Origin of the sequence: Massilia oculi (assembly GCF_003143515.1) — a bacterium.
Classification (GTDB): Bacteria; Pseudomonadota; Gammaproteobacteria; order Burkholderiales; family Burkholderiaceae_D; genus Telluria; species Telluria oculi.
The window spans coordinates 5416286-5472590 of sequence record NZ_CP029343.1 but is presented as its reverse complement, the minus strand read 5'-3'; the positions used below and the strand labels follow the sequence as shown (position 1 = coordinate 5472590).

Here is a 56305-nt window from a genome sequence, read left to right as displayed (position 1 = left end):
CAGCGGGTGCTCGTGCGACTTCTGGATGTCCTTCACGGTGATCAGGCCGCGCAGCTCGAAGTTGTCGTTGACCACCAGCACGCGCTCCAGGCGGTGCTTGTTCATCAGGCGCTTGGCCTCGGCCGTGTCCGCGTCCTCCTTCACGGTCACCAGCTTGTCGCGCGGCGTCATCTTGGCGCGCGCTTCGGCCTCCAGGTCTTCCTCGAAACGCAGGTCGCGGTTGGTGATGATGCCCACCACCTGGCTGCCCTCGACCACCGGGAAGCCGCTGATGCCGTGCTGCTGCGAGAGCGCCAGCACTTCACGGATCTTCATGGTCGGCGGGATCGTGATCGGGTCGCGCAGCACGCCGGCTTCGAAACGCTTCACCCGCGCCACTTCGCGCGCCTGGTCGCTCGGCCTCAGGTTCTTGTGGATGATGCCGATGCCGCCCTCTTGCGCCATGGCGATCGCGAGATTCGCTTCGGTCACGGTGTCCATCGCCGCCGACAGCAGCGGGATGTTCAGCGAAATATTACGCGTCAACTTGGTGCGGAGCGAAGTTGCGGCCGGAAGAATGTTGGAGTAAGCGGGGACGAGCAGCACGTCATCGAAGGTGAGTGCTTTTTGGAGGAGACGCATAGTATTTCCTATAGGCGCAAAAGCAAATTATACAGAAACTCCCAATTTCCGTCGCCGGGGAGGCCAAAATTTCTTTTGCCCGATGCGCCCGGCGATTGACAGCCAGGCCAGGACATGGCGAAATCGACGCGTTCATCCAGGAACCATTTCATGCCTCTTCTGTCCAGACACGCCCTCGGCGCCCTGCTCCTCTTCGCCGCCACCGCCGCCCATGCCCAGTACGTCTGGATCGGCCCCAACGGCACGCGCCAGTATTCCGACCGCCCGCCGCCGCCCGGCACGCCGGCCAGCAAGATACTCAAGTCGCCCGGCCGCCCGGCGCTGGAACCGTCGACCTCTCCGGAACCGCCCGACAAGAGCAAGGACGCTGTCGCGCCACCCACCCTGGCCGAGCAGGAAGCCGCCTTCCGCCAACGCAGCAAGGCGCGCGCGGAGCAGGAGCAGAAAGGCCAGGAAGAAGCCGGGCGCCGCCGGCGCCTGGCCGAGCATTGCGCGGCGGCCCGCGAGACGCAGGCCAATCTGGCATCGGGCATCCGTGTCGCGCGGATCGGACCGGATGGCGAAAAAACCTATATGAGCGACGAAGAAAAAGCCGCGCGCAGCGAACAGGTCAGGCGTGCAGTGCAGGAGTGCCGCTAATCCGCGCCAGGGCCGGTTCGGGCGCCGCCTCCACGCGATTGCGTCCACCCGCCTTGGCCGCATACAGGGCCGTATCGGCGCGCGCCATCAGGCTCGTGATGTCTTCGCCCGGCTGCAGCATGGCCATGCCGATGCTGACGGTATAGGGCACGCCGGCCGCGCCCGCGCCCTCCTGCGGCGCGCGTTCGAGCGCGGCGCGCAGTCGCTGCGCCACCGCGAGCACCGTGCCGTCGTCGGCGTCGGGCAGCAGCACCGCGAACTCTTCGCCGCCCAAGCGCGCGCAGTAGTCGACCTTGCGGATCACCTGCTGGGTACGCTCGACGAGGTCGCGCAGCACCTGGTCGCCGACCCCGTGGCCATGGGTGTCGTTGATGCGCTTGAAGTGGTCGGCGTCCACCAGCAGCAGGCCGAGGCGGCTGCCGCGGCGCTCGGCCCGCGCCAGCTCGCGCTTGGCGAAGGCGAAGAAGGCGCGGCGCGAGGCGGCCCCGGTCAGGTGGTCGTGGTCGGCGGCGTGCGTGCTGGCGGCGATCAGGCGCGCATTGGCCATCATCACGGCGCCCAGGGTCAGGGCCGGCAAGGCAAGGGTGCCGATCGCGAAGAACACCAGGTTATAGGTGCTCGCCTCGAGCAGCGAGTAAGGCTGGTAGGCGTCGATGGCGTAGAAGGTCCCGCGCCAGGCGTGGCCGACGCCCAGCACCAGGGCGGCGCTGCGGGTGAAGGTGAACGAGTAGCGCAGGCGCGGCTCGACCGTCCCGCGCAGGGTGTAGCCGATCGAGAAACAGACGGCGCCATGGTAGAGCGACATCGCCACGATGCGCAGCGGCGCCGATTCGACGGCATGATGGAAGAAGACGAGCGCGGCCATGGCGGCCAGCGCGCCGCCGGCCAGCCAGCGCCACGGGACGGAACGGCCCAGGAAGCGGCGGAAGCCCGCGTAGGCCAAGGTGATCGTACCCATGTAGAGCGCGTTGGCGACCTCGACGCTCAGGAACTCGGGAACGAACCCGCGCGCGGCGAACAGCAGCAGCGCCACCACGGCCAGCAGGTTCGCCCGTCGCCACTCGCGGATGCCCGCCACCTCGCTCTTGGCAAGCGAGGACAGGACCAGCAGCATGACCCCCGACAAGGCGGTGGTCACTAAAATCAGACTCAGGGCATTCAACATCGGCACAGCAATCAGGCGGGCGGCGGGCGGCAAGACGGGACGCCGACATGATACCAAGAAACCCTGAGAAATCTATCCAATTATTGCAGTTATGCAATAAACAAGGCCGGCATGCCGCCTCCGGCTGCTAGACGCCCTCGCCTGCCGTGTCGGGCGCGCTGCGTTCTTTCTTGGCCGCGCGCTTGCGGCGCGACTCCTTGGGATCGGCCACGAGCGGCCGGTAGATTTCAATGCGGTCGCGCTCGCGCAGCATGGTGTCCAGCGTCTTCTTCTTGGCGTAGATGCCGACCGGCTGCGTCGTCAGGTTGATGTCCGGGAAGGCTTCCAGCACGCCGCTGCGTTCGATCGCCTCGCCGATGGTCGTGCCCGCCTCCACGTGCATGGCGCGCAGCCATTCGACCTTGTCGCTGGCATAGCACACCGAAATGCCCAGCATCTCAGCCATACACCGCCTCGGCGCGCTTGCAGAACGAGTCGACCATGCTGTTGGCGATCATGCCGAACACGGGGCCCACGATCTGGGCCAGGATGACGCTCGAGAATTCATACTGCATGTCGAAGTCGATCTTGCAGGCATCTTCACGCAGGGCCTTGAAACTCCACGTCGCCTCCAGCATCTTGAAAGGACCGTCGACCAGGTGCATCTTCATCTGGGTCGGTCGCTGATTGTGGTTCGATGTCGTGAAGCTCTGCTTGACGCCGTGGAAATTGATCTGCAGGCTGGCGACCAGCTTGTCGTCGGTCCGCTCGACGACCTTGACGCCTGCACACCAGGGCAGGAACTTGGGATAATCCTCGACCCTGGCAACCAGGTCGAACATCTGTTCTGCGCTATAGCCAAGGAAAACTGATTTGTGCACTACTGCCATTGGTCAACCGTTTGTTATGATGTTGGTCAAGTTGCATGCGTCATTCGTTGACGCAATGGCAGTAGTTTAACCGACACGCGAATTTTCGCCTTTTCATGAGCATCGCTGACAATAAAAAAGCATTTTTTGACTACTTCATCGAAGACCGCTACGAAGCGGGCCTGGTGCTGGAGGGTTGGGAAGTAAAAGCCATCCGCGAAGGGCGGGTGCAGATCAAGGAAGCCTATGTGCTCGTCCGCAATGGCGAGCTATACCTGTTCGGCGCGCACGTCAGTGCGTTGACGACGACTTCCACCTTCAGCCACCCGGAAGCGCTGCGCTCGCGCAAGCTCCTGCTGCACCGTGCCGAGATCGACAAGCTGATCGGCAAGGTCGAGCGTGCCGGCTTCACGCTGGTGCCGCTCAACCTGCACATGAAGAAAGGCCGCGTGAAGTGCGAGATCGGCCTGGCCAAGGGCAAGAAGCAGCACGACAAGCGCGCGACCGAGAAGGACCGCGACGCCAAGCGCGAGGTCAACCAGGCGATGAAGACCAACCGGCGCTGACGACAGGAAGCCCGTCGCTCCCGCGAAGGCGGGAGCCTAAGTTCGCATGCAGCACCACTTCGTTCGACTTAGCGGGTTTATTGAATGACTTGGGCTCCCGCCTTCGCGGGAGCGACGGTGGTAACGCGGCAAACGATGGCGGCAACGCGCCTTAAGCCTCCTGCACCTTTGGCGCCACCGCGCTGCGCACCGACATGCGCCAGGCGCCAAAGCTCAACAGCAGGCCGCCCGCCACACCCAGCGCCAGCCTCAGGGCGCTGTCGAACAGCAGCGGCGCCACCAGTCCCGACACCAGCGCAAACGACATCATCTGGATGAAGCCGACCATCGACGAGGCCAGGCCGCGGTTGCGCGGGAACAGGCCCATCGCGGTCAGCTGCACCGCCGGCATCGCCACCGCCAGGCCGAAGGTGTAGACGAACAGCGGCAGCACCGACCACGGCACGCTGGCCGGGAACAGCCCGTGGTAACCGACGTTGAGCACCACGCCCAGCGACATCACGGCGTAGCCGGTCCACATCATGCCGCGAGGGGTCGCGCTGTGGGCGCGCTTGCCGCCCCAGGCCGAGCCCACCACCATGCCGCCCACCAGCGGGATGAACATCCACGCGAACGCCGTCTCGGGCAGGCCGAGAATCTCCATCACGAAGTTCGAGGCCGAACCGATGTAGAGCGACAGGCCGCTGAAGGCCAGGCCCACCGACAGCGCCAGGAACACGAACTGCGGGTTGCGCAGCACCATCAGGTAGTTGCGGCCGATGGCGCCGGGGTGGAAGGCCTGGCGCTTGTCGACCGGCAGGCTTTCGGGCAGCAGCTTCATGACCAGCAGGATCATCGCCGCGCCGAACACGGCCAGGAACACGAAGGACGAGCGCCAGCCGAAGGTCACGTGCAGCCAGCCGCCCAGGATCGGGGCGATGGCCGGCGCCAGGCCGAACACCATCATGATGTGCGACATCATGCGCTGGGCTTGCGGGCCCGAAAAACGGTCCTGCACGATGGCCTGCCCGATCACCGAGCCGGCGCCGGCCGACAGGCCCTGCAGCGCACGGAACACCAGCAGCCAGCCGAAGCTCGGCGCCCAGGCCGCGCCGATCGAGGCCAGCGTGTAGACGGACAGCGCGGCCAGGATCACGGGACGGCGGCCGAAGGAATCGGACAGGGTCCCGTAGAACAGCATCATGAAGGCGAACGTGAACAGGAACACGCTCAGGGTCTGCTGCACGGCCACCGGGCCGACCCCGAATTCGACGCCGATCGCCGGCATCGACGGCAGATAGGTGTCGATGGCCAGGGCGCCGATCATGCCGAGGCAGGCGAGGATGACGGTGAGGAGCTTTTGCATGTACTACGCTTTCGGGATCGTTGCCAACACCGCAGGATGCGGCCTTGGGGGGACGCGATTGTACGCCATTTCGATCCCGCCGATCTTCACCGATCCTCACGCAGCGACATGCCGAAGCGGTCCAGGCGCGGCATCCAGTTTTGCTGGTAGGCCGCCGAGACCAGGATCCGCTCGGCGCGCCCGATCAGCTTCTCGCGCGGCACCAGGCCGATCACGCGCGAATCGGCGCTGTCGTTGCGGTTGTCGCCCAACATCATGTACTGGCCGGCCATGATGCGCACCGGCGCGAAGCTGCGCGGCGCCGGAACGCCCGGCAAGACCTGGATGCGCTGGCGCGTGCCGGCCACCCGCTCTTCCATGCGGATGGCGCCCACGTCAAGGCCGCGGCTGCGCTCGCGCGCCTCGCCCAGCACCGCATACGTGGCCCCTTCGCCATTGACGAACAGGCGATCGCCCCGCATCTCGACCAGGTCGCCCGGCACGGCCAGCACGCGCTTGATCAGGCGAACGTCGTCTTGCGGCGAATGGAACACGACCATGTCGCCGCGCGCCGGCTCGCCCAGGTGCGCCACGCTGTGCTGCGTCAGTGGTATCTTGAGGTCGAAGGCCATGCGGTTGATCAGGACCACGTCCCCCTCGAGCAGATTGGGGCGCATCGACCCGCTCGGGATCGGGCTCCAGTCGGCGACCGCGCTGCGAAACACGCCAAACAACAGCAGGAACATCAGGAAGCCCTTGTTGGCGCGGACGAAGTTTTTCATGGACGACTCCTCGGTGAATGGAGGGCCAAGCATAGCCGCCGCCTCCCGGCGAAGGCTTAGCAGTTCGTTAAGACAACAGCAGCGCGAGTGTCACCGCGCTGTCATATTTGACATCTACACTGCCTGCGGGACGACTACGACCGCAGAATATGGACATGAAAAAAAAGGCCACTGAGGCTGAGCTCAAACAATTTTCCGACGGCGGCGCCTACCTGAACCGCGAGCTGTCGCTGCTCGAATTCAACCGCCGCGTGCTGGCCCAGGCCGAAGACCCGTCGATTCCCCTGCTCGAGCGCCTGCGCTTCCTGTGCATCGTGGCGACCAACCTGGACGAATTCTTCGAAGTGCGGGTGGCCAGCCTGCTGGCCCAGTACCAGATGGACCGCGAGAGCGGCGCCCTGCCCGACGGCCTGGCCGCCGACCTGGAACGCGCCAGCGCCGAATGCCGGCACCTGATCGCGCGCCAGTACAGCCTGTTCAACACCGAGATCCAGCCGCAGCTGTCCGAGCACGGCATCCACCTGCTGCGCCGCAGCGATCGCAACGCGGCCCAGCGCGCCTGGGTAAAGCAGTATTTCGACCGCGAGGTGCGCCCGCTGCTCACGCCGATCGGCCTCGACCCGGCCCACCCCTTCCCGCGCGTGGTCAACAAGAGCCTGAACTTCATCGTGGAACTCGCCGGCAAGGATGCCTTCGGGCGCGGTTCGGGCATCGCCATCATGAAGGCGCCGCGCGTGCTGCCGCGCGTGATCCGCTTGCCGGACGAACTCTCGGACAAGAAAGGCGCTTCCTACTGCATGCTGTCGTCGGTGATCCAGGCCCATATGGCCGACCTGTTCACCGGCCGCGAAGTGGTCTCGCATTCGCAGTTCCGCGTCACCCGCAACAGCGACCTGTGGGTCGACGAAGAGGAAGTGAAGAACCTGCGCCAGGCGCTGCAGAGCGAATTGCATAGCCGCCAGTACGGCTTCGCGGTGCGCCTCGAGGTGGGCCGTTCCTGCCCCGAACACCTGTCGGACTTCCTGCTCAACCAGTTCCAGATCGACCGCAGCCGGCTGTTCAAGGTCGACGGGCCCGTCAACCTGAGCCGACTGCTGGAAATCGTCAACAGCAGCGAGCGCGTCGACCTGACCTTCCCGCCCTATGTCGCGGGCTACCAGAACAAGCTGTCCGGCCCCGACCTGTTCGCCGCGCTGCGCAAGCACGACGCGCTGCTGCACCATCCGTTCGAATCGTTCCAGCCGGTGATCAACTTCATCCAATGTGCGGCCGCCGACCCCAACGTGGTGGCGATCAAGCAGACGATCTACCGCGCCGGCACCAGTTCGGAGCTGGTCGACGCCCTGATCGCGGCCGCGCGGCGCGGCAAGGAAGTCACCGTCATCGTCGAGCTGATGGCGCGCTTCGACGAAGAGGCCAACATCAACTGGGCCGAGAAGCTCGAGCAGGCCGGGGCCCAGGTGGTGTATGGCGTGGTGGGCCTCAAGACCCATGCCAAGATGGCCCTGGTGCTGCGCCGCGAGCCCAATGGACTGCGCCGCTACGCCCACCTCGGCACCGGCAACTACAACCCCACCACGGCCAAGTTCTATACCGATATGGGCCTGCTGACGGCCGATGCCGAGCTCACCGCCGACGTCAACGAGGTTTTCATCCACCTTACCAGCATGACCCGGCCCAAGCAGCTGTCGAGCATCTGGCTGGCGCCGTTCTCGCTGCAGAAAGAGATCGTGCGCGCGATCCGCCAGGAAGCCGAGATCGCGCGCCAGGGCCGGCCGGGCCGCATCATCGCCAAGATGAATTCGCTCACCGACGAGTCGGTGATCAAGGCGCTGTACGAGGCCTCGCAGGCCGGCGTCAAGATCGACCTCATCGTGCGCGGGGCCTGCTCGCTGCGCCCTGGCGTGGACGGTCTGTCCGAAAACATCAAGGTGCGCTCGATCGTCGGGCGCTTCCTGGAGCACACCCGCATCTTCTACTTCCGCAATGACCTGAAGCACGACGTGGTGCTCGGCAGCGCGGACTGGATGAACCGGAACCTGTTCCGCCGGGTCGAGGTGGCATTCCCGATCCGCTCGACGCCGCTCAAGCGGCGCGTGATGCGCGAGGGCCTGCACCCCTACCTGAAGGACAACGTCAATGCCTGGGAGCTGGCGCCGGACGGCCGCTACCGCCGCCGCAAGGCGCGCGGCAAGCAGGGTCGGTACAGCGCGCAGCAGGCGCTGATGGACCTGCTGGGCGCCGCCAACCTCGACAACGATACCAACGACAAGGAGATCGACAATGGAACTGATCCTGTGGCGCCACGCTGAGGCCGAACCGGGAGAACCGGATTCCTCACGCGAACTGACGCCCAAGGGCCAACGCCACGCCGCGCGCATGGGCGCCTGGCTGGACCGCAAGCTGCCGCCCGCCTGCCGCATCCTGGTGAGCCCCGCCACGCGCTGCATCCAGACGGTGGAGGCGCTGGGACGGCGCTACGAGGTGGTGGAGGCGCTGAACACGGATTCCAGCGCGGAAGCGATCATCGCGGCCTGCGGCTGGCCCGACCACCGCCAGCCGGCATTGGTCGTCGGTCACCAGCCGCTGCTGGGGCAAGTCGCGTCGATGGTCCTGTGCGGGGACAAGCAGGATTGGCGCATCCGCAAGGCAGGCGTGTTCTGGATCGAACACAAGGAGGCGGATGGCGTGCCGTATATCCGGCTGGTGGCGGGGCCGGATGTGATTGGCAAATTGCGCTGAACGGCACCAAACAAAACCACTAAGCTGCGCACGTCGTTCCCGCGAACGCGGGAACGACGACCGATCTACCTTGCCTGGAACGCGATGCCTACGTCATTCCAGCTGCACTCTTCCTTCTCGAACCATGGCGCCAGCGTCGGATGCCGCGCCAGCAGTTCCGGCGGCAGGTCGATCTCGATCTTGCCCTTCATGCGCAGGCGCAGGTTGCCGATATCGTCGTCGGCGCGCGCATGCATGAACACCACCGCCAGGCGCAGCGCCAGCACCGCCTTGGCCAGGTCGGGCTCGACCAGCGCCTCGCGGATCTTGCGCAGATTGCCCTTCTGGCCCAGCACCAGCGTCGCCAGCAGGCGCTGCTCGCGCGTGGTGAAGCCCCCCAGGTCGGCGTGCTCGACGATGTAGGCGCCATGCTTGTGGGCGCCGCTCATCGAGATGGCCAGGCCGATCTCGTGCAGCATGGCGCTCCAGGCCAGGTAGTGCGGCTGGCTGTCGGCCTGCGGCTGCAGGCGCTCGTAGAGCTGGGTCGCGATGCCGCAGGTGCGCAGCGCGCGCTGGGTGTCGACCCGGAAGCGCTGCATACAGGAGCGGATCGCGGCGTCGCGCCGGTCGCGCCGGTTGGCGCGCAGTTCGAGGTCGGACAACACGCCCAGGCGCAGACCGGCATTGACCGCGTGCAGGCGCTCGACCTTGAGCTCCTGCATGGCGCCGATGAGCACCGTCAGGCCGCCCACCATCACCGGCACCCGGTCGCGCTTGACGCCTTGCAGGGCAAAGGCGTCCACGTGGCCCAGCTCGATCAGGATGTCGCGCAAGGCGTGCAGGCTGGGCTGCGACACGGTGCCGTCGCCGATCGCATTGCGGCCGATGACTTCGGAGATGGCGCGCATGGTGCCGGACGAGCCATAGGCGGCGTCCCAGCCCTGGGCGTGGTAGAGCGAGGCGGCGTCCTCGAAGCGGGCGCGCGCCGCGGTGACGGCGGCGTCAAAACTGCGCGCGGTGATGCGGCCGTCCGGGAAATAGGCGCGCACCTGCGGCTGGGTGCCGATGCCGAACGACTCGACCAGCTGGATCTCGGCGCCGGTGCCGGCGATGACCTCGGTCGAGCCGCCGCCGATGTCGATCACCAGCCGCCGCTCGTCCTGGCGCTCGATGGCGCGCGTCACGCCCATGTAGATCAGGCGGCCTTCTTCCTCGCCCGAGATGATCTCGATCGGGTAGCCGATCGCCGCCTCGAGCTGCGGCAGCAGCTGGTCGGCGTTCTGCGCCACGCGCATGGTGTTGGTGGCGACCACCCGCACGGCGTCGAGGTGGTATTCGTCGAGGATCTTGCGGAAATCGTGCAGGCAGGCGATGGCGCCGCGCATCGCCGCCTCGGTGAGCATGTTGTTGCTGTCGAGCCCCGCTGCCAGGCGGATCGGATCGCGCGCGGTGCGCACGATGTGCATGCGGGCGCCGAGCGGCTCGCCGATGTGCAGGCGGAAGCTGTTGGACCCGAGGTCGACGGCTGCAAACATGAGGTCCTTTCGAAAATGGACGAATCCCGCGGCCAGCTCATGCTGCGCGGGATCGCTAGGGTCCAAGTATACAGCGTGGCACGTGCCGCCACCAACTGCGGCGCACGAAAAAATGCCCGGGATGTTGCGCGGCGCGGTCCGTTCAGCGGTGCTGGCGGGCGGCTGGACGACGGCGCAGGCAGTACCAGGCGCCGACCAGGCAGGGAATGCCGAGCGTGACGGCGGACAGGGCGTCCCAGATGCCGTCGCCCAGCAGGGCCGAGATCAGGCCGATGGTGGTGAGGATGGCGAGCACGATCGGCGCGCCCCAGATTTGCAGGGGAGTTCTGCTCACGATGCGCCTCCTTCGCGCGCCAGCGCCGGCGCCTCGTGACCACAGGCCGGCGCGTGCCGTTCCAGGGCCGCGGCCTTGGCCGTCGCGTTGGCGGTCTTGCCGCGCTTGACCCACAGGTACAGGCCCGTCACCAGGATCACGATGGTCGCGATGTCGAGCACCGCCCACAGGAATTTCATCCACTGGCCGCCGTAGTCGCCGAAGTGCAGCGGCTGCGACACCAGCAGCGCCTTCAGGTACCACGGCAGTTCGGGCGCGTCGGTCAGCTCGCCGGTATGGGCGTCGACCAGCACCGGCTGGTACATGCGCGAGCTGAACGGCTCGTTGCCGTTCATGAAGATGCCGTAGTGGTGGGCGCTGCTGAAGTCGGTGCCCGGGAAGGCCACGAAGGCGACCCGCATGCCCGGGAGGCGCTCCTTGGCCTTCTCGATCGCGTCGTGCACCGAGGCGGTATGCGGCTGCGGCGCCTTGTCCTTGTACTGGGCCAGGATCTCACTGAGCTCATTGTGCTGGTAATACTTGAGCATCAGGTCGGCCCAGGTATTGATCATGCCGGTGCCGCCGACCACGAACAGCCAGGTGAGCGTGACGATGCCCAGCAGGTTGTGCATGTCGAGCCATTTGAGTCGGCTGCTCTTTTCCTTGCGCACGGTGCCGAAATCGAGCTTGCGCATGAAGGGCGAGTACAGGACCGCGCCGCTGACGATCGCGACCAGCAGCAACAGGGCCATCAACCCCAGAAAGAGCTGGCCGGCCAGGCCCATGAACAGGTCGACGTGCAGCGCCAGCATGGTCGACATGAACGCGCCGCCTTCGAAAGCCGGCTCGACGATCACCTTGGTGGTGCGCGCATCGACCGCGATCGGCTTGTAGTCGTGATCGTGCATGTGGTCGGCCAGGGTGACGTTCCAGATCTCGGGCACGTCCGCCTCCTGGGAGATGAACATCGGCTTCTTGGTCGGGTACAGCTCCTTGGCCGAGGCGATCACGGCGTCGACGTTGCCCATCGGGGTCGGTTGCGACAGGATCGGCGGTTCGACCTCGTTGCCCAGCAGGTGGCCGATCTCATGGTGATAGATGAGCGGCAAGCCGGTCAGGCACAGCAGCAGCATGAAGACGGTGCAGACCAGGCTGGACCACTTGTGGATCCAGCCCCAGCGGCGCAGGGAAACGGGTGACATGTTATCGGATGTGCATGATAGCTAGAGATGCAGACCATGAATAGTAATCGTTCTCATTTACATAATCAAGCATCAGGCATAGAATGCGCGTTACTTTTAACGCATAAACAGAGCAAGACCATGAACACGCTGCGCTTCACCCTGACCCCGGCCGCGCTGGCCGCCGCCCTCCTGGTCGCCACCACTGCGTCCAGCACCGCGTTTGCCCAGCAGTCCGAACCGACAACCGACGGGAACATCTCGACCGTGGTCGTGACCGCCTCGGCCGACGCCTCGGCCCAGGGCCTTCCGGCCGCGTATGCCGGCGGCCAGGTGGCGCGCGGCGGCCGCCTTGGCCTGCTGGGCAACGTCGACATCATGGACACCCCGTTCAACAGCACCAACTACACCCATGCGCTGATCCAGGACCAGCAGGCGCGCAGCGTGGCCGACGTGGTGCAGAACGACCCGTCGGTGCGGGTGGCGCGCGGCTTCGGCAACTACCAGGAGCTGTACATGATCCGCGGCTTCGCCGTCGGCTCGGACGATACCGCCTATAACGGCCTGTACGGCCTGCTGCCGCGCCAGTTCGTGGCGACCGAGCTGATGGAGCGGGTCGAGGTGCTGCGCGGCGCGCACAGCTTCATCAACGGCGCGGCGCCGGCCGGCGGCAGCATCGGCGGCTCGATCAACATCCTTCCCAAGCGCGCGCCGAACCAGGAGTTGAGCGAAGTGACCGTGGGCGTCGAGACCGGCGGCCAGGGCTACGGCGCCATCGACCTGGGCCGCCGCTTCGGCGAGGATGGCCGCGCCGGCGTGCGCGTCAACGTCGCGCACCGCAACGGCGACACCGCGGTCGACCGCGAGGAACGCGAACTCTCCGTGTATTCGATCGGCGTGGATTACCGCGGCCGCGGCTACCGCCTGTCCGCCGATGTCGGCGCGCAGGACCACCAGCTGACCAATGCCCGTCCGAGCGTGGACCTGGCGCCTGGCCTGCCGATGATCGCGGCGCCGGATTCAAGCCACAACTTCGCCCAGCCCTGGACCGTCTCGAACGAACGCCACACCTTCGGCACCGTGCGCGCCGAAGTCGACCTGGGCGCGAATGCGGTCGCCTGGGCCGCCGCCGGCCTGCGCAACGGCCAGGAATTCAACATCCTGGCCGGCATCGACGTCAACGCCGTCAATGGCGGTGCCACCATGAGCCGCTTCGACAATATCCGCAAGGACCAGGTGCGCACCGGCGAAGTGGGCGTGCGCGGCGAGCTGCGCACCGGCTTTGTCAAGCACGTGCTGAGCGCTTCGGCGTCCGGCTTCCACTCCATGTCGCGCAACGCCTATGGCATGTCCGATTTCGCCGGCTTCGCGTCGAACCTCTACCGTCCGCGCGACGTCGCGGCGCCGTCGTCGGCCTTCTTCACCGGCGGCGACATGAACGATCCGCTGGTGACCTCGAAGACCATCCTGTCGGGCCTGGCGGTCGCCGACACCATGTCGCTCATGGACGACAAGGTACTGGTCAATGTCGGCCTGCGCCACCAGCGCATCAAGGACTTCGGCTACGACTACAACACCGGGCTGGAGAATTCGGCCTACGAATCGAGCGAGAACACGCCGTTCGCCGCCATCGTCTACAAGCCGCGCAAGGACCTGTCGGTGTATGCCAACTACAGCGAGGGCCTGCAGCGCGGCCCGGTCGCCTCGGGCACCGACATCGTCAACCAGGGCGAGATCTTCGCGCCCTACGTCGCGCGCCAGCGCGAAGCCGGCGTCAAATACGACAGCGGCCGCTACGGCTTGAGCGCCGCCGTGTTCTCGACCAGCCAGCCGAGCGCTTATGTCGAAAACCGCGTGTTCGGCGTGTTTGGGGAGCAGCGCAACCGCGGCCTCGAGCTGTCGGTATTCGGCACCCCGGCGCGCGGCCTGAAGCTGCTGGGCGGCCTGACCCTGATCGACGCCGAGCAGCGTGTGACGGCCGGCGGCGTCAACCAGGGCAAGAAAGCGATCGGCGTGCCGGAAACGCAGCTGAACATCGGCGCCGACTGGATTGTACCGGGCGTGGACGGCCTGTCGCTGAACGCGCGCACCGTATATACCTCGAAGCAGTACGCCGATGGCGCCAACCTGCAGAAGCTGCCGTCCTGGACCCGCCTGGACCTGGGCGCGACCTGGAATACCCGCTTCATGGACCGCGACCTGACCCTGCGCGCGCGCGTGGACAACGTCACGGACAAGAATTATTGGGCCTCGGCCGGCGGATATCCGGGCGCGGGCTACCTGGTGCTGGCGGCGCCGCGCAGCGTGTCGGTGTCGGCGACGGTCGGCTTCTGAGTATCACCGCAGGCGCAGGCCGTCCTTCACGGCAGCCAGCGCCATCCTGTCGACCACCCCGGGCGCGACCGGCCTGAGCCAGCGCCCGATCCTCCCCTGCGCCGTCATCACGACCTCGCGCTCTTCCATCGCCGGATGGTGATGACGACGACCCGGCTCACTTTTGCGCCTTCACGATCTGCAGCGCACTGGCGATCACGGTGCTCATATCGCCCAGGTTGGCCGGTACGATCAGGGTGTTGTTGGTCTTGGCCAGGTTCGCGAATGCGTCCACGTAGTGCTCGGCCACGCGCAGGCTGACCGCATCCATGCCGCCTGGCGAAGAAATCGCCTCGCCAACCTGGCGCAGGGCCGCCGCGCTGGCGTCGGCCAGCGCCACGATGGCGGCCGCCTCGCCCATGGCGCGGTTGATCTCGGCCTGCTTTTCGCCCTCGGAGCGCGCGATGGCCGCCTCGCGCTCGCCGCTGGCGATGTTGATCTGTTCCTGGCGTCGGCCTTCCGAGGCCGCGATCAGGGCGCGCTTCTCGCGCTCGGCCGTGATCTGGGCCTGCATCGCCAGCAGGATCTCGGCCGGCGGCGTGAGGTCCTTGATCTCGTAGCGCAGCACCTTGACGCCCCAGTTGGCGGCCGACTCGTCGATCGCGTTCACGATGTGGGTGTTGATCAGGTCGCGCTCCTCGAAGGTCTTGTCCAGCTCCATGCGGCCGATCACAGAGCGCAAGGTGGTCTGGGCCAGTTGCGTGATGGCCTGGATGTAGTTCGACGAACCGTAGGAGGCGCGCATGGCGTCGGTCACCTGGAAGTACAGGATGCCGTCCACGTGCAGCTGGGTGTTGTCGCGCGTGATGCAGACCTGCGGCGGTACGTCGAGCGGAATCTCCTTCAGGCTGTGCTTGTAGGCGACGCGGTCGATGAAGGGAACCACGATGTTCAGGCCGGGGGCCAGGGTGGCGTGGTACTTGCCGAGGCGCTCGACCACCCAGGCGTTCTGCTGCGGCACCACATTGATGGTCTTGAACACGAAGACCAGGGCGATGGCGAAGATCACGATCGCGACCACGCTGAAAGACAGTTCCATGTGCACCCCTTCCTGTTATGGGTTGTTTTAGCGGCGGGCGACGATCAGGCGATTGCCCTGGACCTCGACGATCTCGAAGTCGCCCGGCTCCGGTTCCAGTCCGGCGCGCAGCTCGACGTCCCACAGCGCACCGCGGTACATCACGCGCGCGCGCCGTCCCTGCCACTGCGGCACGGTGACTCGCTGGCCGATGTCGAGATTGATGCTGGGGTCGTTCGCGGCCTTGCCGCGTCCGGGCCGCGCGTAGCGGGTGCGGCGCAACACCAAGGTCGCGCCGATGCCGACGACGGCCGCCGCCAGCGTCTGCAGCGGGCCGCCGGCGCCCAGCCAGGCGGCGATGGCGCCACACAGCAGGCCGATCGCGATCATCAGGAGGTAGAACGTGCCGATGAACAGCTCGGCCACGATCAGCACGCCGGCCCCAATCAGCCAGTACGTCCAGTCGGACATATCACGGTCTCCTTCTTGTCATGGAATGAAAAAACCCTCGCTACCCGGACTGGGTAGCGAGGGTTTGCATGACCGCGCGATGGGCTGCGACGGTCGATCTTGAGGGCTTGGAAAGCGATCATTCCTGCCAGTGTAGCATCGGCGGCCCTCGATCGGGAATGTCGGGGATCAGCCCTTGGCCAGCTTCTGCCAGGTCTCGATCACCGAATCCGGGTTGAGCGACATCGACTCGATGCCCTCTTCCACCAGCCACTGGGCGAAGTCCGGATTGTCCGACGGCCCCTGGCCGCAGATGCCGACGTACTTGCCCTGCTTGAGGCAGGCCTTGATCGCCATCGACAGCATCGCCTTGACGGCCGGGTCGCGCTCGTCGAAGTCCTTGGCCAGGAGCTCCATGCCGGAGTCGCGGTCCAGGCCCAGGGTGAGCTGGGTCAGGTCGTTGGACCCGATCGAGAAGCCGTCGAAGTACTCGAGGAACTGCTCGGCCAGGATCGCGTTGGACGGCACTTCGCACATCATGATCAGGCGCAGGCCGTCCTCGCCGCGTTTGAGGCCGTTCTTGGCCAGCAGGTCGACGACTTTCTCGGCCTGGCCCAGGGTGCGCACGAACGGCACCATCAGCTCGACGTTGGTCAGGCCCATCTCGTTGCGCACGCGTTTCATGGCCGCGCATTCCATCGCGAACGATTCGGCGAAATCGTCGGCCAGGTAGCGTGCGGCGCCGCGGAAGCCCAGCATCGGGTTCTCTTCGTCCGGCTCGTAACGCGAGCCGCCGATCAGCTTCTTGTACTCGTTCGACTTGAAGTCGGACAGGCGCACGATCACCGACTTCGGCCAGAAGGCGGCGGCGATGGTGGCCACGCCTTCGACCAGCTTGTCGACGTAGAAGGCGCGCGGCGAGGCGTGGCCGCGGGCCACCGACTCCACCGCCTTCTTCAGGTCGGCGTCGATGTTCGGGTACTCGAGGATGGCCTTCGGGTGCACGCCGATATTGTTGTTGATGATGAACTCGAGCCTGGCCAGGCCGACGCCGTTATTGGGCACCGACTGGAAGTCGAAGGCCAGTTGCGGGTTGCCGACGTTGAGCATGATCTTGGTCTTGATCGGCGGCAGTTCGCCGCGCGAGACTTCGGTGACCTCGGTTTCCAGCAGGCCGTCGTAGATCATGCCTTCGTCGCCTTCGGCGCAGGACACGGTGACCAGGGTGCCGTCCTTGAGCACGTCGGTCGCGTCGCCGCAGCCGACCACCGCCGGCACGCCCAGCTCACGCGCGATGATCGCCGCGTGGCAGGTGCGGCCGCCGCGGTTGGTGACGATCGCCGATGCGCGCTTCATCACGGGCTCCCAGTTCGGGTCGGTCATGTCGGCCACCAGCACGTCGCCCGGCTGCACGCGCTCCATCTCGGACGGATCGGTGATGACGCGCACCGGGCCGGCGCCGATCTTCTGGCCGATTGCGCGGCCGTGGGTCAGCACGGTGCCGGTGCCCTTGAGCTGGAAGCGCTGCTGGGCGTCGGTCGACTTCTGCTGCGACTTCACGGTTTCCGGACGCGCCTGCAGGATGTACAGCTTGCCGTCGCGGCCATCCTTGCCCCACTCGATGTCCATCGGGCGGCCGTAGTGGTTTTCGATGATCACCGCGTACTTGGCCAGTTCGATGACTTCTTCCTCGACCAGCGAATAGCGGTTGCGCAGCTCGATCGGCACGTCGACGGTCTTGACCGAGCGGCCGGCCTTGGCCTCGCTGGTGAACTCCATCTTGATCAGCTTGGAGCCGATATTGCGGCGGATGACGGCCGACTTGCCCTGGGCCAGCATCGGCTTGTGGACGTAGAACTCGTCCGGATTGACCGCGCCCTGCACCACGGTCTCGCCCAGGCCGTAGCTCGAGGTGATGAACACCACGTCCTTGAAGCCCGATTCGGTATCGATGGTGAACATCACGCCCGCGGCGCCGGTGTCGGAACGCACCATGCGCTGCACGCCGGCCGACAGCGCGACCTCGGCGTGGGTGAAGCCCTTGTGCACGCGGTAGGAGATCGCGCGGTCGTTGTAGAGCGAGGCGAAGACGTGCTTCATCGCTTCGAGCACGTTGTCGATGCCGACCACGTTCAGGAACGACTCCTGCTGACCGGCGAAGGAGGCATCCGGCAGGTCTTCGGCGGTGGCCGACGAGCGCACGGCGAACGAGACTTCGGTGTCGGAACCGGCGACCAGGCGCTCGTAGAACGAACGGATTTCGCTTTCCAGGCGTGGCTGGAACGGGGTCTCGACGATCCAGCCGCGAATCTCCGCGCCGGCGGCGGCCAGCGAGCGCACGTCGTCGACGTCCAGGTGCTCGAGGCGGGTCGCGATGCGCTGGCCCAGCGATGGGCCGCCGTCCGCGCTGTGGTCGAGGAAGTCGCGGAAGGCGTCGGCCGTCGTGGCGAAGCCCGTCGGCACGCGCACGCCGGCGCCGGCCAGCTGGCTGATCATTTCGCCAAGCGAGGCGTTCTTGCCGCCGACCGACTCGACGTCGGTCATGCGCAAGTCCTCGAACGAGGCCACGTAGACGCGATCAGGATCGGGATTCACCGCGTCTGGCTTCAGTGCTGGAGTAGCTAGGTTAGTCATGATAAAACACCCTTACTTGATGATGGAAACCTGTTGGCGCATCGGTGCCGGGAAGCGGGGGCGTCTTGACGTGTTCTTGTTATTCTGGCCCGCGTGCAGCACAATGCAAAACCCGTTGCCGAGCATTTTACCCCGCGACAGGGTGAAGTGCAGCGCACTTTTGATGCAACTTTGTCAGCAAAGCAAACCGATCCAGCCATCATGACCGACGATACCCTGCCTCCTCCAGTCACCGCCTCCCGCACCGTCTTCTTCGTTTCCGACGGCACCGGCATCACGGCGGAGACCTTCGGTCACGCCGTGTTGAGCCAGTTCGACCTGCGCTTCCGCCAGATCCGCCTGCCGTTCGTGGATTCGATCGAGAAGGCGCACGACGCCGCGCGCCGCATCAACGAAAGCTTCGCGCTGCACGGCCAGCGGCCGATCGTGTTCTCGACGCTTGTGAAGCACGATCTGTCGAGCGTGATCCGCTCGGCGAACGGCATGCACATGGACCTGTTCCAGACCTTCGTCGCGCCGCTCGAGCAGGAGCTGGACGTCAAGTCGACGCACACGATCGGGCGCATCCACAATGCAGTGGACACCGAGGAATACAAGAACCGCATCGAGGCGATCAATTTCTCGCTGGCGCACGACGACGGCCAGTCGCACAAGAACCTGGCGGAGGCCGACGTGATCCTGGTCGGCGTCTCGCGGTCCGGCAAAACCCCGACGAGCCTGTACCTGGCGATGCAATATGGCCTGAAGGCCGCAAACTATCCCTTGATCCCCGACGATTTCGAACGCGGCAAGCTGCCGAGTTCCTTACCGCCATTCAAGGCCAAACTGTTCGGCCTGACGATCACCCCCGAGCGCCTCTCGCAAATCCGCAACGAGCGCCGCGCCGGCAGCAAATACGCCTCCCTGGAAAACTGCCGCTACGAAGTCAACGAAGCCGAACACCTGATGCGCCGCGAAGGCATCCGCTGGCTCTCCTCGACGACGAAATCCATCGAAGAAATCGCCACCACCATCCTCCAGGAAATCAAACCCGACCGCCGCGAGTACTGACTCCCAGTAGGGTCAGTGTCGAATTATCAGGAAAGATTTTTGTGCGCACATTTATTCTGCACAAGCCAGCCTCTGCTTGCCTGAAAGCTCGTGCACATTAATTAGGGTCGGAGTCGAATTGTTTGACAACTTCAAAGAATTGCTCAGCAATTCTACTCCGACCCTCATTATTTTTGGCAGTTCGAGCACCGGCGGCCGACCACTCGGGAAACAAGATTCCGCAGAGGACAAACACCTCCGCGTGTTAGCGCTATATCACCAAAAAACTAAATAGGGTCGGAGTCGAATTGTTTGACAACATTAACGGCTGAGCCGCCAATTCGACTCCGACCCTAATTATCCATTGAGTAATTGGCCAACTATTCGACTCCGACCCTTTTTATTTGCGGGCCGAATTTGGGAAATTGCTCAATAATTTTACTCTGACCCTAATGGGGGTTAGAAGAATTGGCGCCAGTCGGCGAGCCAAGTGGGGAAGGCGGTGGCTTCCATGGGGTTGGCGATGTGGTAGCCCTGGGCGTAGGTGCAACCGAGGCTTTGGAGGAAGTCCCAGTCCTGGCGGGTTTCGACGCCGACGGCGACCGACATCCGATCCAGACTATGGGCCAGGCTCAGGCAGCTGCGCAGGACCGTTCCCAGCGGGCGGCGCTTCGAGGCGCCGTCGACGAAGCTGCGGTCGATTTTCAGTTCGGTGAAGGGGATGCGCGCCAGCAGCTGCAGGTTCGATCTTCCCGTGCCGTAGTCGTCGATCGCCAGGCCGAAGCCCATCATCCGAAGGCGGACCAGGCGTTCGATGAAGTCGGGGTTCGTGTTCAGGATCGACGATTCCGGCAGTTCGAAGGTGATGTAGTCGGGCAGGACCTTGTGGCGTTCCAGCGAGGCCACGATCTGGCGCACGAAGGCCGGATGGGCCAGCGTCTCGGGGGCGATGTTCAGCGAGATCGGGACCGGGATGCCCTGCTCCTGGAACCAGCGGCAGCGCTCCACCGACAATTCGATCATGCTCCAGTCCAGGAAGTCGATACGGCCGCTTTCTTCCAGCGCTTCCATGAAGGATGCAGGGCCCAGCACGCCGTGCTCGGGATGGCGCCAGCGGGCGAAGGCTTCCAGGCCTTTCACCTGGCCGGTCGCGAGCTCGATCTTCGGCTGGAAGAAGGGCTCGAACTGGCGCTTCTGCAGGCCGATGCCGATCTGCTGGAAGGTGAAGCGCGGGCCGCCGGGATTGCGCGGCGGGCGCGCCAGCGGGGCGTAGTTGTCGAGCAGCGGCTTCAGTTTGGCGGCGGTGACCGGCCTGGCGATCGCTCCCAGCAGCTCGACGCCATAGGCCTGGGCCAGGGTCTCGACCGAGAACAGCAGGTCGGCGGGCTGTGCGCCCGTCACCACCAGGCGCGCCGGCGCCTGGGTCTCGACCTGCATCTCTCCCAGCTTGCGGATCAGCTCCAGGCCATCCATGCCCGGCAGCGCGAGATCGACGATGGCGACGTTCACCGCCGGCGCCAGGCCGGCCTCCAGGGTCTGCAGCGCGAGATGCCCGTCCGGTACCTCGGTGACGCGGCTGGCCCCGAGATTGCCCAGCAAGTCCACTAGCGCCCTGCGCTGGGCCGGGTCGGATTGTGCCACCAAAAAATGCAAATGCGCGATGTCCATCGTTGCTCCAGTTTCCCAGCCGCCAGCCTACGCGATGCGCGGGAAACCGTCCATACTTAAACTTGCTGCTGGCGCAGACCCTCGAAGAAGCACACGGCCGCGCAGGCGGCGACGTTGAGCGACTCGACCTGGCCCGCATGCGGCACCGCGACCCGGTGCGTGGCAAGCGTCAACAGTTCATCCGACACGCCCTGCCCTTCGTGACCGAGCACCCAGGCCACCGGCTGGCGCAGGTCCATCGCATACAGCCGCTCGGCCGCATAGCCGCTGGTGGCCAGCACCGGGACCTTCGCGGCGCGCACCAGCGGCGCCAGTTCAATCTGTTCGAAAATCTCCAGCACGAAGTGCGCGCCCATTGCCGCGCGCAGCACCTTCGGCGACCAGCACAACGCGGTGCCGGGGCTGCAGTAGACCTGCTTGATGCCGGAAGCCGCCGCGCTGCGCAGGATCGAACCGACATTGCCCGGATCCTGCACGCCATCGAGCAGCACGCTCGGCCCCACCAGGGCCGGCGCCGCCGATGGCTGCGGCGAATCGATCACGAACAGCAGGTGCACACCGTGCTCGACCTGGCTGACGGTGTTGAACAGCGCATCGGGCAGCGCCGTCACCGGCGCGCGCAGGGCCTCGCAGCGCGCGACGATGGCCTGCACTTCGTGGTTGCCGAGCGCGCCTTCCGACACCACGCCGTGACGCGGCGCGCCGCGCAGGTCGAGCCAGCTCTGGCACAGGTGCACGCCGTCCAGCAGGCTCTGTCCGGCCTTGCGCCGCGCCTGCGAGCTGGTGGCCAGGCTTTTCAGGTCCTTGTAGAACGCGTTTTCGCGCGAGCTGATGGTTTTCATACTGCTTCTGCTTCAGTCATGTGGCCACTGAGTTCTGCAAACAGGTCGACCTGCAGCAGGCTGCGCACCGGCGCGAACGAACGGCGGTGCGCCGGCGATGGGCCGTGCCGGCGCAGGCGCTCCAGGTGCAGCGGCGTGCCGTAACCCTTGTGCTGGTCGAAGCCGTATTGCGGATAGAGATCGTGCAGGCGCACCAGCGCGGCGTCACGCGCCGTCTTGGCCAGGATCGAGGCGGCCGAGATGGCGTTGACCTTGTCGTCGCCCTCCACGATCGCATGCGCGCGCACCGCCATCTGCGGGCAGCGGTTGCCGTCGATCAGGGCCAGCGTCGGCACCGTCTGCAGCGCCTCCACCGCCCGCCGCATCGCCAGCATGGTCGCCTGCAGGATGTTGATGCTGTCGATCTCTTCGCACGAGCATTCGGCGATGGCCCAGGCCAGCGCATGCTCGCGGATCAGGGGCGCGAGTTCGTCGCGCCGCGCCTCGGTCAGTTTTTTCGAATCGCGCAGGCCCTCGATCGGCCGCAGCGGATCGAGGATGACGGCGGCGGCGAACACCGGCCCGGCCAGCGGACCACGCCCGGCCTCGTCCACGCCGCAGACGATATCGAGCTCGGTGAACGGCCGAAGCCTCGGCGGCAGGCCGGGATACAGGTTGACTTTCTTCTTTCTCATGTCGGTTCGCGCGACACATGCGCATCGCGGCCTATCACTTTCAATACCGCCTCGGCGCTCTCGCGCGCACTGTCGCGCAGCAGGCTGTGGTGCATCTCCAGGAAGCGCCCGGCCAGCCTGTCGCGCCCGGCCGCATCCTGCAGCTGGGCCCACACGGCGTCGGCCATCGCTTCGGGCGAGGCCGCATGCTGGATCAGCTCCGGCACCAGGAACTCGCGCGCCAGGATGTTCGGCAGGCCGATCCACGGCTGGTAACCCATGTGGCGCATGATCGCATACGACGCCGCCATCACTTTATAGGCGATGACCATCGGCTTCTTGAACAGCGCTACCTCCAGGGTCGCGGTGCCGGAGGCGACCAGCACCGCGTCGGCGGCGGCGATCGCCGTGTGCGAGCCGGCGGCGGTCACCTGCAGTTCGACGTCCTGCAATCCCGCCTGGACCACGAGCTCGTCGAAGTAGGCGCGCTGGCGTTCGCCGACCATCGGCACCACGAAGGTCAAGCCCGGATCGCGCGCACCCAGGAGCTTGACCGCGCGGATGAACGGCTCGGCCAGGTATTTCAGCTCGCCCATGCGGCTGCCCGGCATCACCGTCACCACGCGCGCATCCGGATGCAGGCCGAGCGCGCGGCGCGCCGCGGCGACGTCCGGGACCAGCGGAATGGTCTCGGCCAGCGGATGCCCGATATACGTCACCGGCACCCCGGCCTCGCGATAGATCGCTTCCTCGAACGGAAAGATCACCAGCATGTGCGAGACCGCGCGCTGGATCTTCTTGATCCGCCCGCCGCGCCAGGCCCAGATCTGCGGCCCGATGAAGTGCACGGTCGGGATGCCGGCGGCGCGCAGCTGCTCTTCGAGGCCGAGATTGAAGCCGGGATAGTCGGCGCCGATGAAGGCGCTCGGGCGCTCTGCGATGAGACGGTCGCGCAGCCGGCTCTGGATGCGTTTCAGTTCAGGATAGCGGGGAATGACTTCGAACAGGCCGCGCACCGTGAGCGTGTCCATCGGGACGTCGCTCACCATGCCCTGCTCGATCATGCGCGGCCCGCCGATACCGTGGAAGCGGGCCTGGGGAAGATGCGGCCGCAGGCCGGCCAGCAGGCGCGCGGCGAGCATGTCGCCGGACGCCTCGCCGGCCACCAACGCCAGCGAAACGTCGTTCTTCATCTCGCTAGCGGACGATGCCACGGGTGGCGGTGCCGAGAAATTCGCGCAGCAGGCGAATGTCTGCGCTGGCCGCCGGCAGGCGCTCTTCCTCGGCCTGGAGGGCCGTCTTGGCCTCTTCCAGGGTCAGGTTCGAGCGGTACAGCAGCTTGTACGCGCTGCGGATGCCGTCGAGCTGCTCGCGCGTGAAGCCGCGACGCTTGAGGCCCTCGAGGTTCACGCCGCGCGCGCCGGCCGGATTGCCGGAGACGAGCACATAGGGCGGTACGTCCTGGGTCAGGCTGGTGTACATGCCGATGAAGGCATGGGCGCCGATCTTGCAGAACTGGTGCACGCCGGCATAGCCCGACAGGATGGCCCAGTCACCCACCTGCACGTGACCCGCGAGCTGGGCGTTGTTCGAGAAGATCGTGTTGCTGCCCACCTGGCAGTCGTGCGCCACGTGGACGTAGGCCGAGATCCAGTTGTCGCTGCCGACGCGGGTGACGCCTTCGTCCTGGACCGTGCCCAGGTTGAAGGTGACGAATTCGCGCACCGTGTTGCGGTCGCCCACTTCCAGGCGGGTCGGTTCGCCGTTCCACTTCTTGTCCTGCGGCGCGCCGCCGATCGAGCAGAACTGGAAAAACTTGTTGTCCTTGCCGATCGTGGTGTGGCCCTCGATGACCACGTGCGGGCCGACCACGGTGCCGGCATCGATGCGCACATTCGGCCCGATGATCGAATACGGGCCGACCTCGACCGAGCTGTCCAGCTCCGCCTTCGGATCGACGATCGCGGTCGAATGGATTTTGCTCATCTCGTACTCCCCTTACTGCGCCGCGCCTTCCGGGCCCTTCATGGTCGCTTCGGCGGCGCCGCGGATGGTGCACATCAGTTCACCCTCGACCGCCACCTTGCCGTCGACGGTCGCCACCGCCTTGTACTTCCAGATGCCGCGCGCGACACGCAGGATCTCGATTTCCATGCGCAGCTGGTCGCCCGGCTCGACCGGACGCTTGAAGCGCGCGTTGTCGATGCCGACGAAGTACACCACCGAGTTTTCGTCGGGCTTGACGTTCATGGTCATGAACGACAGGATGGCCGCGGTCTGCGCCATCGCTTCGATCATCAAGACGCCCGGCATCACCGGCTTGTGCGGGAAGTGGCCGTTGAAGAATTCTTCGTTGACGGTGACGTTCTTGATCGCGACGATGCGCTTGCCCAGTTCGACGTCCAGCACGCGGTCGACCAGCAGCAGCGGATAGCGGTGCGGCAGGTATTCCTTGATCTGGGTGATGTCGAGGGTCTTGAGTTCTGGAGTGGTCATTTTTGTTCTGTCAGGTTTCTGATGGTTTTCTCGAGCGTGCGGATCTTGGCGCGCATCGAATCGAGATTGCGCACGATCGCCGCGCTGCGTTCCCATTCGGCGTTCTTGGCCAAGGGGTAGAAGCCGGTATACTGGCCCGGTTCGAGGACCGAGCGCGACACCATGCTGCCCGAGGAGATATGGACGTTGTCGGCGATTTCGAGGTGGCCCAGCACCATGGCGGCGCCGCCGAAGGTGCAGCGGCTGCCGATCTTGGCGCTGCCGGCCACGCCGACGCAGCCGGCCATCGCGGTGTGCGCGCCGATGCGGCAGTTGTGGCCGATCTGGATCTGGTTGTCGAGCTTCACGCCGTCTTCGATCACGGTGTCGTCCAGCGCGCCGCGGTCAATCGTGGTGTTGGCGCCGATGTCGACGTCGTCGCCGATCAGCACGCGGCCGGTCTGCGGGATCTTGATGTAGGCGCCGGCTTCGACGGCGAAGCCGAAGCCGTCGGTGCCGATCACCGCGCCCGAATGCAGGATGCCGCGCTTGCCGATGCGGCAGCGCGCATGGAAGGTCACGTTCGCGAACAGGTGCGTGTATTCGCCGATCACCGCCTCGCGGCCGATGAAGCAGCCGGCGCCGATCACGGCGTGGGCGCCGACAATGGCGCCCTCCTCGATCGTCGCGTGCGGCCCGACGTGGGCGGTCGGATCGACCGTGGCGCCGGGGTCGACCACGGCGCTCGGATGGATGCCGGGCGCCGGCGCCTGCTCGGTGAGCGACACGAAATACTGCGCCGCGCGGGCGAAGTAGGCGTAAGGGTTGGTGGTGACGATGCGCGCGCCTTCATAGGTCGCGGCCACCGTCGGATCGTCCAGCGGCGAGAGGATCAGCGCCGCCGCCTGGCTTTGCGCGGCCAGTGCGCGCAGCTTGCTGTTGCTGAGGAAGCTGATGTGCGAAGCGCCGGCGCTGTCCAGGGGGGCGATCGCCTGGACCTCGAGGTCCGGGTTGCCCACCAGCTGTCCGCCGAAGCGCTCGACCAAATCGCCCAGTCGAATGCCCATCTCGGTCTTTCCAGTGTAAGTCAAAATCGGTACTGCTTTATTTGTCGAGCAGTTTCAGGATCTTGTCGGTGATGTCCACGCGCGGGCTGACCCACGCCGCCTCGACCAGCACGGCGTCGAGTTTTTCCTGTTCCGCGACCTGCTCGACCAGCTTGTAGGCCTTTTGCGCGATCGCGGCGCGCTCTTCGTTCTTGCGCTGCTGCAGGTCTTCCTGGAACTCGCGCTGCATGCGCTCGACGTCCTTCTGCATGTTGTACAGCTCGCGCGCGCGGCGCGTGCGGTCGAGCTCATTCAGGCCCGCCGCTTCGGCGTCGAACTTCTCGGACGTCTGCTTGTACTTGCCGACCATCTCCTCGACCGCCTTCTGGCGCTTCGAGAACTCGGCGGCCAGCTTGGCGTCGGCCGCCTTGGCCATCTTGGAGTCGGTCATCAGGCGCTCGGTGTAGACGAAGCCGATGCGGCTGACGGTCGCCTGCGCGTGGGCCAGCGGAGCGGCGCATACGGCGGCCAGCAGCAGCGAGGCGCCAAGCGCGGGTCGAACCGTGGACCTGCGTCCACCAGGCAGCGAGTCAATCAGATTTTTCAACATAAGTCTCTCGCAATCGTTCTTCGGGTCGCCGTGGGCCGCTTAGAAGCCGGTACCCATCTGGAACTGGAAGCGCTCCAGGCGGTCGCCCGGCAGTGAATTCAGCGGCTTAGCATAACTCAACTTGAGCGGACCGACCGGGGAAATCCAGGACAGGCCGATACCGGCCGAGTAGCGGAACTCGTCGTAGCGGATCTTCGCGTCTTCCTGGAACACCTGGCCGCCGTCGACGAAGGTGAACCAGCGCAGGCTGCGGTCGGTGCCGCTGCCCGGGAACGGGAACTGCAGCTCGGCATTGCCGATGATGCGCTTGGAGCCGCCGATCGCATCGTAGTAGCGCGGATCGACCACGCCCAGCGACGAGCTCTCGTAGCCGCGCACCGAACCGATGCCGCCCGCGTAGAAGTTCTTGAACACCGGGTAGGCGCTGCCGCCGATGCCCTTGCCGTAGTCGAACTCGCCGCGCAGGGCCAGGGTCATCCAGCGGGTCAGCGGCTTCCACCACTGGTGTTCATACACCATCCGGTAGTACTTGGCGTCGCCGATGGCGTCGATCTCGAAGTTGGCGCGCTGGAAGCGGCCGCGGGTCGGGGTCACGGCGCTGTCGCGGGTGTCGCGACCCCAGGCCGCGGTCAGCGGGATCGCATTGGTGGTGGCCTTGCCGATGCCGCTGGCCGGGCCGCCGTTCTGGCGCACGAAGGTCTGGTAGATCGTCGGCGAGGTCTGGTCGGTCTCCAGCTCGGTGCGTTCCAGGCCGGCGCCGAAATAGACGGTGTCGGATTCGGAGAACGGCACGCCGAAGGTCAGGTTGCCGCCCATCTGGCGCACGGTGTACGAACCGATGTTCAGCGCCGGTGGGCGCGAGGTGCGCAGGTACAGCGAGAACGCGCGCGAGATGCCGTCGTCCGTGAAGTACGGATTGGTCTGGGAGAACGCGATCGTGCGGTTGTACTTGCTGGTATTCAGTTCGATGCCGACCGTGTTGCCGCTGCCGGCGAAGTTGGCCTGCGAGATCGACGCGGTGAAGGTGAACTTCTCGGACTGCGAGAAGGCGCCGCCGATCATGAAGTTACCGGTCGGTTTTTCTTCGACCGCGATGTTCACGTCCACCTGGTCCGAGGTGCCGGGCGACTCCGGCGTCTCGACCTTCACGTCCTTGAAGTAGCCCAGGCGGTCGACGCGGTCGCGCGACAGCTTGACGCGGTTGGCGTCGTACCACGAGCTTTCGAACTGGCGGAATTCGCGGCGGATGACTTCGTCGCGCGTGACCGTGTTGCCCGAGATGTTCATGTGGCGCACATAGGCGCGCTTGCCCGGATCGACGAAGAAGGTGAACGCGACTTCGCGTTTCTCGCGGTCGAGTTCCGGGTTGGCCGTCACGTTGGCGAAGGCGTAGCCGAAGGTGCCCAGGCGGTCGGCGATCAGCTTGTTGGTCGCTTCCTGCAGGTCGCCGACATAGGTCTTGCCCGGCTGGAGCACGATCAGCTCCTTGAGCTCCTCTTCGCGGCCGAACATCTCGCCTTCGAGCTTGACGCTCGAGACGGTGTACTGCTCGCCCTCGGTGATGTTGAGGGTCAGGTAGATGTCGCGCTTGTCGGGGGTGATCGAGACCTGGGTCGATTCGACGTTGGCTTCGAGGTAGCCGTGGTTCAGGTACCAGGACTTGATGGTCTCCAGGTCGCCGGTCAGCTTTTGCTTGGAATACTGGTCGGCCTTCGAGTACCAGGTGAACCAGCCCGACGGCCGCAGTTCGAGCAGCTGGCGCAGCTGCTTGTCGCTGAAGGCCTTGTTGCCGATGATGTTGATGCCCTTGATCTTGGCGACCTCACCCTCGTCGATATTGAACATGACCGTCACGCGGTTGCGCTCGATCGGGGTCACGGTGGTGGTGATCTTGACGCCGTACAGGCCATGCGACAGGTACTGGCGCTTGAGCTCCTGCTCCGCGCGGTCGACCGAGGCCTTGTCGAAGATGCGGGTCTGGGCCACGCCGATCTCGGCCAGCGCTTTGACCAGCATGTCCTTCTCGAATTCCTTGGTGCCGGTGAAATCGACCGACGAAATCGCCGGGCGCTCCTCGACCAGCACCACCAGCACGCCATTTTCTTCCTCCAGGCGGATGTCCTTGAAGAAGCCGGTGGCGTACAGTGCCTTGATCGCGCTCGAGGCCTTGGCGTCGTCGAAGGTCTCGCCCACGCGCACCGGCAGATAGCTGAACACGGTGCCTGCTTCGGTCCGCTGGATGCCTTCGACCCGGATATCCTTGACGACGAACGGGTTGGCGGCCAGCGCATTACCGGCGCACAAGGCCAGCACGGCCGCGCCGATCAAGCTGCGACGAATGAACGGCAGGGCAAAACGATCTGGTTGTGATTTCATTGGCTGGATCAAAGGGTCAGTCATTTGGACAACGATTGCATATTATTCTGTGCCGGGAATGTCGCCCCGACTCCGGGAGCGAATGCGGGCCGCTAGAGCAGCCGCACCAGGTCATTGAAGACGGCGAGCGCCATCAGCATGAACAGCAGGCCGACCCCGGCGCGCTGCGCGAACTCGCCGACGCGCGCAGGAAGGGGACGCCCGGTCAAAACTTCCAGCGAATAATACAGTAAATGGCCACCATCCAGAACTGGAATTGGTAACAAATTCATTACTCCTAAGCTGATACTAATAAAGGCGATGAACTGTAAATAGCTCACGAGACCTATTCTCGCTGTCTGCCCGGCATAATCGGCGATGGTAATGGGACCGGTCACATTCTTCCATGACGCTTCCCCGGTAATCATCTTCCAGATCATCTTGAGGGTCATCACGCTGGAATCCCAGGTGCGCTGCGCGCCGCGCGCGATCGCCTCGAACGGGCCCGAGCTCACGGTCACCATCTCCGGGGCCTGGGCCACCATGGCCTTGATCACGCCGCGGCCATTCGCGTCGGCCTCGGGCACCAGCGACAGGGCCACGGGACGGCCACCGCGCTCGACCTCGAGCGCCAGCGGTTTGCCCGGCGAGGCCCGTACCGCCTCGATGAAGGCGATGCCGTCGCCTGCCTTCCGGCCATCCACGCGCAGCACCAGGTCGCCGCCCTGCAGGCCGGCGCGCTGCCCTGCCCCATCAGGCAGCACCTTCTCGATGCGCGGTTGCGGGCGCCACAAGTCCAGCCCCAGTTCGCCCATCACGTCGGTCTCGACGTCGAGCCGGCCGACCACCGCCGCCGGCAGCGTCGCGCTGTAAGTGCCGCCGTGGGCGCCGCGCAGGTCGAGGCGCGCGTCCGATTTGTCCACCGCCGCATGCACGATCTGCCAGCGCAGCTCGGCCCACGAGGCGACCTCGTTGCCATTCACGGCGACCACCGTATCGCCGCCGCGCACGCCGGCTTTCGCCGCCTCGGACGCCGCCGGCGCCTCGCGCAGACGCGCCGACGGCTCGTCCACGCCATGCATATACAGTGCGGCCATCAGGCCGATCGCCAGCAGGAAGTTGGCCAGCGGGCCGGCGGCGACGATGGCGATCCGCTTCCAGACGTTCTGGCGCGTGAATTCGCGGTCCAGGTCGGCATCATTGGTCGGCGCCGTCTCGGGATCGCGCGCATCGAGCATCTTGACATAGCCGCCCAGCGGCAGGGCCGACAGCGCCCACTCGGTCTGGTCCTTGCCGAAGCGGCGCGACCACACCACGCGGCCCATCCCGACCGAGAAGCGCAGCACCTTGACGCCGCAGGCGCACGCGACCAGGTAGTGGCCCAGTTCGTGGATCACGATCAGGGGACCGAGCGCCAGCACGAAGGCCAGCACGGTGTAAAGCATGGTCATGGCGGGGTCCAGGGGGTCAGCGCTGCAAGCCTGAAGCGATGGTCGATACGGCGTCGTCGGCGGCCGCGCGCGCGCGCGCGTCCTGGGCCAGCACCGCCTCGATCGACGGGGCCGGGCCGTGCGGCACGACGTCGAGCGCGTGGCGGATCACGCGGTCGATGTCGCGGAAACCGATGCGGCGCTCGAGGAAGGCCTGCACCGCCACCTCGTTGGCCGCGTTGAGCAGGGCCGGGGCGGTGCCGCCCGCGCGCAAGGCGTCGAAAGCGAGCGCCAGGCAGGGGAAGCGCTCGAAGTCGGGCGCGAAGAACTGCAGCCCGGCCATTTGCGTCAGGTCGAGCTGGGCCACGCCAGAATCGATCCGTTCCGGATAGGCCAGCGCATTGGCGATCGGGGTGCGCATATCGGGATTGCCCAACTGGGCCAGCACCGAGCCGTCCACATACGAGACCATCGAGTGGATCACGCTTTGCGGATGGATCACGACTTCGATCTGGTCGGCCGGCGCGCCGAACAGCCAGTGGGCCTCGATCACTTCCAGGCCCTTGTTCATCATGGTGGCGGAATCGACCGAGATCTTGCGGCCCATGACCCAGTTCGGGTGCTTGCAGGCTTCGTCGGGGGTCACACTGCCCAGCGAGTCGACGGCGCGGTTCAGGAACGGGCCGCCGGACGCGGTCAAGAGGATCTTGGCCACCCCGCAGGCGCCGGGCACGCGCGCATACGAGGCCGGCAGTGCCTGGAAGATCGCATTGTGTTCGCTGTCGACCGGCAGCAGGGTCGCCTTGTGCTCGCGCACGGCGTCCATGAACAGCTGGCCCGACATCACCAGCGCCTCTTTATTGGCCAGCAGGATCTTCTTGCCGGCGCGCGCCGCGGCCAGCGTCGGCGCCAGGCCGGCGGCGCCGACGATGGCGGCCATCACGATGTCGGTGTCCGCGCTGGAGGCGATGTCGCACAGCGCCGCTTCGCCATACTCGACGCCCGTGGGAAGGTCGGCGATCAGGGCGGCGAGTTGCGCGGCCGCTTCAGCGCTGCCAACCACCGCGCGCTGCGGGCGAAACTGGCGGCAGGCGGCGGCAAGCTCTTCCACGCGCGAATGCGCGCTGAGGGCGTGGACGCGGTAGCGGTCCGGATGGCGCGCCACCACGTCGAGGGTCGAGGCGCCGATCGAACCGGTGGCGCCAAGGATGGTAATGCCTTGCATGGAAACTTCCTTCTAGAGCCGGGTGGCGATCAGGGCCGCCAGCGGCAGGACCGGCACGAGTGCGTCGATCCGGTCCAGCACGCCGCCGTGGCCAGGCAGCAGATTGCTGCTGTCCTTCATGCCGGCACGGCGCTTGAGCTGGGATTCGAACAGGTCGCCGACCACGCTGGCGACGACGATGAGGGCGATGACGGCCAGCATGCCCGCCCAGCCGAAGCTGGCCTGCACGCGCACCGCGAAGGTATTGGCGAGGGCCTCGCCGCCGAACAGGACGGTAAGCGAGGCCAGCAGCACGGTCACGACGCCGCCGCCGATGGCGCCTTCCCACGACTTGCCGGGCGAGATGGACGGCGCCAGCTTGTTCTTGCCGAAGGTCTTGCCGCACACATAGGCGAAGATGTCGGCCGACCAGACGATGACGAGCACCGACAGCAGGAACAGGGCCGAGTACTGGAACAGCATGACGATGGCGGCGAAGCAGGCCACCAGGGCGATCGCATAAAGCAGGCTCAGCAGCGTGTTCGGCGTACTGGCCAGGGGCGGCAGGCCGAGCTTGAGCGTGGGGGCGAAGCGCAGCAGCCACAGCAGCGCGCCGATGGCGAACCATACGGTCGGATCGCCCTGCTCGCGCATGAAGAAGGCATAGGCGAAGGCCAGGGTCCAGGCCGCCGCGATCGCCACGGCGCTCTTCGCGCCCGGATTGAACAGGCGGAAGCACTCCCAGATCGCCGCCCCGAAGAACACCGACGCGACCACCGCGAACGCCGTGGGGTTATTGGAGTACAACACCGGCAGCAGGACTGCCAGCAGGACGAGCGCGGTGACGATCCGGGTCTTGAGCATCAGTTGGTCTTCTTCGCTACTTGGGCGCTGGTCTGGCCGAAGCGCCGCTCGCGGGCCTGGAACGAGGCGATCGCCTCATCCAGCGCCTCGGGCGTGAAATCGGGCCAGAAAGTGCCGGTGAAATGCAGTTCGGAATACGCCAGCTGCCACAACAGGAAATTCGAGATGCGTTCCTCGCCGCCGGTCCGGATGAACAGGTCGGGTTCGGGCGCATACGCCATCGCCAGGTGCGGAGCCAGCATTTCCTCCGTAAATTCGGTCACGCCGGGGTTGGCCTGCACCATCTTCCCCGTTGCCTGCATGATATCCCAGCGGCCGCCATAGTTGGCGCACACGGTGACGGTCAGGCGCGTATTGCCGGCGGTGCGGCGCTCGGCGTTGGCGATCATCTCTTGCAGCTTGGGGTCGAAGCGGCTCAGGTCGCCCACGACTTTCAGGCGAATATTATTGGCGTGCATCTTCGAGACTTCGCGCTCGAGCGCCGTCACGAACAGGCGCATCAGGAGCGAGACCTCGTCGGCCGGGCGGCGCCAGTTCTCGGACGAGAAGGCGAACAGGGTCAGGTACTCGACCCCGCGCAGCACGCAGGATTCGACGATGCCGCGCACGGCTTCCACGCCCTTGACGTGGCCGGCGACGCGCGGCAGCAGGCGTTTGGTGGCCCAACGTCCATTGCCATCCATGATGATGGCGATATGGCGCGGCACGGCGGGCGTGTCGGGAACGGCGGTGGTCGAACTTTTGAACATCTTGTATCCAGCAGGGCTGCGCCCGGACTGGCGTCCGGCGGTGCGCAAATGGCCAATCAGAATTGGACAATCATAAGGTAGGCGGACCGGCCGCGGCAAGCTGCCGGGGCCGGTCCGCAGGAAAGCCGTCGAGCCGGGCCTTACACCGTCAGGATTTCCTTCTCTTTTTCGCCCAGCAGCTTGTCGATGTCGGCCACGGCCTTGTCGGTCAGCTTCTGGATTTCGTCCGAGGCGCGGCGCTCGTCGTCTTCCGACGCGGTCTTGTCCTTGACCATTTTCTTGAGTGCTTCGTTGGCATCGCGGCGGATATTGCGCACGGCAATCTTCGCATCTTCGCCTTCCGACTTGGTCAGCTTGACCATCTCTTTACGGCGCTCTTCGGTCAGCGGCGGGGTCGGCACGCGGATCATGTCGCCCTGGGCCGATGGATTCAGGCCCAGGTCGGCGTCGCGGATCGCTTTTTCGATGGTCGCGGCCATTTTCTTTTCGAACGGCTGGACGCCGATGGTGCGCGCGTCGACCAGGGTCAGGTTGGCCACCATCGGCAGCGCGGTCGGGGTGCCGTAGTACTCGACCATCACGTGGTCGAGGATGCCGGTGTGGGCGCGGCCGGTGCGGACCTTGGCCAGGTCGGCTTTCAGGGTCTCGATGGACTTGGCCATGCGCTCTTGCGCGTTCTTTTTGACGTCAGCCAGGGACATACTGCTCTCCTTGTTGTTCAGTAATATTTTAAACGTGTACCAGTGTACCCTCGTCTTCGCCCATGATAACGCGGGTGAGCGCGCCGGGTTTGACGATGGAGAACACCTTGATCGGCAGTTTCTGGTCGCGGCACAGCGCGAAGGCGGTGGCGTCCATCACCTGCAGGTGCTTGGCGATGGCTTCGTCGAACGAAATATTCTCGTAGCGGGTCGCGTGCGGGTCTTTCTTGGGGTCGGCGCTGTAGACGCCGTCGACCTTGGTGGCCTTCAGGACGATCTCGGCCGAGATCTCGGCGCCGCGCAGGGCGGCCGCGGTGTCGGTGGTGAAGAACGGGTTGCCGGTGCCGGCGGCGAACACGACGACTTTACCTTCTTCCAGGTACTGCAGGGCTTTCGGGCGCACGTAGGGCTCGACCACCTGCTCGATGCCGATCGCCGACATGACGCGGGCGGTGATGCCGACGTGGCGCATCGCGTCGGCCAGAGCCAGCGCGTTCATGACGGTGGCCAGCATGCCCATGTAGTCGGCGGTGGCGCGGTCCATGCCCTGGGCGCCCGGGGCGACGCCGCGGAAGATGTTGCCGCCGCCAATCACGACCGCCACCTGCACGCCCAGCTTCGCCACTTCCGCCACGTCGGCCACCATGCGCTCGATGGTGGCGCGGTTGATGCCGAACGGATCGTCGCCCATCAGCGCTTCGCCGGACAGTTTCAGGAGGACTCGTTGGTAGGCTGGTTTTGACATGATGAAGCGGCTCCTAATGTGATGTTTCGATGTTGCGAATTCGGGTCCGATCGCCGGCCGGTGGGCCGCGATCTCATCTACCTTGACGGCGGATGGCATTGTAAGGCGGGCGCTGCGCGTGAGGCGCTACGGTGTGCATCCAACTGAGGTTCCCGCCTGCGCGGGAACGACGTGCGGAGGGTACGGACTGCGGAGCCTTCTTCGGCCCGCCCCATGAACGTCGCTCCCGCGAAGGCGGGAACCCCAGCTTGTCGTGCAGCCAAGAAATACCTCATGGCTGCCGCACACAAACGATCCCACCTTAAAAAAACGGACCTTGCGGCCCGTTCTTTTTGATTACTGCTTGTTTGCAGCCATCTGTGCTGCGACTTCCGCTGCGAAGTCGTCGACCTTCTTCTCGATGCCCTCGCCGACCACGTACATGGTGAATGCCTTGACGGTGGTGTTCGATGCCTTCAGGTATTGCTCGATCGACTGCTTGTCGTTCTTCACGAATGCTTGGTTCAGCAGCGACACTTCTTTCAGGTACTTCTGCACCGAACCGTCGATACGCTTGGCGACGATCTCGTCCGATTGCGGCTGCTTGCCTTCGGCGACGGCTTTTTCAGCGTCTTCCTTGGCCTTCAGTTCGGCGACCGAGCGCTCTTTTTCGATCATTTCAGCAGGCACTTGCTCCGACGACAGAGCGACTGGCTTCATTGCCGCGATGTGCATGGCCAGGTCCTTGCCGACTTGCTCGTCCGCGCCTTCGAAGTCGACGATGACGCCGATGCGGGTGCCGTGCAGGTACGAAGCCAGCTTGCCGGTGGTTTCGAAACGCTGGAAACGACGCACGGTCATGTTCTCGCCGATCTTGCCGATCAGGCCAGTACGCACTTCGTCGAAGGTCTTGCCGTCGTGCGACAGGGCTGCCAGGGCGGCGACGTCAGCCGGGTTGTTCTCGGCGACCAGCTTGGCGGCCAGGTTGACCATGGCCAGGAATTCCTCGTTCTTGGCGACGAAGTCGGTTTCGCTGTTGACTTCGACGATCGCGCCGACGTTGCCGGCGATGTAGGTTGCCACGACGCCTTCGGCGGTGATGCGCGCCGATGCCTTCGATGCCTTGCCGCCCAGCTTGACGCGCAGGATCTCTTCAGCACGACCCATGTCGCCGTCGGCTTCGGTCAGTGCTTTTTTGCATTCCATCATCGGCGCGTCGGTCTTCGCGCGCAGTTCGCCTACCATCGCTGCAGTAATCGCTGCCATGTTGATTTCTCCTAAATGTTTTGTCCGGTTGCAGGTCGTTATGACAACGCCCCACAGGTATTCAGCTTAAAAAAAGGGGGCTCGTGTGTGCGGCGCCCCCTTCGATGTGCCAGCGGGTCAATGACCCGCAGTCACTTATGCCTGCTCGGAAACTTCGACGAAGTCGTCGCCGCCAGCCTTGACCATTTCAACGACTTCGTTGGTGGCGTTGGCGCGGCCTTCCAGGATCGCATCGGCGACGCCGCGTGCGTACAGGGTGATCGCTTTCGACGAGTCGTCGTTGCCTGGGATGACGTGGGTCACGCCTTCTGGCGAGTGGTTGGTATCGACGATGCCGATGACCGGGATGCCCAGCTTGCCGGCTTCGGTGATGGTGCCCTTGTGGTAGCCGACGTCGACGACGAAGATCGCGTCAGGCACGCCGCCCAGGTCCTTGATGCCGCCGATCGACTTCTGCAGCTTTTCCATTTCGCGCGAGAACAGCAGCGCTTCTTTCTTCGACATCTTCTCGACCGAACCGTCTTCGACTTGCGCTTCCATGTCTTTCAGGCGCTTGATCGAGGTCTTGATGGTCTTGAAGTTGGTCAGCATGCCGCCCAGCCAACGCTGGTCGACGTAAGGGACGCCGGCGCGCTGTGCTTCAGCGGCGATGATGTCGCGTGCCTGGCGCTTGGTGCCGACCATCAGGATGGTGCCGCGGTTGGCCGAGATCTGCTTGATGGTTTTCATCGCATCCTGGTACATCGCCATGGTCTTTTCCAAGTTGATGATGTGGATCTTGTTGCGATGACCGAAGATGAACGGCGCCATCTTTGGATTCCAGAAACGGGTCTGGTGGCCGAAGTGGATACCGGCTTCCAGCATTTCACGCATAGTAACGGACATGTAATTCTCCAGGGTTGGGTCTTGAATGTGGCCAGTCACCAGTCAGGCACCCTTTTAGGGCCACATTCGCGATTTCAATAAAATAAAAGATGCTTTTTACAACATTGCTCGATGCGAATCCGAGCAACCCGAGATTCTAGCGGGATTTGCCGTTTTGTTCAAGCGTGACGTAGGGCTGGCGATGGGGCCCACCCTGAGGAAGGAATGTTTCCTCTATAATCAACCCTTATTGCACAGACTTATTGCATCTACTACTGCAGGATAAGAATCCCCTATGGCCTCCACTCCCAAAACTCCCGAAGAAATCGAAGGCATGCGCGTCGCCTGCCGCCTCGGCTCGGAAGTGCTCGACTATATCACCCCGTTCGTGAAGCCCGGCGTCACCACCGGCGAACTCGACCGCCTGGCGTATGAATACATGGTCAACGTCCAGGGCACGACCCCGGCGACCCTGAACTATGCCCCGCCGGGCTATCCGCCCTTCCCCGGCTCGATCTGCACCTCGCTCAACGACGTGATCTGCCACGGCATCCCGGGCGACCGCGTGCTGAAATCGGGCGACGCGCTCAACATCGACATCACGCCGATCACCAAGGATGGCTACCACGGCGACAACAGCCGCATGTTCCTGGTCGGCGAGCCGTCGATCATGGCGCGCCGCCTGTCCGAGATCACCTTCGAGTGCATGTGGCTGGGCATCGCCGCCGTCAAGCCGGGCAAGCACCTGGGCGACATCGGCCATGCGATCCAGCAGCACGCGGAAAAAGCCGGCTACAGCGTGGTGCGCGAATTCTGCGGCCACGGCGTGGGCCGCGTGTTCCACGAAGAGCCGCAGGTGCTGCACTACGGCCGCCCGGCACCCTCGAGGAACTCAAGCCGGGCATGATCTTCACCATCGAGCCGATGATCAACGCCGGCCGCCGCGACATCAAGGAAATGCCGGACGGCTGGACCATCAAGACCAAGGACCGCAGCCTGTCGGCCCAGTGGGAGCACACGGTGCTGGTCACCGAGACCGGGGTCGAGGTGCTGACCATGTCGGCCGGCAGTCCGCCGCCGCCCGCCATCGTGCTGCCGCTGTTGAACCCGGGCGCGGTCCCAAGCCTGGCCGCGGCCTGAAGGAGCGCCAATGGGACAGGCCGCCCTGCTCGACACCGCCCGCACCACGCTGCGCCAGCGCCTGAAGGCCGAGCGCCAGCTGGCGTTCCAGGCCTTCCAGGAAGACGGCAAGCCCGAGAAGCTGCTGCGCGGCCTGCGCCAGGTGGTCGACGGCGTGCTGCTCGACGCCTGGCAGGCGGCCGGTCTGCCGGAGCACACCGCCCTGGTGGGCGTGGGCGGCTACGGGCGCGGCGAACTGTTCCCCTATTCCGACGTCGACCTGTTGATCCTGCTGGGTCAGCCGGCCGACGCCATCACCCAGGCGCGCCTGGAAGGCCTGGTCCAGCTGCTGTGGGACCTGGGCCTGGAGATCGGCCACAGCATCCGCACCGTGGACGAGTGCCTGAGCGAGTCCGCCGCCGACATCACGGTGCAAACGAGCCTGCTGGAAGCGCGCCTGGTCACCGGCAGCGCGCCGCTGTTCGAGGAGCTGCAGCGGCGCTACCGCGACGCCCTCGATCCGCAAGCCTTCTTCCAGGCCAAGACCGCCGAGATGCGGCTGCGCCACGCCAAGTACGAATACACCGCCTTCGCGCTCGAACCGAACGTCAAGGAAAGCCCCGGCGCGCTGCGCGACCTGCAGGTGATCCTGTGGGTGGCCAAGGCCGCGGGTCTTGCCGACACCTTCGGTCAGCTCGCCACGCGCGGCCTGATCACGCGCATGGAGGCGCGCCAGCTGCTGGAAAAGGAAAGCGCCTTCAAGGACATCCGCATCCGGCTGCACTTGCATACGAAGCGGCGCGAAGACCGCCTGGTGTTCGACGTCCAGACCGCGATCGCCGGCACCCTGGGCTTGAGCGCCAGCGGCGAAGGCCCGGACGCGCGCCGCGCCAGCGAATTTCTGATGCAGCGCTACTACTGGGCCGCCAAGACCGTGACCCAGTTGAACACGATTCTGCTGCAGAACATCGAAGCCCAGCTGTTCCCGCAGCCGGCGGTGGCCTTCCCGATCAGCGCCCACTTCACCCAGGTGGGCAGCCTGATCGACGTCGTGGCGGACGACACCTTCGAGAAGCATCCATCCGCCATCCTCGAGCTGTTCGTGGCGATGACCGAGCGCCGCGAGCTCAAGGGAATGACGGCGCGCGCCACCCGCGCGCTGTGGCATGCGCGCACGCTGATCGACGAAGCCTTCCGCGCCGACCCGGCCAACAAGGCGCTGTTCCTGCGCGTGCTGCAGGCGCCGCGCGGCCTGGTGCACGCGCTGCGCCGCATGAACGAATTCGGCATCCTCGGCCGCTACCTGCCGGCCTTCCGCAAGATCGTCGGCCAGATGCAGCACGACCTGTTCCACGTGTATACCGTGGACCAGCACATCATGATGGTGGTCCGCAACCTGCGCCGCTTCACGATGCCGGAACACGCCCACGAATACCCGTTCTGCAGCCAGCTGATCGCCGACTTCCACGACCGCTGGCTGCTGTACGTGGCGGCCCTGTTCCACGACATCGCCAAGGGCCGCGGCGGCGACCATTCCAAGCTCGGCATGGATGACGCGCGCGGGTTCTGCCGCGACCACGGCCTGTCCGAAGAAGACACCGGGCTGGTGGTATTCCTGGTCGAGCAGCACCTGACCATGTCGACCGTGGCGCAGAAGCAGGACCTGTCCGACCCCGACGTGATCCAGGCCTTCGCCGCCGTAGTGAAGGACGAGCGTCACCTGACCGCGCTATACCTCCTGACCGTGGCCGACATCCGCGGCACCAGTCCCAAGGTATGGAATGCCTGGAAGGCCAAGCTGCTGGAAGACCTGTACAAGGTCACCCTGCGCGTGCTGGGCGGCGAGCCGCATTCGGCCGACCGCGAGCTGCGCACGCGCCAGAAGGAAGCGCTGGCCACCCTGCGCCTGTTCGGCCTGGACGCCAATGCCCACGAAGCGCTGTGGAAGCAGCTCGACGTCGCCTACTTCCTGCGCCACGACGCCTCCGACATCGCCTGGCAGACGCGGGCGCTGGTCGACAAGGTCGACGGCGACAAACCCGTGGTCCGCGCGCGGCTGGCGCCGATCGGCGAAGGCTTGCAGGTGGCGGTCTACGTCAAGGACCAGTCCGACCTGTTCGCGCGCATCTGCAGCTACTTCGACCGCAAGAATTTCAGCATCCTGGACGCCAAGATCCACACCACGCGCCACGGCTATGCGCTGGACAGCTTCCTGGTGGCGGACGAGAATTTCGCCGGCAGCTACCGCGACATCATCAGCCTGATCGAGCACGAGCTGTGCGCCCAGCTGCTGTCGCAAGAACCGTTGCCTGCGCTGGTGCGGGGACGCCTGTCGCGCGTGGCGCGCACCTTCCCGATCACGCCCACGGTCGAATTGCGGCCGGACGAACGCGGCCAGTTCCACGTGCTGTCGATCGCTGCCAACGACCGCATGGGCCTGTTGTACGCGATCGCCAGCGTGCTTGCGCGCTACCGGCTGAACCTGCACACGGCCAAGATCATGACCCTGGGCGAGCGCGTCGAGGACGTGTTCCTGATCGACGGCCCGGCCCTGAACAATCCACGTACCCAGGTGCAGCTCGAGACCGACCTGCTCGACGCATTGAAGGTCTAGCCTTCAAAGTTTGATTCACCTCCTTTTACAGTAAAGCTTTACCGATGACCGAACCGCTCCGCCTCTCCAAACGTATGTCCGAACTCGGCCTGTGCTCGCGCCGCGAAGCCGATGAATGGATCGCCCGCGGCTGGGTGCGGGTGGACGGCAAGGTCGTCTCGGAACTGGGCAGCAAGGTGCTGCCGACCCAGCGCATTACGGTCGAGCGCCAGGCCGCGGCCGAGCAATCGAAGCGCGTGACCATCCTGATCAACAAGCCGGTCGGCTACGTCAGCGGCCAGGCGGAAGACGGCTACACGCCAGCGATCGCCCTGATCAAGCCCGAGAATCGCTGGGCCGACGACCCGTCGACGGAGCAGTTCCACCCGACCCAGCTGCGCAGCCTGGTGCCGTGCGGACGGCTGGACATCGATTCGGTGGGCCTGCTCGTGCTGTCGCAGGACGGCCGCATCGCCAAGCACCTGATCGGCGAGACCACCTCGGTCGACAAGGAATACCTGGTGCGGGTGCAGTACACCAGGCCGGGCAAGCTGCCCGACAGCGACCTGAAAAAGCTGAACCACGGCCTGTGGATGGACGGCAAACCGCTGCTGCCGGCCAAGGTGCGCTGGCAGAACGAGGACCAGCTGAGCTTTACCCTGCGCGAAGGCAAGAAGCGCCAGATCCGGCGCATGTGCGATATGGTCGGGCTGAAGGTCGTGGGCCTCAAGCGCGTGCGCATCGGCAAGGTCAAACTGGGCAATCTGCCCGAGGGCCAGTGGCGCTACCTGGCCCCGGACGAGCAGTTCTAAGCGTTCGGCAGCGGCGCTTCCCTCGCCAGCAGGCCCTCGGCTTTTAATTCTTCCCAGAACGCCGGCGGGATGACGATGTCCATCAGCGCCGCATTGCGCTGCAGGTGCGCCACGCTGCTGGCGCCGGGAATGGTGGCCGTCACCACCGGATGCGCCAGCCCGAACTGCAGCGCCGCCGCCGGCAGGTCGACGCCGTGGCGCGCCGCGACCTGGCGCAGGCGTTCGCGCCGCGCGATCTTGTCTTCATCCGCCGGGCCGTAGTCGTAGTTCGGACCGCCGCCAGGAAGCCGGAATTGAACGGGCCGCCCAGCACCACCTTCGCGCCGCGCTCCTCGCACAGCGGGAACAGCTCATCCAATGGGGTGGTTTCCATCAGCGTGTAGCGGCCGGCCAGCAGGAAGATGTCGGGGTCCGAGTCGCGCAGCGCGCGCAGGCAGGGGTCGACCGTGTTCACCCCCAGGCCCAGCCCTTGATCACGCCCTCGTCGCGCAGCTTGACCAGCCCCTCGAAAGCGCCGCCGCGGCCGGCCGCGATGGCATAGTAGTGCTCGTATTCGGCCTGGCTGAAGCGGTCCGGCGACAGGTCGTGCACGTAGACGATGTCGATGTGCGACAGCGCCATGCGCTGCAGGCTGTCCTCGATCGAGCGGCGCGCGCCGTCGGCCGTGTAGTCGGTGATGCGCCGGAACGGCAGGCCGCCACGAAGGGTGCGGCGATTTCGGGCGTCTCGCTCGGCGCCAGGATGCGGCCGACCTTGGACGAGAGCGTGTATTCATTGCGCGGACGGCGCCGCAGCGCCTGGCCGAAACGGTGCTCGGACAGGCCGGCGCCGTAGTGCGGCGCGGTGTCGAAATAGCGGATGCCGGCGTCCCAGGCGGCATCGACCGTGGCTTGCGCCGCCTCTTCGCTCGTCTTGTGGTACATGTCTCCCAGGCCGGTGCCGCCCAGGCCGAGGCGCGTGATGGGTTGGTAACGCTGAGTCATGGTTCTGTCCTTCCCGGCTGCTCACAATGGACAGATTCTGCCTGCCGCGCGGCCTTGACGGCGCACGCCAGCGCTGCAGCGCGACACCGCGTTCAAGCCGCGCGCCGGCTCTCGATCTGCACCAGCGCGGCGCCCAGCACGTCGAGGTCGACCGGCTTGGCGAACAGGTCGTGGAAGCCCGCCGCCAGCGCCAGCGCCCGGTCCTTCTCTTGCGCATAACCCGTCACCGCGATCAGGATCGCCTGCGCCGTGCCGGGCTTCTTGCGCAGCGCGGCGGCCAGCTCGTAGCCATTCATCTCGGGCAAGCCGATATCGAGCAGGCAGACGTCCGGGCCGAAGGCCGGCAGCGCCGTGAGCGCTTCGCGCGCGGAATGCGCGACCAGCACCGTGTGGCCCAGGGTTTCGAGCAGCAGCGACAGCGTGACCGCCGCGTCCTCGTTGTCGTCGACCACGCCGATGCGCAGCGCCGGCAGCTTGCCCTGCGGCGCGTTACGGTCGCGCGCGCGCCGCTCGATCTGGGCGCGGGCCGACAGCGGCAAGCCGACGTGGAAGGTGCTGCCCAGGCCAGGGCCGTCGCTGCTGGCGCTGACCGCGCCCCCATGCAGCTTGAGCAGGCTGCGCACCAGCGCCAGCCCGATGCCCAGCCCGCCCTGGCTGCGGTCCAGGCCCGCGCGCCTTGCGCGAACAGGTCGAAGGCGCTGGCGATCAGTTCGGGCGACATGCCGATGCCGTCGTCGCGAATGTCGACCGCGAGCGCAGCGCCATCGGTGGTCAGGCGCACCTCGATGCGGCCGCCTTCGAGCGTGTACTTGGCGGCGTTGCTGAGCAGATTGGTCATTACCTGCACCAGCCGCTTGCGGTCGCCGACGACGATGGCGCGCGCCGGTGGCAGGTCCAGGGTCAGGCGGTGCTGGTGCTTCTCGATCAGCGGGCGCACCTGCTCGATGGCGTCGGCGATGACGTCCTTGAAATCGAGCTCGCGCAACTCGAGCTCCACCTTCCCGCGCGTGACGCGCGAGACGTCCAGCAAGTCGTCGATCAGCGACGTCATGTGGCCGGCCTGGCGCGCGACGATCTCGCTGGCGCGCTGCACCATCGCGGGGTCGAGGTTGAAGTTGGACAGCATGGTGGCGGCCGAGACGATCGGCGCCAGCGGATTGCGCAGCTCGTGGGCCAGCATGGCGAGAAATTCGTCCTTGCGCTGGTCAGACTGGCGCAGCGCGGCGATCAGGGCCTCCTGCTCGGCCATCGCCTTGCGCAGCTCGATCTGGCTCATGATCTGGTGCGCCAGGGTGGCCAGCACGAACTGCTCCTGCTCGCTCAGGCCCTGCGGCCGCGGCTTGTGGTCGAGCACGCACAGGGTGCCCAGCGCAACGCCGTCGCGCGTCCTGAGCTGCGCCCCCGCGTAGAAACGCAAGCCGGCATCCCTGGTCACCAGCGGATTGCACCTGAAACGCGGATCCTCGCGCGTGTCGGGCACGATCATCTGCTGCTCTTCGAGCAGCGCGAAACGGCAGATCGAATCGTCCAGCGGCATCTCGCGCACGCCCAGGCCGATCTCGGACTTGAACCACTGGCGTCCGCGCGCGATCAGGTTGACCGCGGCGATCGGCGCGGACAGCAGCTGGCTGACCAGGCGCACGACGTCGTCGAACGAGCGCTCGGGCGGCGTGTCGAGGATGCCGTAGGAATCGAGGACGGCGAGGCGCGCTTCTTCGTCGAGGGTGGCGGGACTGGACGTCATGGCAGGTCGGAGGTGGCGAAAGCAGACTGGCCATTATAGGAACAAAGCGGCGCACCCGGCCACACGGAACGTCTGGGCAAGTTTGCCCCCGGTCTTGCTGTCTGGTCCCGACGGGATTCAGGCGCCGAAGCGCCTGGCCCCGGCTGCGATCCAGACCACCACGCCCAGTACCGACAGCGGCGTCAGGAAGATCATCGGCACCATCAGGCTGGGGCGCTCGACCACTGCCCAGGCGCAGCCCAGGTTGATCAGCGCAGGCAGCATCAGGCGCAGCGCCGCATAACGGTTCAGGCGCGCGACCTGGTGCTGCGCCGCCGGATAGTGCACGAAATTGAGCAGCCTGCGTCCTGGCGCCGCATACAGCACGATGGCGAGAATGAGAAAGATCGTGGCGAACAGCAGGAAAGGATGACTCATGACAGGCGGTCCGCTCAGGCCACGCCCGGACCCAGCCGGCGCCACAGCGCCCGCGCCGCCGCATGCACCAGCCAGGAGAACACGGCGATGACCGCTCCGAACATGGCCGGCAGGACCGGGCCGGCCACCCAGACCATGCCCAGCACGAAGCCCAGCAGATATTCGGCATGCCACAGGCGCACCACCAGGCCCAGCGCCAGCAAGCCGAAGAAGAGGTAGTCGACCAGCGGGTTGCCGGCCGCGAACAGCGCCGCCAGCGTGGCCCCATAGGCCAGCGCGCACAGGAAAGCGATGAGCGGCGCCGGCGCGAGCGGCCGGCCGGCGCTGGCGGCAAGTCGCGCGCGGCGCTCGATCCTGCCAACGGTCCACCAGGTCAGCAGCGGCACCAGCAGCAGGCCCCACCAGTTGGACACCGCCGGCAGGTCGGGATTGGCCAGCAGGTGATGCGACAGCACGCCGCCATGCAGGTGCTCGCGCGCGAGCAGGGCCAGTTCGGCGCACAGCGCCAGCAGAGTCAGGAGGATGCGGCGACGGCTGGACGAGGCGGCGTTCATGGGGTTCCCTGGCGCGACGTGGAATGGTCACAAGCGCTTCACGTTACCAGAAGTCGCCGCCCCGATCCATGCCGGGAGCGGATTCCATGCCGCCGGCATCATATGCATACGCCAGTGTGCGCCGTTCAGCCGCCCAACACCGTGACGACCACCCGCCGCCGGTGTGGCGCCGTGCGGTGTTCCCACAGGTAGATGCCCTGCCAGGTGCCCAGCAGCATGCGCCCTCCCCAGAAGGGAATCGTGAGAGCGGTGTCGGTGAGCATGCTGCGGCCATGAGCCGACATATCGTCCGGCCCTTCGGCGTCGTGGCGGTAGGCCGGGTCGCCGTCCGGCGCCAGGCGCGAGATGATGGTCTCCAGGTCGCGCCGCACGTCGCCGTCGGCGTTCTCGGTGAGCAGCAGCGAGCAACTGGTGTGCTGCACGAAGACGTGGACCAGGCCGCATTGCAGCGTCGACGCGGCGACCACCGCGGCGACGTCGCGCGTGATGTCACGGGTGCCGCGTCCGCTGGTCGACAATTCGAGGATGGTCTGGTGCGCCATGCTGACGTCCTGTGATGAAAGCCAAGGCCATCATCATAGCAGCGGCAGCTAGTCGCGGCGGCGGTCGGCCAGGAACTGCTGCGCGCGCGGGTGTTGCGGATGGGCGAAGAACTCTTGCGGCGTGGCCTTCTCCAGGATCTTCCCTTCGGCCATGAACCAGATCCGGTCGGCGACCTCGCGCGCGAAGCCCATCTCATGGGTCACGCAGACCATGGTCATGCCCTCGCCCGCCAGGGAACGCATCACCTGCAGCACCTCGCCCACCATCTCGGGGTCGAGCGCGCTGGTCGGCTCGTCGAAAAGCATGATCGGCGGCCGCATGGCCAGCGCGCGCGCGATCGCCACCCGCTGCTGCTGGCCGCCCGACAGCGCGCTCGGATAGGCGTCGGCCTTGTGCCCCAGGCCGACCCGTTCGAGCAGCCGCATGGCATAGTCGCGCGCCTCGCCCTTCGTCGCCCGTTTCAACTTCACCGGCACCAGCGTGCAGTTCTCGAGCACCGTCAGGTGCGGGAACAGGTTGAAGCTCTGGAACACGAAACCGATGCCGGCGCGCAGCGCATTGACATCGAGGCCCCTGGCGTGGATGTCGCGACCGTCGATCTCGATGCGGCCGGAGTCGATCTCCTCGAGCCGGTTGAGGGTGCGGATGAGAGTCGACTTGCCGGAACCGGAAGGCCCGCACACCACCAGCACCTCGTTGTCGTCGACGCGCTCGGTGACGTCCACCAGCGCGTGGTAGTCGCCGTAGTATTTATTGACTTTATCGAGAACGATCATCGTTCATGCACTTTCATGACGCCTGCACAGCACGCCGTTGCAGGCGCCGCTCGAGCAGGAAGGCCAGGCGGGACAGGCCGAAACACAGGATGAAATAGGTCAGCGCCAGGATCAGGTAGACCTCGACCGCCTGGGTGAACACCAGGGTATTGATCTGGGTGGCGATGAACGAGACTTCGGACAGGCCGATGATGTAGCCGAGCGAGGTCGCCTTGATGGTCGAGACCAGCTGGTTGACGATCGACGGAAGGCCATGGCGCAGAGTCTGCGGCAGCACCACGTGGCGCAGCGCGGCGCCATAGCCCAGGCCCAGCGAACGGGCGCTTTCCAGTTGCCCCTTGGGCAGCGCGCGCATGCCGGCGGCCACGATCTCGGCCAGGTAGACGCTGTCGAACACCACCAGCACCATCAGCATCGTGGTCGCCTGCGACGTCTTGACGCCAGTGACGGCGGGCAGGAAGAAGTACACCCAGAACAGCACCAGCAGCAGCGGCACGGCGCGCACCACCTGCACCAGCCCGGCCACCGGCAGGCTGATGGCGCGATAGGGGCTGACACGGGCGATGCCGAGCAGCAGGCCGAGCGGCATCGCCAGCACCAGCGCGGCGCCCGACAGCAGGATCGTCAGCACCAGGCCGCCCAGCGGACCTTCGGGATACTGGCCGACCAGGAAGTACAGCCAGTAGGTATCGATCAGTTCGAGCATCCGGCGCCTCTCATGTCGTGCGCACCGGATAGCGGCGCTGGAACAGGTGGGCCAGAAGCGCGATCACGAGCGAGACCGTCAGGTAGGCGAGCGTGGCGAAGGTGAACGCTTCCAGGCTGCGAAAGCTGGCCGTTTCCACGCGCGCGGCCTGGTACATCAGTTCGGCGGCGCCGATCACGGTGGCCACGCTGGTGTCCTTCCACAGGTTGACGGTCTGCGACAGCAGCGGCGGCACCGAGGCGCGCAGCGCCTGCGGCAGCAGCACCAGGCGTACCGCGGCCGCGCGGCCCAGGCCCAGCGAACGCGCGGCCTCGAGCTGGGTCGCGGGCACGGCGCGGATGCCGCTGCGGATGTCCTCGGCCATGTGCACGCCGGCATATAGGCTTAGCGCTATCACGGCGCAGATCACTTCGGGATTGTTCGCGTACAGGACTTCGCGCGCGCCTTCCGGCAGCAGTTCGGGAAAGGCGAAGTACCAGAACAGCAGGTGCGCCAGCAGCGGCACGTTGCGGATCGCCTCGACGACGGTCGCACCTAGCGCGCGCATGGGCGCGAAGGTCGACGTGCGCATCACCGCCACCAGCGCGCCGAAGGGCAGCGCGAAGGCGAAGCTGATGACGGTCAGCTGGATCGACAGGAAGAATCCCTGCACCAGCCAGTCGTGGTACTGGCCCGACTGCAGGATGGTCGGATCGAAGAACAAGACCGGACTCAGATCTGATCGGTGTGGATCTTGAAGCCGCGCTTGGCCAGGTTGGTACGCGTGCCGGGGCCGTACCATTTGTTGAACAGCCCCTCGGCGGCGCCGCTGCTTTCCAGCTCGCGCAAGGTCTGGTCGACCACCGCCTTCAGGCCCTTCTCGCCCTTGCGCAGGCCGAGTGCGAGCGGCTCGCTGCCGATCGACGGAGACAGGATCGTGAAGCCCTTGGCGGCCGGGCCCAGCTTGCCGTAGTCGGACAGCAGCGAGGATTCGTCGTTGACGTAGGCGACGCCTTTCCCCTGGCGCAGCGCCTGGAAGGCCTGCTGGGTATTCTCGAAGGTCACCACCTCGACGTTCGCGACCGCCTTGCGGATATTCGTTTCCTGGGTGCCCCCACGCACGGTCAGCACCTTCTTGCCGGCCAGCTGGGGCAAGGCGGTGATGCCGCTGGCGGCGCGCACCATGACCTTGGAACCGGTCACGAAGTGGGTCAGCGCGAAGTCCACTTGCGATTCGCGCTCCTTGTTGTGGGTGAGCGAAGCGGCCAGGATATCGACGTGGCCCTGCTGCAGCTCGGGGATGCGGGCGGCGACCGAAATCTGCTTGAACACCGGCTTGACGCCCAGCTTCCTGGCCACCGCATTGGCGATGTCGATCTCGTAGCCCACCAGCTGGCGCGATTTGGGGTCGATGAAGCTGTTCGGTTCATCGGTGCCGAGCACGCCGAACACGATCTGGCCCTTCTGCCTGATGTCGGCCAGCTGGTCGGCATGGGCCGGTCCGGCGGAAAGGAACGCGCCCAGGGTGAAGGTGCTGGCGATGAAGTGACGGCGGGTGATCATGCGGGCTCCGGCTGCGATAACGATTCCTTCGAGTATAGAACAAACGCTTATATCGAAAAACGAATAATTTGCCATAAGAAAATGTCGAAAAACTCATATAGACCGCCGCCGACGCCGCTACCCGTGCGCCCGTCGCCAGAGATTGTTGTCATAATTACCTCAACCCGATCGGAGAAGCCATGCTCGTCGTAACCTACAATGTCAACAGCATCAACAGCCGGCTGGACGCCCTCGTCCAGTACCTCGGCGAGCGCGCCCCCGACGTCGTTTGCCTGCAGGAGCTCAAGGCGCCGCAGGATAAATTTCCGCTGCAGGCGATCCAGGATGCCGGCTACCACGCGCTCTGGCATGGCCAGAAAAGCTGGAACGGCGTGGCGATCCTGACGCGCGAGCCGGCGCAGGAAGTGCAGCGCGGCCTGCCGGGCGACGACACCGACGAACAGAGCCGCTACATCGAGGTGGCCTACAAGGGCATCCTCATCGCCGGACTTTACCTGCCGAACGGGAATCCGGCCCCCGGCCCCAAGTTCGACTACAAGCTGGCATGGATGGAACGCCTGCGCCTGCGCGGCCTCGAACTGCTGGCCCAAGGCATACCGGCGGTGCTGGCGGGCGACTTCAACGTCATCCCGACCGAGCGCGACGTCTACAAGCCGGAGCGCTGGGTCGACGACGCCCTGTTCCGCCCCGAGACCCGCGCCGCCTTCGAGCGCCTGATCGAGCAGGGCTGGCTCGATGCGCTGCGCGCCGTCCACCCGGACGCGACGATCTACACTTTCTGGGATTACTTCCGCAACGCCTTCGGGCGCGACGCCGGCATCCGCATCGATCACCTGCTGCTGAGCCCCAAACTGCAGCCGGCGCTGAAGGATGCCGGGGTCGACAAGTTCGTGCGCGGCCGCGAAAAGCCGAGCGACCATGCGCCGACCTGGGTCGAACTGGACCTGGCGAAGGTCACGGCATAGAACTCATTACCCGCGGTCAGGCAAGACGCCGCGCCGCCCCCACCATCGCATTCAATACAATAAGGAGCACCTCATGAAACGACTACTCATCGCCGCCGCCGTCCTGGCCCTGCCGCTGGGCGCCCAGGCCGTCTCGATGCCGGGCTTTTGCGCCAAAGGCATCGGCACTGCCGAAGCCAGGATCTGCCAGAACCCCGGCTCGGCCGAATCCGAAGGCCTGGTGTTCGCCTTCTATCGCGCAGCGCTCGAAAAACTCGACGCCGGCCCCAGCAAGGAACTGCAGGAACAACACACCAAATGGTGGGACGGCGTGAAGCAGTGCGCCGACGCCAAGGACATGACCGCCTGCCTCAACAATGCCTACGGCAGCCGCATGTTGCAGCTGCAGTCGGCCTACAAGATCGTCAAGACCACCGGTCCGGTCGCCTTCACCTGCAGCGACGGCAGCAAGATCAGCGCCACTTTCCTCGATACCACCCCGGCCTCGATGGTCGCGGTGCGCAACAAGGAACACACGCTGCTGCGCGGCGAGAAGACCGCCAGCGGCATCGCCTATGGCAACCGCGGCGACGAGTTCAAGGAACATCAGGGCAAGGTCACCATCAAATGGGGCGCCAAGGCCAAGGAACTGAGCTGCAAGAAGTCGTAATCCGGATTGCAGCTCTGCCGGGCGGGCGAACATGCGCGCATTTTGCGTTAAGCTGTTCGCCCGTTTCATTTTATCGACGCCCTCATGCTCTCGCCCGAACAGCTCTTCGGCTTCCTCGCCGCCGCCATCCTGATCACCCTCTCCCCTGGCCCCGACAACCTGATGGTGCTCAGCACCGGCATCGCCAAGGGCCGCCTGCGCGGCATCGCCTTCGGGCTCGGGTGCGCGTTCGGCTGCATCAGCCATACCGTGTTCGCCGTGATCGGCGTCAGCGCGCTGATCGCGGCGTCGCCGGCGGCTTTCACCGCGCTCAAGGTCGTGGGCGGCCTGTACCTGATCTGGATGGGATGGGGCGCGATCAGGAGCCGCGGCGGCGCGCGCGTGACGACCGCCGGCGCATCCGACGAGCCGGCCGGAAGGCTGTTCGTCAAGGGGCTGGTGGCCGCGGCCATCAATCCCAAGGTGGTGCTGTTCTTCCTGTCCTTCCTGCCGCAGTTCGTGGTGGCCGCGCGCGGCGACGCCAATCTGCAGATCGGCCTGCTGGGCATCGTGTTCACGCTGCAGGCGGCCGTCATCTTCGGCGCGCTCGGCTATTTTTCGGGGACGATCGGCCAGTGGCTCAACCGCACGCCCACGGCCGGCATGTGGCTGGACCGGATCGCGGGGGCGGTATTCATCGGACTGGGGTTGCGCCTGATCGTGGCCCGTTGAAAAAAAACGCGGTTCGATGAACCGCGCTTTCGTTCTTAGAGCGCGATGGCGACCTGCGCCGCCTGCCCCTTGCGCGCAGGGACCTGCACTTCGAGCAGGTGCTGCTGGGCGTTGAAGACGAAGCCGGCCTTGCGTCCGTCGACCGTCACGCCACGCGGCTTCGCCTGCACATTGTGCACCTTGAGCACGAAGGCGCGTTCCTTCGCCTGCATCGCCTTGCCGGTCTCGGTCCTGAAGCCGATCTCGAGCCGCTTGTCGGCGAACTTGCTGTCGAAGCGCACGATCTCATACTTGCCCTGCTCATAGGCGCCCGCCGTCTCGCCATCGTCGTCGTACAGCTTGCCGCTCGAACCGGCGACCGAGGCGTCGTGGTAATAGTGCAGGTCGATCTCACGGCCGGTGTAGTCGCGCGTGGTCTGCACCACTTTCGCCATCGGCACGAAGGCGCCGGCGCGCACGTAGACCGGGATATTGGCCTCGACCGGCTTCACGGTCTCGAGGATGCCGCCCTTGTGCGCCTGGCCGGTATGGAAGTCGAACCATACGCTGCCGCTGATCGGGAAGTAAACCTCGGCGCGGGTGGCGCCCGGATGCACGATCGGCGTGACCAGGAAGTCGGGGCCCCACAGATAGGTGGTCGAACGCTCGGCCGGCTGGGCCGGGTCTGTCTCGACGAACATCAGGGGACGCATCAGCGGCATGCCCGTCTGCTCGTTGTCGAAGGCGATGGTGTAGTTATACGGCAGCATCGCATAGCGCAGCCATACCGCTTCGCGCGCCAGCACCTTGGTGCGTTCGGAGCGGAACACCGGCTCGGACGCCACCGCCTCTTGCGCATGCGGACGGAAGACCGGCTGGAACACGCCATACTGCAGCCAGCGCACGTACAGCTCGTCGTCCAGCACCGCGCCGGCGAAACCGCCCAGGTCGGAGTGCATATAGGCCAGGCCCTGCATGCCCATCTGCAGCGAGATCTCCATCTGCGACTGCAAGCCGCCCCAGCTGCGGGCGACGTCGCCCGACCACGGGATCATGCCGAAGCGCTGCGAACCCGAGTAGCCGGCGCGCATCAGGATGAAGGGCCGCTCGGCCGGGAATTCCTGCCTGTAGCCTTCGGCGATCAGGCGCGCCCAGTCGTGGCCATAGACGTTGTGCACCTGGTCGGCCGAGCCGGTGGCGTGCTGCAGGCTCGAAGGATGCACCTCCGGCTCGCCCAGGTCGCCCCACCAGCCGGTGACGCCGCCCTTCTTGAGGTCGCGGTAGATGCTCCACCACCAGTCGCGACCTTCCTTCTTGTAGATGTCGATCAGGCCCGTGTTGCCGAAGTAGAAGTCATACGTGTACGGCTTGCCCGCCTTGTCGGTGGCCAGCACCTTCTTTTCCACCGCTTCGTCCCAGCGCTTCGACGTGGTCAGCACGAACGGCTCGGTGACCACCACCGTCCTGACGCCCTTCTCCTTGAAGTCGGCCATCATTTTCTCGGCGTGGGGGAAGGTGTCGCGGTCCCAGGCCAGGTTGCCCATCGTGCCCTGCACGGTCTTGCCGAACCAGTAGAGGTCGAGGATGACGGCGTCGAGCGGGATCTTCTCTTGCGCGAACTTGTCGACCACGGCGCGCGTCTCGGCCTCGGTCTTGTAGCCGAAGCGGCTGGCGAAGTTGCCGAAGGCCCAGCGCGGCGGCAGCGGCTGGCGGCCGGTCAGGCCGGTATAGCCGGCCATCAGGTGGTCCCAGCTGTCGCCGGCCACGACCTGGTAGGTCTTGCGTCCGCCGATCACCTCGTAGCGCAGGGTGCCGTCCTTGCGGCTGTCGAAGTCGAGCCAGCCGATCTGCGGATTGTCGAAGTGGATCGCGTACTTCCTGGACGACAGCGCGACCGGAATCGTGTAGTTGAGCAGCTCGGAGCGCTCGGCATAGCCGTAATGGGCCTTGTTGTAGAGCTGGAAGCGGTGGCCGCGGCGGTTCATGCCGACCGCACGCGCGCCGGCGCCGTACAGCGCCTCGCCGTCTTCCAGCGCGAATTCGATCGTGTCGTGGCCGTCGGCGCGCCCGAAGCCCCGCTTCTCGGCCACCAGCGGCTTGCCCTTGTAGGCATAGCTGATGCGGAACGGCCGCTTGTCGACGGTGACGCTGATGCCGCCATCGACGGCATAGGTGATGCGGCCGCCTTCGTCGCTGAGCGTGGCCTGCACCTGCACCGGCGCCAGGATCACCGCGTGCGAGGCCGGATCGAAGCGCTCGCCCTTGGGGATGAAGGTGGTCTCGACGATCGTGCTCGAATAGGGCTTGATCAGGTAGCGCCCATCGTTGGTCGCGATCTCGAGGGTATTCTGGTTGCGCGTCACGCCGGCCAGCTGGCGTTCGGCGTTCTGGGCGTATGCGAGCGGGCTGGCGGCGAGCGGGATGGCTGCAAGGCTGAGCGCGAGGCGAGACGTCAAGGCTTTGGTCATGTCTTCATTATCGTTGTGGTGAGATGCAGGCGAGAGCATGACAGAATTCCGTCCGCACAGACAGTCTTGACGCAAACGAAACGCCCCACGCTGCCCTGGGCAGACGTGGGGCGCTGAAGACAATCTGAAGCTTAATTGGTACCCAGGGTCAGCTGCATCAGGCGGCCCTGGCCGTCGGCGCGCTCGTTGGTCACCACGATGATGCGGCCGTCCGGATCCTGCATGAGCGCCGAGATCGAGGCCGTGCTGTACTCGTCGTCGGTCTTGCGCTCGTAGCCCGGCACCAGCGTCGAGATATCGGTCCAGGTATCGCCGCCGTCCTTCGACCATGCCAGGTAGGGACGGCCGTGCATCTTGTCGAAGCCGCCGACGACCAGGGTATCCGGCTTGCCCTTGAGCGGCAGGAAGGCGCCGATGTAGGGATAGCCCTTGCCGTCCGAGAGCGGCTCGTGGATCACGAACTTGAAGCTGTTGCCGTTGTCGGTGCTGCGCAGCAGGCCACCCTCGACGCCGACGAACACGGTCTGCGTATCCGGCACCGATTCGATGAACTGGACGTTGCGGTTCTCCATCTCGGGCAGGCTGACCGGCAGCTTGTCCTCGCTGGCCAGCGCGCCGCCGTCGCCCGTCAGGCGATAGGCTTCGACGAAGGCGAAGTCGAGCGGGCATTCGCCGCCGACCAGCACGCGGTCGCCCAGCACGTGGAACTTGGAGGGATAGCACATCTGCGAATCCTTCGAGCCGCGGATCACCTGCCAGGTATTGCCCTTGTCCTTCGAGGTCAGCAGGTTGTTGCCCCCGCCAGCATTGCTGTACAGGCGGCCGCCCGCCTGCTTGATGTCCTGAATCGACAGGGTCTCGCAGAAGTAGGGATTGCAGGTGCGCAGGTCGCCGTCGCGCGGCACGAAGCTCGCGGTATTGGCCACCAGGGTGCAGGTCGAGTGGCCGTCGCTGGCTTCAGGCGTGTCGGCCCAGGGCTGCATCAGCCACATGTCGCCGCCCACCATCTTGAGCTTCGGCGAACGCATGATGAAGTCGCCGACCGGGCCCATGGCGCAGGCGCCCAGGCCCACCGGGCTCCAGGTCGACGTGGCCGTCAGCGGCAGCTTCGCGCTCAGGACCGCCGAGCCCTCGGTCGCGCTGTTGGCCAGCGACAGATAGGCGCTGCCGCCGTAGAAGGCCACGCTGTCCATCGCGCGCGCGGTGCTCGAAAGCGCCTCGAGTCTGGTGGTCACCGGTGCCGGTTCCACCGCCACGGGTGGCGGTGGCGGCGGCGGCGGCGGCGGAGCCTGATGGTCGTTGCTCGAGCCGCCGCAGGCGGCCAGCAGCAGCGCGCAGGCCGCGCCGATAGCGGCGAGTGAAGTGTGTCGTTGCATCCGGGTCCCCAAATCTGTCATCACGACGGGGGGCCGGCATGGCCCCTGTCCAGAGTGGGGAATTCTAGGCAAGGCACTTGCCGTATTTGGCGGATTATTGTCGACGGAATGTCGTGAATGTGTAAGCGTACTGCATACGATGCGGCTAACCGGTCAGCCGCCAAGGTTCAGGAGCATCAGCTTGCCCTGGCCTTCGCCGAGCTCATTCATCGTCACCAGGATGCGGCCCTGCGGATCTTCGGTGATGGACTTGATCATGACGGTGGCGCCGGCGGGCGGCGTCTTGCCGTGGTTCGGCGTCAGGTTCGAGATGTCGGTCCAGGTCGCGCCGCCATCCTTCGACCAGGCCAGGTAAGCCATCTGGGTCGCCTTGTCGAAGCCGCCGATGACCATCGTGTCGGGCTTGCCCTTGAGCGGCAGGAACGAGGTGATGTAAGGGTAGTTCTTGCTGCCCGAAAGCGGCTGCTGGATCACGAACTTGAAGCTGACGCCATTGTCTTCGCTGCGCAGCAGGCCGCCCTCGACGCCGATGAACACGCGCCTGGTGTCCGCGACCGATTCGATGAACTGGACGTTGCGGTTCTCCAGCGCCGGCAGGTTCAGCGCCAGCCTGGCTTCGCTGGCCAGGGCGCTGCCGTCGGCGCTCAGCTGGTAGGCCTCGACGAAGGCCATGTCGAGCGGGCACTCGCCGCCGACCAGCACCCGGTCGCCGATCACGTGGAACTTGGTCGGAGTGCACACCATCGATGCCTTCTGGCCTCGGATCACGGTCCAGGTATTGCCGCCGTTGTTCGAGGTGAACAGGTTCACGCCGGCGCCCGGATTGCTGTACAGGCGCTTGCCGTGCAGCTTGACGTCCTGCATCGACAGGGTTTCGCAAAAGCCGCCGGTGCAGACGCGCAGGTCCTGGTCGCGCGGCACGAAGCCGTTACTGCTCGCCATCAGGGTGCAGGTCGAACTCTCGTTTTTCGATTCCGGCAGGTCGGCCCACGGTTGCATCAGCCACATATCGTCGCCCACCATCTTGAGCTTCGGCGCGCGCACGATGAAGTCGCCCTGCTTGCCCATGGCGCAGGCGCCCTGGCTGACCGGGGTCCAGCTCGAGGTACTGGTGACCGGCAGCGTCGCCTTGAGCACGGCCGAGCCTTCGGTCTTGCTGTTGGACAGCGACAGATAGGCGCTGCCGCCGTAGTAGGCGACGCTTTCCATGCCGCGTGCGGTGCTGGTCAGCAGCGTGAGGGTGGTGGCCGCCGGCGGCGGCTGGACCACGACCGGCGGCTTGGCGTCGTCGTCGTCCGAACCGCCACAGCCTGCCAGCAGCAGCGCGCAGCTCATGGCCATGGCGGTGAATTTGATGTGGTGATGCATGCGTGTCCCCTGGGTGGTCGTTTTGGCCAGGGGAATTCTAGGCAAGCGGCTACGCCGGTTTTCGGGTTTATTGTCGGAGGAATGTCGCGAAAGTGTAAAGACGGTTCAGCGCAGGTACGGCACCACGTTGCGCGCCACGCGCGCCGTCTCGGCGTCTTTTAGCGGCAGGCGCAGGAAGGCCTCCCACCCGTCCGGCGCCTCGCTGTCGCCGCGCGGATCCGAACCGTACAGCACCCGGTCCAGGCCGAGCTGGCGCAAGCGCCGCACCAGGCGCCGCGCCTCATCGGCCGGCAGGTCGGCCTGCACCACCGCCGCGACGTCGAACCAGACCTGGCGCATGCGCGGATCGC

At 65.7% G+C, this 56305-nt stretch carries 54 protein-coding genes and 3 pseudogenes (2 of these 57 cut by a window edge); 12 read left to right on the top strand and 45 right to left on the bottom strand.

The window, feature by feature from the left end:
* Positions 1–621, bottom strand: the start of a protein-coding gene (guaB, locus tag DIR46_RS24570) for an IMP dehydrogenase (RefSeq protein ID WP_109347575.1). It extends 840 nt beyond the left edge of the window; 621 of the gene's 1461 nt are visible here — the first part of the coding sequence; it begins with the start codon at positions 619–621; the stop codon falls past the left edge of the window.
* Positions 622–771: 150 nt separating this feature from the next.
* On the opposite strand from guaB, the gene DIR46_RS24565 reads away from it, so the two are divergent.
* Positions 772–1260, top strand: a complete 489-nt coding sequence (locus DIR46_RS24565) for a DUF4124 domain-containing protein (RefSeq protein ID WP_109347574.1) — start codon at positions 772–774, stop codon at positions 1258–1260.
* Here DIR46_RS24565 and DIR46_RS24560 read toward each other — a convergent pair.
* The 3 genes from DIR46_RS24560 to DIR46_RS24550 form a co-directional block, all read right to left on the bottom strand.
* Positions 1232–2398, bottom strand: a complete 1167-nt coding sequence (locus tag DIR46_RS24560) for a GGDEF domain-containing protein (RefSeq protein ID WP_162819625.1) — start codon at positions 2396–2398, stop codon at positions 1232–1234. The two genes, DIR46_RS24565 and DIR46_RS24560, sit on opposite strands and share 29 nt — an antisense overlap.
* A 154-nt stretch (positions 2399–2552) precedes the next feature.
* Positions 2553–2870: an RnfH family protein gene (locus tag DIR46_RS24555; RefSeq protein ID WP_109347572.1), complete on the bottom strand. Its 318-nt coding sequence runs from the start codon at positions 2868–2870 to the stop codon at positions 2553–2555.
* Complete coding sequence (locus DIR46_RS24550; RefSeq protein ID WP_109347571.1) at positions 2863–3294, bottom strand: type II toxin-antitoxin system RatA family toxin; 432 nt, start codon at positions 3292–3294, stop codon at positions 2863–2865. The genes DIR46_RS24555 and DIR46_RS24550 overlap by 8 nt, the downstream gene beginning before the upstream one ends.
* Before the next feature lie 95 nt (positions 3295–3389).
* Between DIR46_RS24550 and smpB the strand changes: the two genes are divergently transcribed.
* On the top strand, positions 3390–3839 hold the full coding sequence (gene smpB / locus DIR46_RS24545; RefSeq protein ID WP_005667675.1) for an SsrA-binding protein SmpB: 450 nt from the start codon (positions 3390–3392) through the stop codon (positions 3837–3839).
* Positions 3840–3990: 151 nt separating this feature from the next.
* Here smpB and DIR46_RS24540 read toward each other — a convergent pair whose 3' ends face one another.
* Together DIR46_RS24540 and lepB are read right to left on the bottom strand one after the other, a co-directional pair.
* Positions 3991–5184 carry a multidrug effflux MFS transporter gene (locus tag DIR46_RS24540; protein WP_109347570.1) on the bottom strand — a complete coding sequence of 398 codons (1194 nt, stop codon included), beginning with the start codon at positions 5182–5184 and terminating at the stop codon, positions 3991–3993.
* 86 nt (positions 5185–5270) lie between these two features.
* Complete coding sequence (lepB, locus tag DIR46_RS24535) at positions 5271–5945, bottom strand: signal peptidase I (protein WP_109347569.1); 675 nt, start codon at positions 5943–5945, stop codon at positions 5271–5273.
* Between the two features lie 149 nt (positions 5946–6094).
* On the opposite strand from lepB, the gene ppk1 reads away from it, so the two are divergent.
* Positions 6095–8257: a polyphosphate kinase 1 gene (ppk1, locus tag DIR46_RS24530; protein ID WP_109347568.1), complete on the top strand. Its 2163-nt coding sequence runs from the start codon at positions 6095–6097 to the stop codon at positions 8255–8257.
* A complete protein-coding gene (locus DIR46_RS24525) occupies positions 8229–8687 on the top strand; it encodes a SixA phosphatase family protein (protein WP_109347567.1) in 459 nt (152 codons plus the stop codon). The genes ppk1 and DIR46_RS24525 overlap by 29 nt, the downstream gene beginning before the upstream one ends.
* 65 nt (positions 8688–8752) lie before the next feature.
* On the opposite strand, the gene DIR46_RS24520 is transcribed toward DIR46_RS24525, so the two are convergent.
* The 3 genes from DIR46_RS24520 to DIR46_RS24510 form a co-directional block, all read right to left on the bottom strand.
* Positions 8753–10201 (bottom strand): Ppx/GppA phosphatase family protein, encoded by a 1449-nt coding sequence (locus DIR46_RS24520; RefSeq protein WP_109347566.1) that lies wholly within the window; start codon positions 10199–10201, stop codon positions 8753–8755.
* Positions 10202–10343: 142 nt separating this feature from the next.
* Entirely contained in the window at positions 10344–10535 is a 192-nt protein-coding gene (locus tag DIR46_RS24515; protein WP_109347565.1) for a hypothetical protein, read from the bottom strand.
* Complete coding sequence (locus DIR46_RS24510) at positions 10532–11716, bottom strand: PepSY-associated TM helix domain-containing protein (protein WP_109347564.1); 1185 nt, start codon at positions 11714–11716, stop codon at positions 10532–10534. Before DIR46_RS24510 ends, DIR46_RS24515 begins: the two co-directional genes overlap by 4 nt.
* 120 nt (positions 11717–11836) lie before the next feature.
* On the opposite strand from DIR46_RS24510, the gene DIR46_RS24505 reads away from it, so the two are divergent.
* Positions 11837–14029 carry a TonB-dependent receptor gene (locus DIR46_RS24505; RefSeq protein ID WP_109347563.1) on the top strand — a complete coding sequence of 731 codons (2193 nt, stop codon included), beginning with the start codon at positions 11837–11839 and terminating at the stop codon, positions 14027–14029.
* A 157-nt stretch (positions 14030–14186) separates the two neighbouring features.
* On the opposite strand, the gene DIR46_RS24500 is transcribed toward DIR46_RS24505, so the two are convergent.
* The 3 genes from DIR46_RS24500 to ppsA all read right to left on the bottom strand — a co-directional run bounded on the left by DIR46_RS24500 (position 14187) and on the right by ppsA (position 18170).
* On the bottom strand, positions 14187–15107 hold the full coding sequence (locus DIR46_RS24500; protein WP_109347562.1) for an SPFH domain-containing protein: 921 nt from the start codon (positions 15105–15107) through the stop codon (positions 14187–14189).
* Between the two features lie 27 nt (positions 15108–15134).
* Positions 15135–15557, bottom strand: coding sequence for an NfeD family protein (locus DIR46_RS24495; protein WP_109347561.1), 423 nt, complete (start codon positions 15555–15557; stop codon positions 15135–15137).
* Between the two features lie 168 nt (positions 15558–15725).
* Positions 15726–18170 carry a phosphoenolpyruvate synthase gene (ppsA, locus tag DIR46_RS24490; protein ID WP_109347560.1) on the bottom strand — a complete coding sequence of 815 codons (2445 nt, stop codon included), beginning with the start codon at positions 18168–18170 and terminating at the stop codon, positions 15726–15728.
* A 201-nt stretch (positions 18171–18371) separates the two neighbouring features.
* Between ppsA and ppsR the strand changes: the two genes are divergently transcribed.
* Positions 18372–19220, top strand: a complete 849-nt coding sequence (ppsR, locus tag DIR46_RS24485) for a posphoenolpyruvate synthetase regulatory kinase/phosphorylase PpsR (protein WP_109347559.1) — start codon at positions 18372–18374, stop codon at positions 19218–19220.
* Positions 19221–19658: 438 nt separating this feature from the next.
* Here the strand turns inward: ppsR and DIR46_RS24480 are convergent, their stop codons facing one another.
* The 17 genes from DIR46_RS24480 to rpsB all read right to left on the bottom strand — a co-directional run bounded on the left by DIR46_RS24480 (position 19659) and on the right by rpsB (position 36671).
* Positions 19659–20840 carry an EAL domain-containing response regulator gene (locus DIR46_RS24480; RefSeq protein WP_229446394.1) on the bottom strand — a complete coding sequence of 394 codons (1182 nt, stop codon included), beginning with the start codon at positions 20838–20840 and terminating at the stop codon, positions 19659–19661.
* 83 nt (positions 20841–20923) lie between these two features.
* Positions 20924–21709 carry a TrmH family RNA methyltransferase gene (locus tag DIR46_RS24475; protein WP_109347557.1) on the bottom strand — a complete coding sequence of 262 codons (786 nt, stop codon included), beginning with the start codon at positions 21707–21709 and terminating at the stop codon, positions 20924–20926.
* A complete protein-coding gene (gene rnhB / locus DIR46_RS24470) occupies positions 21706–22383 on the bottom strand; it encodes a ribonuclease HII (RefSeq protein ID WP_205289040.1) in 678 nt (225 codons plus the stop codon). Before rnhB ends, DIR46_RS24475 begins: the two co-directional genes overlap by 4 nt.
* Positions 22380–23555, bottom strand: coding sequence for a lipid-A-disaccharide synthase (lpxB, locus tag DIR46_RS24465; protein ID WP_109347556.1), 1176 nt, complete (start codon positions 23553–23555; stop codon positions 22380–22382). The genes rnhB and lpxB overlap by 4 nt, the downstream gene beginning before the upstream one ends.
* A 4-nt stretch (positions 23556–23559) precedes the next feature.
* A complete protein-coding gene (lpxA, locus tag DIR46_RS24460; RefSeq protein ID WP_109347555.1) occupies positions 23560–24348 on the bottom strand; it encodes an acyl-ACP--UDP-N-acetylglucosamine O-acyltransferase in 789 nt (262 codons plus the stop codon).
* A 12-nt stretch (positions 24349–24360) separates the two neighbouring features.
* Positions 24361–24858: a 3-hydroxyacyl-ACP dehydratase FabZ gene (gene fabZ, locus DIR46_RS24455; RefSeq protein ID WP_005667524.1), complete on the bottom strand. Its 498-nt coding sequence runs from the start codon at positions 24856–24858 to the stop codon at positions 24361–24363.
* Positions 24855–25904: a UDP-3-O-(3-hydroxymyristoyl)glucosamine N-acyltransferase gene (gene lpxD, locus DIR46_RS24450; RefSeq protein ID WP_109347554.1), complete on the bottom strand. Its 1050-nt coding sequence runs from the start codon at positions 25902–25904 to the stop codon at positions 24855–24857. Before lpxD ends, fabZ begins: the two co-directional genes overlap by 4 nt.
* A 37-nt stretch (positions 25905–25941) precedes the next feature.
* Positions 25942–26493 (bottom strand): OmpH/Skp family outer membrane protein, encoded by a 552-nt coding sequence (locus DIR46_RS24445; protein WP_109347553.1) that lies wholly within the window; start codon positions 26491–26493, stop codon positions 25942–25944.
* A gap of 39 nt (positions 26494–26532) precedes the next feature.
* A complete protein-coding gene (bamA, locus tag DIR46_RS24440) occupies positions 26533–28869 on the bottom strand; it encodes an outer membrane protein assembly factor BamA (protein WP_109347552.1) in 2337 nt (778 codons plus the stop codon).
* Positions 28870–28961: 92 nt separating this feature from the next.
* A complete protein-coding gene (rseP, locus tag DIR46_RS24435) occupies positions 28962–30299 on the bottom strand; it encodes an RIP metalloprotease RseP (protein WP_109347551.1) in 1338 nt (445 codons plus the stop codon).
* Positions 30300–30315: 16 nt separating this feature from the next.
* Positions 30316–31503 carry a 1-deoxy-D-xylulose-5-phosphate reductoisomerase gene (gene ispC, locus DIR46_RS24430; protein WP_109347550.1) on the bottom strand — a complete coding sequence of 396 codons (1188 nt, stop codon included), beginning with the start codon at positions 31501–31503 and terminating at the stop codon, positions 30316–30318.
* A 12-nt stretch (positions 31504–31515) separates the two neighbouring features.
* Positions 31516–32346: a phosphatidate cytidylyltransferase gene (locus DIR46_RS24425; protein WP_109347549.1), complete on the bottom strand. Its 831-nt coding sequence runs from the start codon at positions 32344–32346 to the stop codon at positions 31516–31518.
* A complete protein-coding gene (uppS, locus tag DIR46_RS24420) occupies positions 32346–33095 on the bottom strand; it encodes a polyprenyl diphosphate synthase (protein WP_109347548.1) in 750 nt (249 codons plus the stop codon). Before uppS ends, DIR46_RS24425 begins: the two co-directional genes overlap by 1 nt.
* 140 nt (positions 33096–33235) lie before the next feature.
* Positions 33236–33796, bottom strand: coding sequence for a ribosome recycling factor (gene frr / locus DIR46_RS24415; RefSeq protein ID WP_109347547.1), 561 nt, complete (start codon positions 33794–33796; stop codon positions 33236–33238).
* Between the two features lie 28 nt (positions 33797–33824).
* Complete coding sequence (gene pyrH / locus DIR46_RS24410; RefSeq protein WP_005667511.1) at positions 33825–34541, bottom strand: UMP kinase; 717 nt, start codon at positions 34539–34541, stop codon at positions 33825–33827.
* Between the two features lie 336 nt (positions 34542–34877).
* Positions 34878–35786: a translation elongation factor Ts gene (gene tsf / locus DIR46_RS24405; protein ID WP_109347546.1), complete on the bottom strand. Its 909-nt coding sequence runs from the start codon at positions 35784–35786 to the stop codon at positions 34878–34880.
* Positions 35787–35921: 135 nt separating this feature from the next.
* Positions 35922–36671 (bottom strand): 30S ribosomal protein S2, encoded by a 750-nt coding sequence (gene rpsB / locus DIR46_RS24400; RefSeq protein WP_005667508.1) that lies wholly within the window; start codon positions 36669–36671, stop codon positions 35922–35924.
* Positions 36672–36945: 274 nt separating this feature from the next.
* Between rpsB and map the strand changes: the two are divergent.
* The 3 genes and pseudogenes from map to DIR46_RS24385 all read left to right on the top strand — a co-directional run bounded on the left by map (position 36946) and on the right by DIR46_RS24385 (position 41174).
* Positions 36946–37790 (top strand): annotated as a pseudogene (gene map, locus DIR46_RS24395) (type I methionyl aminopeptidase).
* Positions 37791–37800: 10 nt separating this feature from the next.
* Positions 37801–40383 (top strand): [protein-PII] uridylyltransferase, encoded by a 2583-nt coding sequence (locus tag DIR46_RS24390; RefSeq protein WP_109347545.1) that lies wholly within the window; start codon positions 37801–37803, stop codon positions 40381–40383.
* Between the two features lie 44 nt (positions 40384–40427).
* Positions 40428–41174, top strand: coding sequence for a pseudouridine synthase (locus tag DIR46_RS24385; RefSeq protein WP_109347544.1), 747 nt, complete (start codon positions 40428–40430; stop codon positions 41172–41174).
* Here DIR46_RS24385 and DIR46_RS27800 read toward each other — a convergent pair.
* The 12 genes and pseudogenes from DIR46_RS27800 to DIR46_RS24335 all read right to left on the bottom strand — a co-directional run bounded on the left by DIR46_RS27800 (position 41171) and on the right by DIR46_RS24335 (position 48439).
* Entirely contained in the window at positions 41171–41512 is a 342-nt protein-coding gene (locus tag DIR46_RS27800) for an aldo/keto reductase (protein WP_307719112.1), read from the bottom strand. The two genes, DIR46_RS24385 and DIR46_RS27800, sit on opposite strands and share 4 nt — an antisense overlap.
* Positions 41513–41624: 112 nt before the next feature.
* Positions 41625–41795, bottom strand: a complete 171-nt coding sequence (locus DIR46_RS27795) for a hypothetical protein (RefSeq protein ID WP_307719111.1) — start codon at positions 41793–41795, stop codon at positions 41625–41627.
* Between the two features lie 140 nt (positions 41796–41935).
* Positions 41936–42157: pseudogene (locus tag DIR46_RS27990) on the bottom strand (aldo/keto reductase); the annotation flags it as partial.
* A gap of 92 nt (positions 42158–42249) precedes the next feature.
* Positions 42250–42780, bottom strand: a complete 531-nt coding sequence (locus tag DIR46_RS27985) for an ATP-binding response regulator (protein ID WP_109347543.1) — start codon at positions 42778–42780, stop codon at positions 42250–42252.
* A 68-nt stretch (positions 42781–42848) separates the two neighbouring features.
* Positions 42849–43901 (bottom strand): annotated as a pseudogene (locus DIR46_RS24370) (GAF domain-containing sensor histidine kinase); the annotation flags it as partial.
* 117 nt (positions 43902–44018) lie between these two features.
* The gene (locus DIR46_RS24365) at positions 44019–44318 is read right to left on the bottom strand and encodes a hypothetical protein (protein WP_109347541.1); all 300 of its coding nucleotides are present in this window, start codon (positions 44316–44318) and stop codon (positions 44019–44021) included.
* A 14-nt stretch (positions 44319–44332) separates the two neighbouring features.
* Positions 44333–44872 carry a hypothetical protein gene (locus tag DIR46_RS24360; RefSeq protein WP_109347540.1) on the bottom strand — a complete coding sequence of 180 codons (540 nt, stop codon included), beginning with the start codon at positions 44870–44872 and terminating at the stop codon, positions 44333–44335.
* A 125-nt stretch (positions 44873–44997) separates the two neighbouring features.
* A complete protein-coding gene (locus DIR46_RS24355) occupies positions 44998–45414 on the bottom strand; it encodes a secondary thiamine-phosphate synthase enzyme YjbQ (RefSeq protein ID WP_109347539.1) in 417 nt (138 codons plus the stop codon).
* A 48-nt stretch (positions 45415–45462) separates the two neighbouring features.
* Entirely contained in the window at positions 45463–46191 is a 729-nt protein-coding gene (locus DIR46_RS24350; RefSeq protein ID WP_109347538.1) for an amino acid ABC transporter ATP-binding protein, read from the bottom strand.
* 13 nt (positions 46192–46204) lie between these two features.
* Entirely contained in the window at positions 46205–46897 is a 693-nt protein-coding gene (locus DIR46_RS24345) for an amino acid ABC transporter permease (RefSeq protein ID WP_109347537.1), read from the bottom strand.
* Positions 46898–46907: 10 nt separating this feature from the next.
* A complete protein-coding gene (locus DIR46_RS24340; RefSeq protein ID WP_205289039.1) occupies positions 46908–47600 on the bottom strand; it encodes an amino acid ABC transporter permease in 693 nt (230 codons plus the stop codon).
* Between the two features lie 8 nt (positions 47601–47608).
* Positions 47609–48439, bottom strand: a complete 831-nt coding sequence (locus DIR46_RS24335) for an ABC transporter substrate-binding protein (protein ID WP_109347536.1) — start codon at positions 48437–48439, stop codon at positions 47609–47611.
* 179 nt (positions 48440–48618) lie between these two features.
* On the opposite strand from DIR46_RS24335, the gene xth reads away from it, so the two are divergent.
* The 3 genes from xth to DIR46_RS24320 all read left to right on the top strand — a co-directional run bounded on the left by xth (position 48619) and on the right by DIR46_RS24320 (position 50764).
* Positions 48619–49404, top strand: a complete 786-nt coding sequence (gene xth, locus DIR46_RS24330; RefSeq protein WP_109347535.1) for an exodeoxyribonuclease III — start codon at positions 48619–48621, stop codon at positions 49402–49404.
* Between the two features lie 73 nt (positions 49405–49477).
* Positions 49478–50053: an MliC family protein gene (locus DIR46_RS24325; protein ID WP_162819623.1), complete on the top strand. Its 576-nt coding sequence runs from the start codon at positions 49478–49480 to the stop codon at positions 50051–50053.
* Positions 50054–50137: 84 nt separating this feature from the next.
* Positions 50138–50764: a LysE family translocator gene (locus DIR46_RS24320; RefSeq protein ID WP_109347533.1), complete on the top strand. Its 627-nt coding sequence runs from the start codon at positions 50138–50140 to the stop codon at positions 50762–50764.
* 35 nt (positions 50765–50799) lie between these two features.
* Here the strand turns inward: DIR46_RS24320 and DIR46_RS24315 are convergent, their stop codons facing one another.
* The 4 genes from DIR46_RS24315 to DIR46_RS24300 all read right to left on the bottom strand — a co-directional run.
* A complete protein-coding gene (locus DIR46_RS24315; RefSeq protein WP_229446393.1) occupies positions 50800–53211 on the bottom strand; it encodes a glycoside hydrolase family 31 protein in 2412 nt (803 codons plus the stop codon).
* A 131-nt stretch (positions 53212–53342) separates the two neighbouring features.
* Entirely contained in the window at positions 53343–54587 is a 1245-nt protein-coding gene (locus DIR46_RS24310) for a WD40/YVTN/BNR-like repeat-containing protein (RefSeq protein WP_229446392.1), read from the bottom strand.
* A gap of 153 nt (positions 54588–54740) precedes the next feature.
* Positions 54741–55955: a beta propeller repeat protein gene (locus DIR46_RS24305; protein WP_229446391.1), complete on the bottom strand. Its 1215-nt coding sequence runs from the start codon at positions 55953–55955 to the stop codon at positions 54741–54743.
* Between the two features lie 105 nt (positions 55956–56060).
* On the bottom strand, positions 56061–56305 hold the 3' portion of the coding sequence (locus DIR46_RS24300) for an amidohydrolase family protein (RefSeq protein WP_109347531.1). Its footprint extends 757 nt past the window's final position; 245 of the gene's 1002 nt are visible here — the last part of the coding sequence; its start codon lies beyond the right edge, outside the window; it ends in the stop codon at positions 56061–56063.

Coding starts and splice junctions, on each gene's coding strand:
- lpxA (WP_109347555.1), bottom strand. CDS start 24,348: ATGAGCAAAATCCATTCGACCGCGATCGTCGATCCGAAGGCGGAGCTG.
- DIR46_RS27795 (WP_307719111.1), bottom strand. CDS start 41,795: ATGGCGCTGTCGCACATCGACATCGTCTACGTGCACGACCTGTCGCCG.
- fabZ (WP_005667524.1), bottom strand. CDS start 24,858: ATGACCACTCCAGAACTCAAGACCCTCGACATCACCCAGATCAAGGAA.
- DIR46_RS24510 (WP_109347564.1), bottom strand. CDS start 11,716: ATGTCACCCGTTTCCCTGCGCCGCTGGGGCTGGATCCACAAGTGGTCC.
- DIR46_RS24315 (WP_229446393.1), bottom strand. CDS start 53,211: ATGACCAAAGCCTTGACGTCTCGCCTCGCGCTCAGCCTTGCAGCCATC.
- DIR46_RS24505 (WP_109347563.1), top strand. CDS start 11,837: ATGAACACGCTGCGCTTCACCCTGACCCCGGCCGCGCTGGCCGCCGCC.
- ppk1 (WP_109347568.1), top strand. CDS start 6,095: ATGGACATGAAAAAAAAGGCCACTGAGGCTGAGCTCAAACAATTTTCC.
- DIR46_RS24525 (WP_109347567.1), top strand. CDS start 8,229: ATGGAACTGATCCTGTGGCGCCACGCTGAGGCCGAACCGGGAGAACCG.
- DIR46_RS24520 (WP_109347566.1), bottom strand. CDS start 10,201: ATGTTTGCAGCCGTCGACCTCGGGTCCAACAGCTTCCGCCTGCACATC.
- DIR46_RS24550 (WP_109347571.1), bottom strand. CDS start 3,294: ATGGCAGTAGTGCACAAATCAGTTTTCCTTGGCTATAGCGCAGAACAG.
- frr (WP_109347547.1), bottom strand. CDS start 33,796: ATGTCCCTGGCTGACGTCAAAAAGAACGCGCAAGAGCGCATGGCCAAG.
- DIR46_RS24365 (WP_109347541.1), bottom strand. CDS start 44,318: ATGAGTCATCCTTTCCTGCTGTTCGCCACGATCTTTCTCATTCTCGCC.
- bamA (WP_109347552.1), bottom strand. CDS start 28,869: ATGAAATCACAACCAGATCGTTTTGCCCTGCCGTTCATTCGTCGCAGC.
- DIR46_RS24555 (WP_109347572.1), bottom strand. CDS start 2,870: ATGGCTGAGATGCTGGGCATTTCGGTGTGCTATGCCAGCGACAAGGTC.
- rnhB (WP_205289040.1), bottom strand. CDS start 22,383: ATGAGAAAGAAGAAAGTCAACCTGTATCCCGGCCTGCCGCCGAGGCTT.
- tsf (WP_109347546.1), bottom strand. CDS start 35,786: ATGGCAGCGATTACTGCAGCGATGGTAGGCGAACTGCGCGCGAAGACC.
- DIR46_RS24425 (WP_109347549.1), bottom strand. CDS start 32,346: ATGCTCAAGACCCGGATCGTCACCGCGCTCGTCCTGCTGGCAGTCCTG.
- DIR46_RS24325 (WP_162819623.1), top strand. CDS start 49,478: ATGAAACGACTACTCATCGCCGCCGCCGTCCTGGCCCTGCCGCTGGGC.
- DIR46_RS24445 (WP_109347553.1), bottom strand. CDS start 26,493: ATGTTGAAAAATCTGATTGACTCGCTGCCTGGTGGACGCAGGTCCACG.
- DIR46_RS24345 (WP_109347537.1), bottom strand. CDS start 46,897: ATGCTCGAACTGATCGATACCTACTGGCTGTACTTCCTGGTCGGCCAG.
- DIR46_RS24355 (WP_109347539.1), bottom strand. CDS start 45,414: ATGGCGCACCAGACCATCCTCGAATTGTCGACCAGCGGACGCGGCACC.
- lepB (WP_109347569.1), bottom strand. CDS start 5,945: ATGAAAAACTTCGTCCGCGCCAACAAGGGCTTCCTGATGTTCCTGCTG.
- DIR46_RS24475 (WP_109347557.1), bottom strand. CDS start 21,709: ATGAAAACCATCAGCTCGCGCGAAAACGCGTTCTACAAGGACCTGAAA.
- DIR46_RS24335 (WP_109347536.1), bottom strand. CDS start 48,439: ATGATCACCCGCCGTCACTTCATCGCCAGCACCTTCACCCTGGGCGCG.
- lpxD (WP_109347554.1), bottom strand. CDS start 25,904: ATGGGCATTCGACTGGGCGATTTGGTCGAGCGCTTCGGCGGACAGCTG.
- uppS (WP_109347548.1), bottom strand. CDS start 33,095: ATGTTCAAAAGTTCGACCACCGCCGTTCCCGACACGCCCGCCGTGCCG.
- smpB (WP_005667675.1), top strand. CDS start 3,390: ATGAGCATCGCTGACAATAAAAAAGCATTTTTTGACTACTTCATCGAA.
- DIR46_RS24540 (WP_109347570.1), bottom strand. CDS start 5,184: ATGCAAAAGCTCCTCACCGTCATCCTCGCCTGCCTCGGCATGATCGGC.
- DIR46_RS24565 (WP_109347574.1), top strand. CDS start 772: ATGCCTCTTCTGTCCAGACACGCCCTCGGCGCCCTGCTCCTCTTCGCC.
- rpsB (WP_005667508.1), bottom strand. CDS start 36,671: ATGTCCGTTACTATGCGTGAAATGCTGGAAGCCGGTATCCACTTCGGC.
- DIR46_RS24500 (WP_109347562.1), bottom strand. CDS start 15,107: ATGGAACTGTCTTTCAGCGTGGTCGCGATCGTGATCTTCGCCATCGCC.
- pyrH (WP_005667511.1), bottom strand. CDS start 34,541: ATGTCAAAACCAGCCTACCAACGAGTCCTCCTGAAACTGTCCGGCGAA.
- ppsA (WP_109347560.1), bottom strand. CDS start 18,170: ATGACTAACCTAGCTACTCCAGCACTGAAGCCAGACGCGGTGAATCCC.
- lpxB (WP_109347556.1), bottom strand. CDS start 23,555: ATGAAGAACGACGTTTCGCTGGCGTTGGTGGCCGGCGAGGCGTCCGGC.
- ispC (WP_109347550.1), bottom strand. CDS start 31,503: ATGCAAGGCATTACCATCCTTGGCGCCACCGGTTCGATCGGCGCCTCG.
- DIR46_RS24360 (WP_109347540.1), bottom strand. CDS start 44,872: ATGAACGCCGCCTCGTCCAGCCGTCGCCGCATCCTCCTGACTCTGCTG.
- DIR46_RS24495 (WP_109347561.1), bottom strand. CDS start 15,557: ATGTCCGACTGGACGTACTGGCTGATTGGGGCCGGCGTGCTGATCGTG.
- DIR46_RS24390 (WP_109347545.1), top strand. CDS start 37,801: ATGGGACAGGCCGCCCTGCTCGACACCGCCCGCACCACGCTGCGCCAG.
- rseP (WP_109347551.1), bottom strand. CDS start 30,299: ATGACCATGCTTTACACCGTGCTGGCCTTCGTGCTGGCGCTCGGTCCC.
- DIR46_RS24350 (WP_109347538.1), bottom strand. CDS start 46,191: ATGATCGTTCTCGATAAAGTCAATAAATACTACGGCGACTACCACGCG.
- DIR46_RS24310 (WP_229446392.1), bottom strand. CDS start 54,587: ATGCAACGACACACTTCACTCGCCGCTATCGGCGCGGCCTGCGCGCTG.
- xth (WP_109347535.1), top strand. CDS start 48,619: ATGCTCGTCGTAACCTACAATGTCAACAGCATCAACAGCCGGCTGGAC.
- DIR46_RS24385 (WP_109347544.1), top strand. CDS start 40,428: ATGACCGAACCGCTCCGCCTCTCCAAACGTATGTCCGAACTCGGCCTG.
- DIR46_RS24305 (WP_229446391.1), bottom strand. CDS start 55,955: ATGCATCACCACATCAAATTCACCGCCATGGCCATGAGCTGCGCGCTG.
- DIR46_RS24320 (WP_109347533.1), top strand. CDS start 50,138: ATGCTCTCGCCCGAACAGCTCTTCGGCTTCCTCGCCGCCGCCATCCTG.
- ppsR (WP_109347559.1), top strand. CDS start 18,372: ATGACCGACGATACCCTGCCTCCTCCAGTCACCGCCTCCCGCACCGTC.